Here is a 40,604-nt window from a genome sequence, read left to right as displayed (position 1 = left end):
GTCCCGTGCCGCCCGCGGTCTCACACCGCGCCGAACTCCTCGTCCAGGAACGACAGCACCTCGTCCACGTCCACCTCCGCCGCCCGCGCCGCCGCCGTCTGCGGCGTGCCGCGCCACCGGGCCAGCAGGTCGGCCAGCCGGGCCGCGACCTCGTCGCGCTCGCGGCCGGGTTCCAGGCCGGCGAGGGCGGGACCGATCCGGTCGAACACCGCGAGCGCCCCGTCCCCGGCGAGCATCCCGGCCAGGTGCGCGGCCAGCGCGGCGGGCGTGGGGTGGTCGAACACGGTGGTGCTGGGCAGTGCGAGCCCCGTCTCGCCGGCCAGCCGGGTGCGCAGCTCGACGGCGGTGAGCGAGTCGACGCCCAGCTCGAGGAACCCGCGGTCGGGCTGGACGGCCGACGCCGAGGCGTGACCGAGCACGGCGCACAGGTGGCCGGTGATCACACCGAGTAGCTCCCGTTCGCGGTCGGCGAGCGCCAGGGCGGCGAACCGGCCGGGGGCGGCGGCACCGGCAGCACCGGCACCCGGCGCACCGGCTCCCGCGGCGGCGACCCGGCGGCGGGCCGGCGCGAGCCCGCGCAGCACGGCCGGGCCGTCCGCCCGCAGCGCGGTCACGTCGAGCCCGACGGCGACCGATGCCGGTGCGTCGTCGGCGACGGCGGCGTCGAACAGCGCCAGGCCGTCGGCGGCCGACAGCGGCACGACCCCGTTCCTGGCCATCCGCCGCAGGTCGGCATCGTCGAGCCGGCCGGCCATGCCCGCGGACTCGGCCCACAGCCCCCACGCCACCGAGGTGGCGGGCAGGCCGCGGGCGTGCCGGTGCTGGGCCAGCGCGTCGAGGAACGCGTTCGCCGCGGCGTAGTTGCCCTGCGCGGGCCCGCCGATGACGCCGGAGGCCGACGAGTAGAGGACGAACGCGCCGAGCCCCGGTCCGGTCAGCTCGTGCAGGGCGACCGCCGCGTCGGCCTTGGCCCGCAGGACGCGGTCCACCTGCTCGTCGGTGAGCGAGGTGACGACGGCGTCGTCGTTGACGCCGGCGACGTGGACGACGGCCGTGATCTCGCGACCCCGCACCAGGTCCGCCACGGCGTCGCGGTCGGTGACGTCGCACGCCACGAGGTCGGCGTGGGCGCCGAGCGCGGTGAGCTCCGCCACGAGCTCGGCCGCACCGGGTGCCGCCGGGCCGCGCCGGTTCGCGAGCAGCAGGTCGCGCACGCCGTGGTGGACGACGAGGTGGCGGGCGAGCAGGGCGCCGATGCCGCCGGTCGCGCCGGTGACGAGGACGGTGCCGCTCCACGCGCGGTCGTCCCCGGCCGCGGCGGGGGCGTGCCGGACGAGCCGCGGCACGAGCCAGGTCCCGTCGCGCAGCGCGAGCTGCGGTTCGCCGGTGGCGAGCGCCTGCGCCGCGGTGGCCGGGTCCTCGTCGCCGGTCAGGTCGACCAGCACGAGCCGTCCGGGGTGTTCGGCCTGGGCGCTGCGCACGAGGCCCCACGTGGTGGCGGCGGCGGGGTCCTCCCCCGTCGTCGCACCCCTGGTGAGCACCACCAGCGCGGTGCCGGCCAGCGCGTCCTGGCCGAGCCAGGAGCGCACGAGCGCCAGCACGTCGGTCGTCGTCGCCCTGGCGGCCTCGGCGAGCGGCAGGTCGTGCGACGGCACCGGGCGGATCACCAGCGCGTCCGGCACCGGACCGCCCGCGAGCACCTCGGCCGCCACCTTGTCGACGTCGGCGGTGGTCTCGGCGGTCACGACGGTCGCGGACGCCGGGCCCGCCACCGGGTGCGGCTGCCAGTCGAGCCGGAACAGGGAGTCACGGACAGCGTCGCGGTGTGCGGCGTAGCTCCCGGGGTCCACGGGTTCGAGCGCGACGGTCGCCGACGCCACCGCGGCGCCGTCGTGGTCGGTGAGCAGGAGGTCGGTGCCGCCTCCGGCCGCGGGCGTGGCCGTCACGCGCACGGCCCTGGCGCCGGTCGCGTACAGCCGCACGCCGCTCCACCGCGCCGGCAGCCCGCCGGTCAGGGCGTGGGTGGCGGCGTCGAGGAGCGCCGGGTGCAGGCCGTACCCCTCGACGGGGACGTCCTGCGGCAGTTCGACCTCGGCGAACAGGGTGTCGCCGTCCCGCCATGCCGACCGCAGTCCGCGCAGCGCCGTGCTGTGGCGGACCTCCGTCGCCTCGTCGTACGGCAGCGGCACCCCGGTTCCGACCGGCTGCCACGGCACCGGCCGCGGCTCCGGGGTGGAAGACCGGGTCGCGACACCAGTGGCGAGGGTGGTCCACGGGTCGTCGCCGGTGCGGGCGGAGAGGCCGACCGTGCGCCGGCCGTCCTCGTCCGGTCCCACCCGGACCTGCAGCGCCACCGGGATGTCGCCGGACAGCACCAGCGGCGCCGTCACCGCGAGGTCCTCCAGGACGTCGCAGCCGACCTCGTCGCACGCCCGCAGCGCCAGCTCCGCCCACAGCGACGACGGGACCGCCACGACGCCGTGGACCGTGCGGCCGGTCAGCCACGGCTGCGCGGCGGCGGAGAGCGTGCCGGTCAGCAGCGCGCCGTCCTCCCCCGCCAGCCGCACGAACGCGGCGGCGACGGCGTGGTCGACGCCGGAGAGACCGGCGGCGCCGAGGTCGCCGGTGCGCCGGCCGCCGGTGAGCCAGTAGTGCTCGTGCTCGAACGCGTAGGTCGGCAGGTCCACGTGCCCGGCCGTGGGCAGGAAGCGCGCCCAGTCGACCGGGACGCCGCGGGTGTGCAGGCGTGCCACCGCCGTCGTGGCGGCGAGGACCTCGGGCACGTCCCGGCGCAGCACCGGTACCGCGACGGCCGGTTCGCCGTCGAGGCAGGCGCCCACCGCCGCGGTGAGCACGGCGTCCGGGCCGAGCTCCAGGAACGTCGTCACGCCCCGGTCGAGCAGTGAGCGCACGCCGTCGGCGAACCGGACGGGTGCGCGCAGGTGCCGCGCCCAGTACCGGTCCGACGCCATCTCCCCGGCGGTCACGGGACCACCGGTGAGGTCCGAGGTCACGGCGATGAGCGGCTCGTGGTGGCGGACGCGGTCGGCGACGAGGCCGAAGTCCTCCAGCACGGGCTCCATCAGCGCCGAGTGGAAGGCGTGGCTCACCCGCAGCCGCCGGGTGCGGCGGCCGCGTCCGGCGAGGAGGTCCGCCAGTGCCAGCACCGGCTCCTCCGCGCCGGACACCACGACCGACGCGGGACCGTTGACGGCGGCGACGGACACCTCCGCGCCCAGTTCGGCGATCGCGGCGCGGACCTCGTCCTCGGTGGCGCGCACCGACACCATGGCGCCGCCCTCCGGCAGGGCCTGCATGAGCCGGCCGCGGGCGGCGACGAGCGCGCAGGCGTCGTCGAGTGCCAGGACGCCCGCCACGTGGGCGGCGGACAGCGCGCCGATGGAGTGCCCCAGCACGTGGTCCGGGGTGATCCCCCACGACTCGACCAGCCGGAACAGCGCCACCTCGACGGCGAAGAGCACGGGCTGCGCCCATCCGGTGCGGTCGAGCTCGACGGCCTCCGGACTTCCCGGCTCGGCGAACGCGATCTCCCGCAGCGGCCGGTCGAGGTGCGGGTCCAGGTGCTCGCACACCAGGTCGAACGCCTCGGCGAACGCGGGGAAGCGGGCGTGCAGCTCACGTCCGGCGCCGGCGCGTTGCGCGCCCTGGCCGGTGAACAGCACGGCCAGTCCGCCCGGCCGTGCCTCGCCGCGGACCAGCGACGGGTGCGCGCGGTCTTCGGACAATGCGCGGAGTCCGTCGCGCAGACCGTCCGGGTCGTCGGCGACGACCACGGCGCGGTGCGGGAACACCGCCCTGCCCACCGCGAGCGACCGCGCGACGGCCGGCGCTTCACCCTCCACTGTGGAGAGACGGAGTGCCTGACCGCGCAACGCTTCCGGGGTCTTGGCCGACAGCACCCACGGCAGCGGCCCGGACATCGCGGGCGTGGTCTCCCGCGGCACCGCCTCCGCCTCTTCGAGGATCACGTGGGCGTTGGTGCCGGAGATGCCGAACGAGGAGACACCCGCCCGGCGCGGCCGGTCCGGCACGTCCCACGGCCGGGCCGTGTCCAGCAGCTCCACCGCGCCCGCCGACCAGTCGACGTGCTCGGTGGGGCGGTCGACGTGCAAGGTCGGCGGGAGCACACCGTGCCGCAGGGCGAGCACCATCTTGATGACACCGGCGACACCGGCGGCGGCCTGCGTGTGGCCGATGTTGGACTTCACCGATCCCAGCCAGAGCGGCCGGTCGCGGTCCTGCCCGTAGGTGGCGATCAAGGCTTGCGCCTCGATCGGGTCACCCAGCGAGGTACCGGTCCCGTGCGCCTCGACAGCGTCCACATCGGACGGCTGGAGGCCCGCCGAACGCAATGCCTCGCGGATGACCCGTTGCTGCGACGGGCCGTTCGGGGCGGTCAGGCCGTTCGACGCGCCGTCCTGGTTCACCGCCGAACCCCGCACCACAGCCAGAACCTCGTGACCGTTGCGGCGCGCGTCCGACAACCGTTCCAGCACGAGCACGCCGACGCCCTCGCCCCACGCCGTGCCGTCGGCACCGGCGGCGAACGCCTTCACCCGGCCGTCGGGCGCGAGACCGCGCTGACGGCTGAAGTCCACGAACGGCTCGGGCGAGGCCATGACGGTGACGCCGCCGGCGAGGGCGAGCGAGCACTCGCCGTTGCGCAGCGCCTGCGCCGCCAGGTGCAGCGCCACCAGCGACGACGAACACGCCGTGTCGACCGTGACCGCGGGCCCCTCCAGGCCGAAGGTGTAGGCGACGCGGCCGGAGACGACGCTGGCGGAGTTGCCGGTGCCGAGGTAGCCCTGGACGTCGTCCGGGACGGCCTCGAGCCGTGCCGCGTACAGGCCGCCGTTGGTGCCCGCGAACACGCCGGTCCGGCTGCCGCGCAGGCTGGTGGGGTCGATGCCCGCGCGTTCGACGGCCTCCCAGGAGACCTCGAGGAACTGGCGCTGCTGCGGGTCCATCGCGAGCGCCTCGCGCGGGGAGATGCCGAAGAACCCGGCGTCGAACTCCCCCGCGTCCCGCAGGAACGACCCGGTGTTCACGTAGGTGCGGCCGGGCAGGCCGGGTTCCGGGTCGTACAGGCCCGCCAGGTCCCAGCCGCGGTCGGCGGGGAACGGCACGAGACCGTCCCCGCCCTCGGCGAGCAGCTGCCAGAACTCCTCCGGTGACGTGACGCCGCCGGGGAACCGGCAGCTCATGGCCACCACGGCGATCGGGTCGTCGTCGACGGCCACCACCTCGGCGTCGGCCACGACCGGTGCCGAGGCGAGGCCCGGTGCCAGGCCGAGCAGGTGGGCCGCCAGGTCGCCGGGCGTCGGGTGGTCGAACACGAGGGTCGCGGGCAGGGCCAGCCCGGTGGCCGCGGCCAGCCGGGACCGCAGCTCCACCGACGTCAGCGAGTCGAAACCCAGGTCGCGGAACGGTTTCCACGGTTCGACCTCGGCGGCGGAGGCGAGCGCGAGGACGGCGGCGGCCTCGGTGCGCACCAGGTCGGCGAGCAGGCCCTGCCGCGCGGCCGGCGCGGCGGACCGCACGCGTTCCCACACCGAGTCCCCGGCCTGCTCCGGCTCGGCGGCGAACCCGGCGAGCAGGGCGCTGCGGCGCACGGCGGTGAACGCGGGGACGAACCGGTCCCAGTCGACGTCGGTGACCACCGTGACGGCGGTACCGGCGCGGACGGCTCGCACCATCGCGTCGAGGGCCAGGTCGGGGCGCATCGCGCCGACCCCGTCGCGGCGCAGGCGTTCGGCCACCACCGGGTCGTCGGCCATGCCGGAGCCCGCCCAGGCGCCCCAGGCGAGGGAGGTGGCGGGCAGCCCGAGCGCCCTGCGGTGCTCGGCGAGCGCGTCGAGGTGGGCGTTGGCCGCGGCGTAGTTGCCCTGTCCCGCGCCGCCCACCGCTCCGGCGAACGCCGAGAACAGCACGAACGCGGTCAGCGGCTGGTCGGCGGTCAGCTCGTGCAGGTACCGGGCGGCGTCGGCCTTGACGGGCAGGACGCGGGCGAACGCGGCGGCGTCGAGGGAGTCGACGACGCCGTCGGCGAGCACCCCGGCGGTGTGCACGACGGTCGTGAGATCGGGGATCGCGTCCAGCACGGCGGCGAGCGCGTCGCGGTCGGTCACGTCGCACGCGGTGACGGTCGCGGTGGCACCGAGCCCGGCGAGCTCGTCCACCAGCTGTGCCGCACCGGGCGCGTCCGGGCCGCTGCGGCTGAGCAGCACCAGGTGCCGCACGCCGTCGGCGGCCAGCCTGCGGGCGACGTGGGCGCCGAGAGCGCCCGTGCCGCCGGTGACCAGTGCCGTGCCCTCGGGGTCCCAGGTGCCGGAGGCGGTGCGGGGCGCGCGGGTGAGCCTGCGGCCCGCGAGCCCGTCGGCGCGCACGGCGAGCTGGTCCTCGCCGGTCGTGCCGGTGAGCGCGGCGGCCACCAGGTCCCAGGCGCGGTCGCCGGCGTCGGCGGGCAGGTCGACCAGACCGCCCCACCGGTGCGGGTGCTCCAGCGCCGCGACCCGGCCGAAACCCCACACCTGCGCCTGTTCGGGCGTCGTGGCGGCCTCGCGGGTCACCGTCCACAAGGGAGCGTTCGCGGACCGGACGAGGTCCGCGGTGAGCACGAGGCCCAGCGGCACCGACGGGTGCTCCGGGTGCGGGCCCTCGGCCAGCGCGGCGAGGGACAGCACGCCGTCCACGTCCGGCAGCGGGTCTCCCGCCGCCACGACGACGGCCGTGGCACCACGCCGTTCGAGCGCCCGCACGGCCTGTGCGGCGACGTCGGCGCACCCGGCCGGGGCGACGACGGCCCAGCGGCCGGTCAGCGGCGCGGACGGCTCGGGCACCGGCGCCCAGGTGATCGCGTAGCTCCACTCGGGGGCGTCGCGGCGGGTGTCGTGCCAGCGCGACAGGGCGGGCAGCAGCGCGTCCAGGGACTCGCGGTCGCCGCCGACGCCGAGCAGGGTGGCGAGCTCGTCGGTGTCGGCGCGTTCGACGGCCGACCAGAACGGGTCCGCCGCGACCGGCACCTCCGGCCACCAGTGCCGGCTGCGCTGGAACGCGTAGGTGGGCAGCGCCGTGGTGGCGGCGGGCCGCAGCACGGCGTCGTGATCCCACTCGACGCCGCGCACGTGCAGTTCGGCCAGGGCGCTCACGAGCGCGGCCGCGGCGGGCCGGTCGGAGCGCTGGGCCGCCACGGCGGCCACGCCCTGCGGCGCCCGGTTCGCGACCAGGCCGGTGAGCGAGGCACCGGGACCGATCTCCACGAACGTGCGCGCACCGGCGTCGAGCAGTGTCGTGACCGCGTCGCCGAACCGGACGGCGTGGCGCAGGTGGTCGGCCCAGTAGCGGGCGTTCAGCACCTCCTCGCCGACCGGGCCACCGGTCAGCGTGGACACCAGCGGGATGGCCGGGAGGGAGGCGGTGAGGCCGGCGGCGACCGCGCGGAACTCGTCCAGCACCGCGTCCACGTGCGGCGAGTGGAACGCGTGCCGGACGCGCAGCCGGGTGGTCCGGTGGCCGCGTTCCTCCCAGAGCGCGGCGACGGCGGTCACGGCGGCCTCGTCGCCGGAGACCACGGTGGACTCCGGGCCGTTGACCGCCGCGACGACCACGCCGTCGGTCAGGGTCTCGCGCACGGCGTCCTCGGCGGCCCTGATCGACACCATCGCGCCGGTGGGGGGCAGCGCCTCCATGAGCCGGCCGCGGGCGGCGACCAGCCTGGTGGCGTCGGCGAGCGACCACACACCCGCGACGTGCGCGGCGGACAGCTCGCCGATGGAGTGCCCGGCCACGTGGCCGGGGCGCACGCCCCAGTGCTCGAACTGCCGGTGCAGGGCGACCTGCACGGCGAACAGCCCGGCCTGGGTGAACGACGTGAGGTCGAGCAGCGCGGCTTCGGGCGTGCCCTGCGCGGCGAACAGCACCTCGCGCAGCGGGTGGTCCAGGTGCGCGTCGAAGTGCGCGCACACCTCGTCGAACGCGGTGGCGAACACCGGGAACGCCGCGTGCAGCTCGCGGCCCATGCCGGGGCGTTGGCTGCCCTGGCCGGAGAACAGGAAGGCGACGGCGCCCGCGTCCGCGGTCAGTCCGGTGCGGACGTTCGCGGCGGAGGTCCCGGAGGCGAGGGCCAGCAGGCCCCGCACCGCCTCCTCGGTGGTCTCGGCGACGACGACGCCGCGGTGCGGCAGGGCGGCGCGCGTGGTGGCGAGCGACAGCGCGACGTCCGCGGCCGGGACGTCGGCATCGACGTGGGCGGCGAGACGAGCGGCCTGCTCGCGCAGCGCGGTGGCGGACGCGGCCGACAGCACCCACGGCAGCGGTCGCGCGGGCCCGCGGTCGGGTTCGGGGAGCTCGACCGGTTCCGGCTGTTCCAGGACCACGTGCGCGTTGGTGCCCGACACGCCGAACGAGGAGACACCCGCGCGCCGGGGCCGGTCTCCCGCGTCCCACGGCCGTGCCTCGGTCAGCAGTTCCACCGCACCGGCCGACCAGTCGACCTCAGCCGTGGGCTCGTCCACGTGCAACGTCCGCGGCAACACGCCATTGCGCATCGCCAGCACCATCTTCATCACACCAGCAACACCCGCAGCCGCCTGCGTGTGCCCGATGTTCGACTTCACCGAACCCAGCCACAACGGCCGATCCCGATCCTGACCATAGGTCGCGAGCAACGCCTGCGCCTCGATCGGGTCGCCCAGGACCGTGCCGGTGCCGTGCGCCTCGACGGCGTCCACTTCGGACGGTGCGAGTCCGGCGGCGGCCAGCGCCTGCCGGATGACCCGTTGCTGCGACGGGCCGTTCGGCGCCGTCAGGCCGTTCGACGCGCCGTCCTGGTTCACCGCCGAACCCCGCACGACCGCGAGCACCTCGTGCCCCTTGCGGCGGGCGTCGGACAACCGCTCGACCAGCAGCACGCCGACGCCCTCGCCCCAGCCCGTGCCGTCGGCGGTGGCGGCGAACGCCTTGCACCGCCCGTCCGGGGCGAGCCCGCCCTGGCTGCTGAACTCGATGAACGCGCCCGGCGTGGACAGCACGGTCACGCCCGCGACCAGCGCGGAGGTGCACTCGCCGGACCGCAGCGCCTGCGCCGCCAGGTGCAGCGCGACCAGCGACGACGAACACGCCGTGTCCACCGTGACCGCGGGCCCCTCCAGGCCCAGGAAGTACGCGATGCGACCGGACATGACGCTGACCGCGCTGCCGGTGATCAGGTAGCCCTCGCCGCCGCGCGCGGCGCCGTCGAGCAGGGTCGTGTAGTCCTGCCCGTTGCTGCCGACGAACACGCCGACCCGGTCGCCGCGCAGGGAGGCCGGGTCGATGCCCGCGCGTTCGAACGCCTCCCACGCGGTCTCCAGCAGCAGCCGCTGCTGCGGGTCCATCGCCACGGCCTCGCGCGGGGAGATGCCGAAGAACCCGTGGTCGAACTCGGCCGCGTCGTAGAGGAACGCGCCGTGCCGGGTCGAGGTCGTGCCGGAGTGCCGGGGATCGGCGTGGTAGAGCGAGTCCAGGTCCCAGCCGCGGTCGGCGGGGAACTCGCCGACGGCGTCCCGTTCCTCCTCCAGCAGCCGCCACAGCGCCTCGGGATCGCGGACGCCACCGGGGAAGCGGCAGCTCATCGACACGATGACGACCGGGTCGTCGTCGTCCGGCTGCACCACCTCGACCGGCACCTGCTCCTGTTCGCCGCCGACGAGCTCGGCGAGCAGGTGCGCCGCGAGCACGTCCGGCGAGGGGTGGTCGAAGACGAGGGTCGCGGGCAGCCGCAGGCCGGTGGCCGTGGCGAGCCGGTTGCGCAGCTGCACCGCGGTCAGCGAGTCGAAGCCCAGCTCCCGGAAGGCGGAGCGGACCGCGATGTCGTCCGGCGAGGCGTGGCCCAGCACCGCGGCGGCGCTGGAGCGCACCACGTCCAGCAGTTCCCGCCGCTGCTCGGCGGGGGCGAGGCCGCGCAGGCGTCGCACGAGCGGCGGGCCGTCGTCGGCCGGGTCCGCCGCCACCACGGCCCGGCGGCGGCGGGTGCCGAGCAGGCCGTGCAGCAGCACCGGAGCCGTTCCGGCGGCGTGCTGGGCGCGCAGGACGCCGAGGTCGAGCCGCACGGGCACGACGACGGTCTCGCCCGCGGCGCAGGCCGCGTCGAACAGGGCGAGTCCGTCCTCAGTGGACAGCGGGGCGACGCCGCCGTCGCCGAGCCGGCCGAGGTGGGCGGCGTCGAGGTGTCCCGCCATGCCGCTGCGTTCGGCCCACAGGCCCCACTGCAGGACGAGGGCGGGCAGCCCGGCCGCGCGCCGGACGTGGCCGAGGCCGTCGAGGAACGCGTTGGCGGCGGCGTAGTTGGCCTGCCCCGCCGTGCCGAGGACCCCGGCGATCGAGGAGTAGAGGACGAACGCCGACAGGTCGTTCCCGGCGGTGAGCTCGTGCAGGTGCAGCGCGGCGTCGGCCTTGACCCGCAGCACCGCGTCCAGCCGGCCGGGGGTCAGCGACTCGACCACGCCGTCGTCCAGGGCGCCCGCGGTGTGCACGACACCGGTCAGCGGGTGCTCGGCGGGCACGGTGGCGAGCGCGCTCTCCAGCGCGGCGCGGTCGGCGACGTCGCACGCCACGATGTCGACGTGCGCGCCCGCCGCGGTGAGATCGGCCCGCAGCGCGTCGGCGGAGGGCGCGGCCGGGCCCTGCCGGCTCAGCAGGAGCAGCCGCCGCACGCCGTGGGCCGTGACGAGGTGGCGGGCTAGAGCGCTGCCCAGCGTGCCGGTGCCGCCGGTGACGAGCACGGTGCCAGAGGAGTTGAACGTCGCGCCGGCGGTCGCGGACGGGACGTGCGCGACGAGCCGGGGGACGAGGAGGCTGCCGCCGCGCAGGGCGAGCTGGGGTTCACCCGTGGCGACGGCGGCAGCGAGTTCCTGGAGTCCGGCGGCTCCCCCGGTGTCGACGAGCACGACGCGGCCGGGGTGTTCGGACTGCGCGGCCCTGGCGAAGCCCCACACCGCCGCGGCCATCGGGTCGGTGTCCGGGTCGTCGACACCGGTGACGACGGCACCCGTGGTCGTGAGGACGAGGCGGGACGAGGGGTCGCGGTCCTCGGCGAGCCAGTGCTGCACCAGGCCGAGCAGGCGGCGGGTGGCGGCGCGGACCGCGCCGGCCGGGTCGCCGGTCGACGCCGGGAAGTCCTCGACCACCAGCTCACCGGAGGGCGTGCCGGCCGGGACCGGCGTCCACCGGGTGACCAGCAGCCGCCCGTCGCCCGTCACCGCCGGCGCGGTCGGCTCGTCCTCGATCCGCACGGCCTGCGCGGTGAGCACGGGGGCGCCCGCGGCGTCGAGGGCGACCAGCGACGTGGTGCCGTCGTGCTCGGACAGCGCCACCCGCAGCGCGGTCGCGCCGGTCGCGTGCAGCCGCACACCGGTCCAGGACGCGGCGTGGCCGGGGAGCGCGGCGTCGAGCAGGGCGGGGTGCAGGCCGAAGCCGTCGGCCTGGAGGCCGTCCGGCAGCGCCACGTCGGTGAACGCCCCGTCGGCACGCCACTGCGGCGCGGGTCCGCCGAGCACGCCCACGACGTGCCGGGTCCATGACGCCTCACCCGAGCGGGCGTGCACGGAGAACGTCCTGAGCCCGTCGGCCGGGCGCCCGACGCGGACCTGCAGCTGCGCCGTGCCGGACAGCACGAGCGGTGCCTCGGCGGTGAGCGCGGCGACGACGTCGCAGCCGACCTCGTCGCCGGCGCGCACGGCCAGTTCGACGAACACCGCGGCGGGCACGGGACCCGCGCCGAGCCACGGGTGGTCGCGGGTCGAGAGCCTGCCGGTGAGCAGCACGGACCCGTCGTCGGCGACGTCGACGGCGGCGCCGAGCAGCGGGTGGTCCGCGGCGGTGAGCCCCAGACCGGCGGCGTCGCCCGCGGCGGGCGGGGAGTGCAGCCAGTAGTCCTTGTGCTGGAACGCGTACGTCGGCAGGTCGAGGTGCGCGTCACCGGGTGGTGCGACGACGTCCCAGTCGACGGCCAGGCCCGCGACGTGCGCCTCCGCGGCGGCCGCCAGGAGACGGGCGGTGCCGCCCTGGTCGCGGCGCAGGGTGGCGAGCACGGCGGCGGAGGACCCGGCGTCGTCGAGGATCTCCTGCACGGCGGGCCCCAGCACCGGGTGCGGACTCACCTCGAGGAACGCGCCGTGCCCCGCCTCGGTCAGCGCCGCCACCGCGGCGTGGAAGCGGACGGGCTCGCGCATGTTGCGGTACCAGTAGCCGGTGTCGAGCCCGGTGGTGTCGAACCGGCCGCCGGCGACGGTGGAGTAGAACGGCACGTCGCCGCGCAGCGGGCGCACCGGCGCGAGGACGTCGAGCAGGTGGTCGCGCAGCACCTCGACCTGGGCGGAGTGCCCCGCGCCGTTCGCGCCGCGGATGCGCCGGACGCGCACGCCCTCCGCCTCCAGGCCGAGCACGAGCTCCTCCACGGCGTCGGCGTCACCGGACACCGCGACCGACGCGGGACCGTTGACGGCGGCGACCGACAACCGGCCGTTCCACGGTTCGAGGCGTCGCTGCACCTCCTCCTCCGGCAACCGCACGGACGCCATCGCGCCCGCGGTCGTCAGGGTCGTCCACGCCTTGCCGCGCAACGCGACGATCCGTGCCGCGTCACGCAGCGAGAGGGCGCCCGCGACGTGGGCCGCCGCGATCTCGCCCTGGCTGTGGCCGACCACCGCGGCGGGCAGCACGCCCCGCGACTTCCACACCTCGGCCAGCGACACCATCGTGGTGAACAGCACGGGCTGCACCACGTCGAGCCGGGTGAGGTCGGCCGACTCGGCCAGGACCTCGGACACCGACCAGTCGACGAACTCGGCGAACGCGGCGTCGCACCGGCGGACGCTCTCGCGGAACACCTCGGAGGTGGCCAGCAGCTCGACCGCCATGCCGTGCCACTGCGACCCCTGCCCGGGGAAGACGAAGACGGGCCGGCGGTCGGGGCCGGCGACGCCGTGCGCGACACCGTCTGCTGGTTCTCCCGCGGCGATGGTCTCCAGGTCGCGCAGCAGCGCGTCGCGGTCCGTTCCGACGACGACCGCGCGGTGCGGGAGGTGGGCGCGCGTGAGCAGGGTGCGACCGATGTCGTTGGGACGCAAAGATTCCCCGGTCCGGGCGTGCCGCAGCAACGCCTCGGCCTGGGCGCGCAGCGCGCTGGGGGTGTGGGCCGAGACCGGCCACGCCACGACGGCGTCCGACGGCGCGGGCGCCTGCTCGTCGGCCTGCCAGTGCTCGAGGACGACGTGGGCGTTGGTGCCGCTGACCCCGAACGACGACACGGCGGCGCGGCGGGGCCGGTCGACCTCCGGCCACGGGGTCGTCTCGGTGATCAGCCGGACGGTGCCGGGCGACCAGTCGACGTGCGGGGTGGGGGCGTCGGTGTGCAGGGTCGCCGGCAGCACGCCCGCGCGCATCGCCATGATCATCTTGATGACGCCCGCGACGCCCGCGGCGGACTGCGTGTGGCCGAGGTTGCCCTTGACCGAGCCGAGCAGCAGCGGGGCGGCCGCGCGGTCGCGGCCGTAGGTGGCGAACACCGCCTGCGCCTCGATGGGGTCGCCCAGCGGGGTACCGGTGCCGTGCGCCTCGACGGCGTCCACATCGGACGGTCCCAGGCCCGCGGCGGTGAGCGCCCGCCGGATGACCCGCTGCTGGGCGGGACCGCTGGGGGCGGTGAGCCCGTTGGACGCGCCGTCCTGGTTGACCGCGCTGCCGCGCAGCACGGCGAGGACCCGGTGACCGCGGCGGCGCGCGTCGGACAGCCGTTCCACCAGCAGCACACCCGCGCCCTCACCCCACACGGTGCCGTCGGCGCCCGCGGCGAAGGGCTTGCACCGGTCGTCCGGGGCCAGCACCCGCTGGCGGCTGAAGTCGACGAACGGCTCCGGCGTCGACATCACCGCGACACCGCCCGCCACCGCCAGGTCGCATTCGCCGCGCCGCAGCGCCGCCGCGGCCAGGTGCAGCGCCACCAGCGACGAGGAGCACGCCGTGTCGACCGTGACGGCAGGTCCCTCCAGGCCCAGGGTGTAGGCGATGCGGCCGGACAGCACGCTGCCCGCGCTGCCGGTGCTCAGGTAGCCCTCGACGTCCTCGGGCACGCTGTCGAGCCGGGCGCCGTAGTCGTGGAACATCGCGCCCGCGAACACACCCGTGTCGGTGCCGCGCAACGACTCCGGGTCGATCCCCGCCCGTTCGAACGCCTCCCACGCGACCTCCAGCAGGACCCGCTGCTGCGGGTCCATCGCCAGCGCCTCGCGCGGGTTGATGCCGAAGAACGAGGCGTCGAACGCGGCGGCCTCCCGCAGGAAGCCGCCCGCCCGCGCGTAGGTGGTGCCGGGGGTGTCGGGATCGGGGTGGTAGAGCGAGTCCAGGTCCCAGCCGCGGTCGGCGGGGAACTCCGACATGGCGGCCCGCCCCTCGGCCAGCAGCCGCCACAGGTCCTCCGGCGACCCCACTCCCCCGCCGTACCGGCAGCTCATGCCGACCACGACGATCGGGTCGCCGTCGTCCACGGCAGGTCCCTCGTCCCGTTGCGGCGCATCGGGAACGGCGTCGAGCAGGGCGATCACGCGCGCGGCGAGCGCGGCGGCGGTGGGGTGGTCGAACGCGGCGGTGGGCGGCAACGCCACACCGGTGATCTCCGCGACGCGGTTGCGCAGCTCGACGGCGGTGGCGGAGCTGAGCCCGAGGTCCTTGAACGCGGTGTGCTCGTCGACGTGCTCGCCGCGGCGCAGGCCGAGGACGGCGGCGGCCTCGGCGGAGACGATCCGCCGCACCACCCGTTCCCGGTCGGCGGGGTCGACGCCGTCGAGCCCGCCGTGCCGAACGGGCCGCAGCACCACGGATTGCGGGCCCTCCGGAGCGTGGCGCAGCACGACGACCTGGGCGTCCGCCGACGACAGCGCCGCGTCGAGGGCGTCGGCGCGGTCCTGTTCGGACAGTCGTGGTCCCTGGGCGAGGTGGACGCCGCCCCGGCCGGCGGCGAGCGCCGCGCGGAAGGCGGAGACGGCGGCCTCGCGGTGCGCGGCGGGGGTGGTGGAGGTGCTGGAGGTGCTGGAGGTGCTGGAGGTGCTGGAGGTGCTGGACGCGGCAGGGGCGGCGGGGGTGCCGAGCGCGGCAGGGGTGGCAGAGGCGCCAGGGGTGGCGGTGGCGGTGGCGGGCGCGGCAGGGGCGGCAGAGGCGCCAGGGGTGGCGGGGGCGGCGGCGGTGGCGGGCGCGGCAGGCGTGGCAGAGGCGCCAGGGGTGCCGAGCACGGCGTCGGCGGAGTCCACCACGACGAGGAGCGCGTCCCGCGGGATCTGGCGGTAGAGGTCCCACGCCGCGTCGAAGTCGGTGCCGCCGGCGACGTGCACGACGGTGGCCGCGGCGGACAGGTCGGTGGTGAGCGCCTCACCCGCGCGCCTGGCCCGCAGGTGATGGGCGATCGCGTCGTCCTCGCCGACGACGGCGACGGGGCCCGCGGCCGGGCCGCCCGCGGGCGAGGTGCGGACCAGCCGGGGGACGAGCACCCGCCCGTCCCGCAGCGCGAACTGCGGTTCGCCGGCGGCCAGGGCGGCGGCCAGGAGCTCGTGGTCGTCTCGCGGCGCGACCTGCGGCCCACCACCCGTCACGGCGGCGGGCGACACCTCGCCGCCGTCCACCAACCCCGACCCACCGCCGGCCAGGAGCTCCCCGTCACCGGCACGAGCGGCGAGGTCCGCCAGCACGAGCCGTCCCGGGTGGGCGGCCTGCACGCACCGCAGCAACCCCCACACCGCGGCCCCCGCCGGGTCCGGCGCCTCGCCGTCGGCCGCCACCGCGCCGCGCGTCACGACGACCAGCAGCGGACCGGTGAGCCGGTCGCGCACGTAGGCCTCGACCCGGTCCACCAGCGCGCGGGTCTCCGCCGGGCCGTGGGCGGGCGGTGGCGTGAACACGACGTGGCCGGGTGGCGTGCCGGCCGGGACCTCCACCGGGACCCAGTCGAGCCGGCGCACCGCCTCGTGCCGGGCGGGGCCGGTGCGCAGCAGGCGGGACGGCGTGGTGCGCAGCTCCTGCCGGCGCACCTTGCCCGACGCCGTGCGCGGCACGGCCGCGATCTCGTGCAGCTCCTCCGGGACCTTGAAGTGCGACAGGCGTTCCCGGCACCGGGCGAGCAGGGCGGCGGGGTCCGGCGCGCGGCCGGGGTCGGGCACCACGTAGGCGGCGACGACCTCGCCGAGCTCGTCGTGCGGCAGACCGGCCACGGCCACGTCGGCGACACCGGGAGCGCCGCGCAGGACCTCCTCGACCTCGCCGGGGTTGACGTTCTCCCCGCCGCGGATGACGAGGTCCTTGACGCGGCCGGTGACGGTGAGGCGGCCCTGCTCGTCGGCGCGGGCGAGGTCGCCGGTGCGGTACCAGCCGCCGTCGAGCGCGGCCGCGGTCTCCTCCGGCAGGCCGTGGTAGCCGAGCATCAGGCTGGGGCCGCTGACCCACACCTCGCCGGTCCGCCCGTCCCGGCCGGTGTCGGGGTCGACCAGGCGGACCGACAGCCCCGGCACCGGGGCGCCGCACGTGCCGTCGCCGCCGAGGTCGTCCGGGCGGCCGGTGGTGATGGCGCCGCAGGTCTCGGTGCTGCCGTAGCTGTCGACCAGCCGCACGCCGTGGGCGCGTTCGAAGTCCGCGCGCAGCTCGGCGCTCGCGACGGCGCCGGTGCACAGGCACAGCCTCGGCGCGGTGCCCGACGTCGTGACGCCGGTGGCGAGCAGGCGGTGGTACATGGTCGGCACGCCCGCGAGCACGGTGTGGGTGCCGTCGCGCAGGGCGGCGGCGATCTCGCCGGCGTCGAACCCCGCGGCGATCGTGGCCGACGCGCCCGCGGTCGTGGTGCCGAGCACGCACAGGATGTGGGAGAGGCTGTGGAACATCGGCAGCGGCCACATCAGCCTGTCCTCTTCGGACAGTCCGAGCAGGCCGATGTAGCAGTTCTCGACGGTCCACAGGCAGGTGCGCTGGGTGGAGAGCACGCCCTTGGGCTTGCCGGTGGTGCCGGAGGTGTAGAGCTGCCAGGCGATCTCGTCCGGCCCGAGGTCGTCGCGCGGGGCCGGGGCGGCGGTGGTCGCGAGGACCTCGTGCACGGCGTCGAAACCGGTGCCGTCGTGGTCGCCGACGACCACGACCACCAGGTCGCGGCCGGCCCGGACGCGGTCGAGCCGGTGCGCCTCGGAGGCGTCGAGGAACACGACCCGCGCACCGCTGTCGTCGAGCAGGTGGCCGAGCTCGGCGTCGGTGGACCGCGGGTCGGCGGGGACGCCGACCGCGGCGGCCCTGGTGACCGCGAGGTAGGCCTCCGCGGTCTCCGCCCGGTTGCCCAGCACCAGCGCGACGCGGTCGCCGCGCCCGGCACCGAGCCCCGCCAGGTGTCCCGCGAGGCGGGAGGTGCGCTGCTCCACCTCGCCCCAGGAAAGCACGCGGTCCGCGTCACCGAATGCGGGCCTGTCCGGACCGCGTTCGGCATTGCGCCGCACACTCCCGGCCACGTCGCGCACTTCCGGGAAAAGCACCACGCCACTTCCTCCAGCCACACGGTCGGGACTCACGGGAATTCACCGCAGCACGGTCTGCGGACATGAGAAATGCCCCGGACGGGGCATTTCTCGAACAACCCCTACGACCCCCTGCGCACTTAGGGGGCCGTCCGGTCTCAGACGACCTCGGTCTTGCTGTCGACCGGCTGCGGGTTCTTCGGCAGCGACGTCAGCGGGTAGTCGGAGGTGATCACCGAGATGGGTCCCGGCGCGAACGTGTAGGTGCCGGGCCGGTCGGCGACGAACTCGGCGTGACCGCCCGTGAGCAGCACGTTCTGGCCGCCGAACACGTAGTTGTGGTTGACCAGGCCGACGGCCACGACCTCGGTGGAGGTCTCGCCGCCGATCACGACGGTCACCTCGCCGCGGATGTCACCGGCGGGCCGGTCCTTGATCGTCGGGTGCAGCGTCCGCAGCACCACCTCGATGTTGATCTTCTCGCCGACGGCGATCTCGCCGGGCGTGCGGATCTCGATCTCGATCTCGGCCTCTTCCGGTTCCGGCTGGCGCGTGGAGGTGGTGCAGTAGGTGAACACACCCATTGTTCAGACCGTCCTCATTCAGCTTCGGTGAATTTCGGAGAATTGATTCGACCCGACGCTAGCGCAGTGCACCGGCGGGTCAAGCCCCTATCGAGTCCCCTATCGGCGCGAGGCCGCCGCGATCGCCGCCGAGGTAACTGCTGCTGCTGACGATGCTCGCCCGCAGCATCGAGGTGCCCGCCAGGCCGTCCTTGGTCACGCGCAGCGCCAGCAGCGCCGGGTTGACGAACTTCATCATCCGGGCGCGGGACCGGACGCGGCGGGTGACCGGGACGCGCACCTTCTCGTACGCGCGCAGCAGCTCCGCCGGGTCGCCCGTGCCGTTCAGCGCCTTCGCCAGCACCCACACGTCCTCCAGCGCCTGGTTGACGCCCATGCCGATGCGGGCCGGCACCGCGTGGGCGGAGTCGCCGACGAGGGTGACCGCTCCCCTGCCCCACTGCGGGCGCACCCGGTGCACGGTGTGCGGTGCGACCCGGATGTCGGCGTCGTCGATGGCGTCGAGGACCTGGCGGACGGGTCCGGCCCAGCCGCCGAACACCGAGCGCAGCGTGGCGAGCCGGGTGCCGGGCTGCCCCGCGTCGGGGTGCGCGCGGCCGAGGTCGTGGACCGTGCCGCGCCACGGCATCTCGAACGCCCAGTGCGTCACCCCGCCGCCGACGGGGTGCAGGGTGAACAGCCCCGTCTTGCCGTAGTAGGTGGGGGCCACGTGGTCGTCGCCCAGGTCGACGGGCGCGCTGGTGGAGCCGTGCCACGACGACAGGCCGGTCGGCGCGGGCGGGTCGTCGCCGAACATGTGGTCGCGCACGGCGGAGCGGTAGCCGTCCGCCCCCAGCAGGACGTCGGCGCGCACCCGGTCGCCGCCGGCGAACTCCACCTCCACGCCGCCCCCCGCGGGCTGGCGGATCGCGACCAGCTCGCGTCCGAAGTGGACGGTCCCGGGCGGCAGGTGGTCCGCGACGCGCCGGACGAGCGCGCCGCGCAGCATCCCGATGCCGGGCGAGCCGAACTCCCGCGCCAGCGCCGCCATGTCGGTGCGCATCAGCCTGCGCCCGTCGTGGGACCACACGTCCATGCGGTCGATGCGGCGGCCGAGGCCGTCGGTGTCCACGCCGAGGTCCCGCAGGATCGCGGTGCCGTTGTGCCAGACCATGACGCCGTTGCCACCCGCCCGCAACGACGGGGCCTTCTCGTGGACCTCGACGTCGTGCCCGGCGGCGATGAGCGCGTGCGCGGACAGCACCCCGCTGACGCCTGCTCCGATCACGATGATTCTCATGACGCGCCTTTCACCGGGAGTCCCGGTCTAGGTGGGGACGACTCGTGCGGGCGTCCAGCCAGTCGTGCAGCGCGGACGCCGTGCCGTCGCTGTGCTCGTCCAGCAACGTGAAGTGCGAGCCGGGGGTGTCGAGCACGTCGGTGGCCGTCTCCCACTCGGCCCGCCAGTCGGGGTGCCGCTCGGGCAGGTCCGGCGTGTACGGGTCGAGCGCGCGCACCAGCAGGACCGGTGCGGCCGGCGGCCGCGGGTCCCAGTCGCGGAACACCTGGTGGTAGCGGCCCATCGCGAGCAGCCTCGTGTCGTTGCGCAGCGCCGCACCGCTCTCCCGGCCCGCGACCACGTCGGTGAGCGTCGTCTCCAGCCACGGCTTGCGCCGGATCACGGCGGGCGAGTAGCTGTCCACCAGCACCACGGCGGTCGGCAGCACGCCGAGCTCCTCCAGGCGGGCGGCGACGGCGTGGGCGAGCATGCCCGACGCGGACCGGCCGACGAGCGCGAACGGCCGGTCCCCGGTGCGGGCCCGCACGGCGCGGGCGTGCGCCTCGACGAGCGCGGCCAGGTCCGCCGGCAGGGGTTCTCCCGGCAGGTAACCGGGGTGCGGCAGGGCGAGGACGTCGTGCGCCCCGTCGAGGCGGGCGGCGAGCCGCACGTACTCGTGGGGCCCGGCGACGGCGCTGAACGACGGGAAGCACACCAGGGCGGTGCCGGAGCCCCGCGCGAGCTCGACCGGTGCCGGCCGCGGGCCGTCCTCGGCGGTGAACTCCGCGCGCAGCCGTGCCGCGGCCTCCAGCAGCGCGGTCGCCTCGGGGAACCGGCCCGCCGCGCAGGCCTCCCAGTACATCGCGCCGATCTGGCCGCCGGTCGCGGTGGCCGAGAGCAGACCCACGACGTGCGCGGTCAGCGCCGGTCCGCTGGGGTGGTCGAACACGGCGGTCGGCTCGAGGGCCACGCCGGTCGCGGTGCCGAGCCGCTGCCGCAGCTCGGACGCGCCGAGCGAGGTGAGGCCCTGTTCCAGGAACCCGCGGTCGTCGGGAGCCTCGTCCAGGCCCAGCACGGTCGCCAGGGCGGTGTCGACCAGCCGCCGGACCTCGGCGGCCTGCTCGGCGGGCGCCAGTGCGCGCAGCCGCTCGGCACCGCCCGCCGCGGTCACGGCCTGCCGGGTGGTGCGGCGGACCGGCCGCACCCGCGCGGGCGCGGCGGCGACGTCGGCCTCGGCCAGTTCCACCTCCGCGGTGGCGATCGGAGCACCTGCGGTGTCGGTGAGGAGCACCCGGTGGCCGTTCCGCACCGGGGTGACGCGGGCCCGGACCGCGGTGGCGCCGGAGGCGAACACCGCCAGGCCGCGCCACGCGACGGGCTGCAGCGGCGCGTCCACGCCCGCGGCGAGCCAGGCGGTCTCCAGCATTGCCGGGTGGAGCGCGAAGCCGGACACCGGGGTGTCCTCGGGCAGCGCGATGTCCGCGACGACCTCGTCGCCGCTCTGCCACACGGCGAGGAGGCCGCCGAACGGCTCCTGCGCCGACAGCCCGGCCTCCTCGGCGCGGTAGAGCAGGTCGCCGACGTCCACCGGGTCTCCGGTGGGCGGCACGGCGACCGCGGGCAGTTCGCCCGCGTCCGCGGAGAGGACGCCGGTGGCGTGCCGCGTCCAGGTGTCGCCGTCCCGGGCGTCGACCGCGACGGCACGGCGGCCGTCGTCGTCCGGGCCGACGGTGACCTGCAGCCGCACGCCGCGTCCGGGCAGCACCAGCGGCGCGGTGACGGTGAGCGAGTCGAGCCGGTCGCAGCCGGCCTCGTCGCCCGCCCGCAGCGCCAGTTCGGCGAGCACGGCCGTCGCGACGACGGGCGTGCCGTGCACCCGGTGGGCGGCGAGCCACGGGTGGGTGCGGGCCGACAGCAGCCCGGTGAGGACGACGCCGCCGCCGTCGGCGAGCTCCACGACCGCGCCGAGCAGCGGGTGCCCGGACGGGGTGACGCCGAGCGCCGCCGCCGCGCCGCCCGCGACGGTGCCCGCGGTGTCGAGCCAGTAGCGGCGGTGGCGGAACGGGTAGGTGGGCAGGGGCACCGTCCGCGCGCCGGGGAACACGGCCGCCCAGTCCAGCGCGACCCCCCTGGTGTGCAGGGCTCCCAGTGCCGCGGCGGCGGTGTCGGCTTCGGGCCGGTTGGCGCGCAGCAGCGGCACGAACTCCGCGTCGCCGGTCGCGCAGTCGCGGCCCGCCGCGGTGAGCACGGCGTCCGCTCCCAGTTCCAGGAACGTGGTGGTGCCGAGGGACTCCAGCGTGCGGACGGCGTCCAGGAAGCGCACGGCGTCCCGGGCGTGGCGCACCCAGTACTCGGGTGAGAGGGCCTCGGCGTCGGTCAGCGGCTCGCCCGTCACGGCCGAGACGACCGGGATCGCCGGGAGCCGCGGGCTCAGCGATGACACGACCGCGCGGAACTCGTCCAGCACCCGGTCGACGTGCGGCGAGTGGAACGCCCGGTCGACCGGGAGCCGCTTGGTCCTGCGCCCCCGGTCCCGCCAGCGGCCCGCGAGCTCGTCCAGCGCGTCCTCGTCGCCCGCGACGACGGTGGCGAGCGGCCCGTTGACCGCGGCGAGGGACACCCGCCCGGCCAGGTGGACCAGGTCCGGCAGCACCTCGTGCTCGGAGGCCTCGACCGCGAGCATCGCGCCGCGCGGCAAGGTCTGCATGAGCCGGCCGCGCGCGGTGACCAGGGTGGCGGCGTCGGCCAGGGACAGCACGCCCGCGACGTGCGCGGCGGCGATCTCGCCGACGGAGTGCCCGGCGACGTGGCCCGGCCGCGCGCCCAGCGACTCGAGCAGCCGGAACAGCGCCACCTCCAGCGCGAACAGGGCGGGCTGGGCGTAGTCGGTCCGGTCGAGCAGGTCTCCGGTGGCGACGACCTCGCTCAGCGGCCGGTCCAGGTGCCGGTCGACCTCGGCCGCCACCGCGTCGAACGCCTCGGCGAACACGGGGTGGGCGGCGCGCAGTCCCGCGCCCATGCCGGCGCGGTGCGACCCCTGGCCGGTGAACAGGAACGCGAGCCCGCCCGGTTCGGCGGCCCGCTCGCCTCCCGCGACCGCCGCGAGGCCGGCCAGCGCCTGGTCGCGGTTCGCCGCGACGACGGTGGCGCGGTGCGCGAACGCGGATCGGCCGGTGGCCAGCGACCAGCCGAGGTCGCGGACGCGGAGGTCCGGGTGGGCTTCCAGGTGGGCGTGCAGCCGGGCGGCCTGGTCCAGCAGGGCGTCGTCCGACTTCGCCGACAGGACCAGCGGCAGCGGTCGTTCATCCACTTCGGACTCCGCCGGCGCGGGACCGCGCGGGGCCTCCTCGAGGATGACGTGCGCGTTGGTGCCGGAGATGCCGAACGACGAGATGCCCGCGCGGCGCGGTCGTTCCGCCGCGTCCCAGGGGCGGGCCTCGGTCAGCAGTTCCACGGCACCGGCCGACCAGTCGACCTCGGGAGTGGGCTCGTCGACGTGCAGGGTGCGCGGCAGCGTGCCGTTGCGCATGGCCAGCACCATCTTCAGCACGCCCGCGACACCGGCGGCAGCCTGGGTGTGCCCGATGTTGGACTTCACCGACCCCAGCCACAACGGACGGTCGCGGTCCTGCCCGTAGGTGGCGATCAAGGCTTGCGCCTCGATCGGGTCACCCAGTGAGGTACCGGTGCCGTGCGCCTCGACAGCGTCCACATCGGACGGTGTCAGCCCAGCCGACCTCAGCGCCTCGCGGATGACCCGTTGCTGCGACGGGCCGTTCGGCGCCGTCAAGCCGTTCGACGCGCCGTCCTGGTTCACCGCCGAACCCCGCACCACCGCCAGAACCTCGTGACCGTTGCGGCGCGCGTCCGAAAGCCGTTCCAGAACTAGGATTCCGACGCCTTCGGCCGCGCCCATGCCGTCCGCCGAGGCGGAGAACGCCTTGCAGCGCCCGTCGGCCGAGAGGCCGCGCTGGCGGCTGAACTCGACGAAGAAGTTCGGGGTGCTCATGACCGTCACGCCACCGGCGAGCGCGAGCGAGCACTCGCCGTTGCGCAATGCCTGAGCCGCCAGGTGCAACGCCACCAACGACGACGAACACGCCGTGTCCACCGTGAGCGACGGGCCTTCCAGGCCCAGCGAGTAGGAGACGCGACCGGAGACGACGCTGCCCGCGTTGCCGGTCATGAGGTGCCCTTCGAGGCCTTCGGGAACCGTCCCGAGCGACATCGTGTAGTCCTGCCCGGTCGAACCGGTGAACACGCCGGTGCGGCTGCCGTGCAGGGACGCGGGGTCGATGCCCGCGCTCTCCAGCGCCTCCCAGGACGCCTCCAGCACCAGCCGCTGCTGCGGGTCGATCGCGACGGCCTCGCGCGGCGAGATCCCGAAGAACCCGGCGTCGAAGTCGGCGACACCGCGCAGGAAGTTGCCGGACCGGGTGTAGCTCGTGCCGGTGTGCGCGGGGTCGGGGTGGTAGACGCGCTCGACGTCCCAGCCGCGGTCGTCCGGGAACTCCGACACGGCGTCGTCCTCGGCGAGCAGCAGCCGCCACAGGTCGTCCGGCGTGTCGACGCCGCCGGGCAGCCGGCAGCTCATGCCGACCACGGCGATCAGGTCGTCGTCGGTGGCCGTCGCGCGGCCGGCGACCTCGGCGGTGTCCTGCTCGGCGCCGAACAGCTCGCCCGAGAGGTACCGGACGAGGGCGGCGGGGGTCGGGTGGTCGAACACCAGCGTGGACGGCAGCCGCAGCCCGGTCGCCGTGGCGAGCCGGTTGCGCAGCTCGACGGAGGTCAGCGAGTCGAACCCGAGCTCCTTGAACGCCCGCTTCTCCTCAACGGTGCCGGCGTCGCCGTGGCCCAGCACCGCGGCGGCACCGGTGCGGACGAGGTCGAGCAGCGCCTTGTCCCGCGCGGCCGAGGGCAGCCCGGCGAGCCGGTCGCCCAGCGACGCGGCGGTCCCGCCGCCCGCGACCGCCCGGCGGGTCCGCGGCCGCACCAGCGACCGGAACAGGTGCGGCACGCCGTGGGTCTCGCCGCGCGCCCGGATTCCGGCGAGGTCGAGGCGCATCGGCACCAGCCGCGCGGTTGCGGCGCGCAGGGCGGCGTCGAACAGCGCCAGCCCCTCCTCGTTCGTCAGGGCGTCGGCACCACCCCTGGCCATCCGCGCGACGTCGCCCTCACCGAGGTGCGCGGTGAGTCCGGTGCGCTGCTGCCAGAGCCCCCACGCGAGCGACGTCGCGGGCAGGCCGGCTGCCCGCCTGCGCGCGGCCAGCGTGTCGAGGAAGGCGTTGGCGGCGGCGTAGTTGGCCTGCCCGGCTCCGCCGAAGACGCCGGAGGCGGAGGAGAAGAGCACGAACGCGGCGAGGTCGCCGGTCAGCTCGTGCAGGTTCACGGCGGCGTCGACCTTCGCCCGCAGGACGCGGTCGAACTGCTCGCCGGTCAGGGACTGGACCACGCCGTCGTCCACCACGCCCGCCGCGTGCACGACGGCGGTCAGCGGGTGCTCCGCGGGGATCGCGGCCAGGACGCGGTGCAGCGCGGCCCGGTCGGCGGCGTCGCACGCGACGATCGTGACGTGCGCGGTCAGGCTGTCGGCGAGGGCCGTGGCTCCCGGCGCGTCCCGGCCGCTCCGGCTGAGCAGCACCAGGTTCCGGACGCCGTGCTCGGCGACGAGGTGCTCGGCGACCAGTGCGCCCAGTCCTCCGGTGCCACCGGTGACGAGCACCGTGCCGTCCGGGTCCAGTGACCGGGGCACGGTCAGCACGACCTTGCCGATGTGCCGGGCCTGGCTCATGAACCGCAGGGCGCCCGACACGTCGCGGACGTCCCTGGCGGTGACCGGAAGTCGGGTCAGCGAACCGCTTTCGAGGAGGTCGACCACTTCCCGCAGCATGGCCGCGATCCGGTCCGGTCCGGCCTCGGCGAGGTCGAACGCCCGGTACCGGACACCCGTCGCCTCGCGGACGTCGGTCTTGCCCATCTCGATGAACCGGCCACCGGGCCGCAACAGCTCCAGCGACGCGTCCACGAACTCACCGGCGAGCGAGTTCAGCACCACGTCGACCTGACCGAACTTCTCGGCGAAACCCAGATCCCGTGACGAGGAAACATGATCCTCGGCCACACCCAACGCCACCACCGCATGCTGCTTGGTAGCACTCGCCGTGCCGTACACCTCAGCACCCCACGCGTGCGCCAACTGCACCGCGGCCATACCGACGCCACCGGCGGCAGCGTGCACCAGCACCGACTCACCGGCCGACAACCCCGCCAGATCCCGCAACGCGTACATCGCCGTGCAGAACACCGCCGGAACCGACGCGGCCTCGGCGAACGACCACCCGTCCGGCACACCGACCACCAACCGCCGGTCCACCACCACGGCCGACCCCAGGCCGCCGGTGACCAGACCCATCACCCGGTCGCCCGGGACGAGGTCCGTCACGCCGGCGCCCACGGCCGTGACCACGCCCGAGCATTCACCGCCGAGCTCCGCCTCACCGGGGTACATCCCCAGCGACAGCAGCACGTCCCGGAAGTTCAGCCCCACCGCCCGCACGCCGATCCGCACCTCACCCGGCGCGAGTTCGGGCGACGGGACCCCGACGGCGCGGAGGCCGTCGAGCGAGCCGCTGCCGTCCGCGACGACCCGCCAGTCGCCGTCCGGCAGCACGAGGCCGGGGGCGGCGGCGCGGACCAGGCGGGGCACCAGCACCTCGCCTGCGCGCACCAGCAGCTCCGGTTCCCCGGACGCCACCGCCCGGGCCAGGGGCACGGTCCCGTCGCTGTCCACGAGCACGATCCGGCCGGGGTTCTCGGCGGCGGCGCTGCGCAGCAGGCCCCACACCGATGCCTGGACCGGGTCGTCGAGCGCGCCTTCGGTCACCAGCACGAGCCGTGCTCCGGCGAGACCGTCGTCGGACAGCCACCGCCGCACCGACTCCAGCACGTCCGCGAGCACCGTCCGCACCGCGGCGGCGGTGTCGGTGCCGGAGCGCGGCGGGCAGCGGAGCTCGACGACGTCGGGGACCCGGTCGGTCACCTCGCCGGCGGTCACCCACACCAGCTCCGGCACCTCGATGCCGTCCAGCGCCAGCGGCGACCACTCGACGCCGAACAGCGAGTCGCGCACCACGTCCGGTGTGGTGTCCTGCACCGCCCGCAGCACCAGGGAGTCCACGGTCACCACCGGGGCGCCCGTGCCGTCCGCCGCCTGCACCGACACCGCGTCTGCCCCGGCGCGGACGAGCCGCACGCGCAGGGTGGTCGCGCTCTCGGCGTGCAGGGTCACGCCGTTCCAGGTGAACGGGAGCACCGCGGTGTCCGTGCCGAGCAGGCCGCCCACTCCCAGCGCGTGCAGGGAGGCGTCCAGCAGCGCCGGGTGCAGGGCGAACCCGCCCGTGACGCCGTCGGCGGGCAGGACCTCGGCGAACACCTCGTCGCCGCGCCGCCACGCGGCCCGCAGACCGCGGAACGACGGCCCGTAGCCGAACCCGGCCGTCTCCAGCCGGTCGTAGAGCCCGTCCAGGTCGAGGGGTTCCACCTGGGCGGGCGGCCACTGCACGAAGTCGAAGGCCGGGCTGCCCTCGGCGGGCGCCAGCGCACCGGAGGCGTGCAGCGTCCACACCTCGTCGTCCTCGTGCTGGGAGTGCACGTGCAGCGTCCGGCGTCCGGCCGAGTCCGGTGCACCGGCGGTGACCTGCAGACGGATTCCGCCGCGGTCCGGCAGCACGAGCGGCGCGTGCAGGGTCAGTTCGTCGACCCGGCCACACCCCACCTCGTCACCCGCGCGCACCGCCAGCTCGACGAAAGCCGTGCCGGGCAACAACACCGTCCCGCGCACCGCGTGGTCCGCCAGCCACGGATGCGTCCGCAACGACAACCGCCCGGTCAGCACCACGCCGTCGCCACCGGCCAACGCCACCGCCGCACCCAGCAACGGGTGCGCGGTCGACGCGAGCCCGACCGACGCCACGTCGCTCGACGAGCCGTCGGCCTCCAGCCAGAACCGCTGCCGCTGGAAGGGGTACGTGGGCAGGTCGACCTGGTGCCCGCCGGGGACCACGGACCGCCAGTCCACACCGATCCCCCCGGCCCAGGCCGCGCCCATCGAGCTGAGGAACCGGTCCCAGCCACCGTCGTCGCGGCGCAACGTGCCCACCACGACACCGGACTCCACGATCTCCTCGACCGCGTGCGTCAGCACCGGATGAGCACTCACCTCGACGAAACCGCCGAAACCCTCCCCCACCAACGCCGACACCGCGGACTCCAGCCCCACCGGCTCCCGCAAATTCCGGAACCAGTACTCCGGCGTCAACTCCAGGGTGTCCAACCACCGGCCATCCACCGTCGAGTAGAACAGCACCTCCGCCGACAACGGAACAATCCCGTCCAACACCCTCAGCAACTCATCACGAATCACATCCACCTGCGGCGAATGCGACGCGTAGTCAACGGGAACACGCCGAGCCCGAACACCACGGCCCTCACACACGGCCATCAACTCGTCCAGCGCCCCGGCCTCCCCCGACACGACCACCGACGACGGCCCGTTCACCGCCGCGATCGAGATCCGCTCGCCCCAAGGCCCGACCAGGTCCCGGACCTCGGCGACAGGACGGGAGACCGACACCATCCCGCCCAGACCCGACAGCCCCACCAGCAAACGAGACCGCAGCACCACGACCCGTGCCGCGTCCTCCAACGACAACCCACCGGCCACGCACGCGGCCGCGATCTCACCCTGCGAATGGCCGACGACAGCCGCCGGCTTTACACCAACAGACCGCCACACCTCAGCGAGCGACACCATCACCGCGAACAACACCGGCTGAACGACGTCAACCCGCTCCAACGCGACCGGATCGCTCAAGACATCCAACAAAGACCAGTCCGTCAGGCCGCGCAGCACCCGATCACACTCGGCCATCCGCTCCGCGAACACCGACGACGACCCCAGCAACTCCGCAGCCATACCGACCCACTGCGAACCCTGACCAGGAAACACAAAAGCAACACGCGACACCGAAGCCGCAACAACCGGCTCCACCGAACGCAAACCAGCCGAAAAACCATCCACATCGGACCCGACCACCACAGCCCGACACCCGAACACCGACCGCGACTCCACCAACGACGACGCCACGTCCACCGGGCGCAGGCCACCGACGTGCGACGCCAGCCGTTCCGCCTGGGCCACCAGCGCCTCGGCCGACCGGGCCGACAACACCCACGGCACCACGACGTCGTCGTCCGCGGTCACCGGAGCCTCGACGGGCTCGGGTTCTTCCAGGACCACGTGCACGTTGGTGCCGGAGATGCCGAACGCGGACACGCCCGCGCGGCGCGGGTTCTCCCCCGCCTCCCACGGCCGCGGCTCGGTCAGCAGTTCGACGGCGCCGGCCGACCAGTCGATCTCCGGCGACGGCTCGTCCACGTGCAGGGTGCGCGGCAGCACGCCGTTCCGCATGGCCAGCACCATCTTCATCACACCCGCCACACCAGCCGCAGCCTGCGTGTGCCCGATGTTCGACTTCACCGACCCCAGCCACAACGGCCGGTCCCGGTCGCGCCCGTAGGTGGCGATCAACGCCTGTGCCTCGATCGGGTCGCCGAGCGGGGTGCCGGTGCCGTGCGCCTCCACGGCGTCGACGTCGGCGGCGGTGACGCCCGCGACGCGCAGCGCCTCGCGGATGACCCGTTGCTGGGAGGGACCGTTGGGCGCGGACAGGCCGTTGGACGCCCCGTCCTGGTTGACCGCCGAGCCCTTCACCACGGCGAGCACCCGGTGGCCGTTGCGCCGGGCGTCGGAGAGGCGTTCCAGCAGCAGCACCCCGGCGCCCTCGGAGGCGCCCATGCCGTCGGCCGAGGAGGAGAAGGCCTTGCAGCGCCCGTCCTTCGCCAGTCCGCGCTGGCGGCTGAACTCGACGAAGAAGTTCGGGGTCGTCATGATCGTCACGCCGCCCGCGAGCGCGAGCGAGCACTCGCCGTTGCGCAACGCCTGCGCCGCCAGGTGCAACGCCACCAACGACGACGAACACGCCGTGTCCACCGTCAGCGACGGGCCTTCGAGCCCCAGCGAGTAGGAGACGCGACCGGAGACGACGCTGGCCGCGTTGCCGGTGACGAGGTGTCCCTCGGCGGACTTCGGCGTGCTGGAGTACTGGGCGTAGTCGTGGCCGGCCAGACCGGCGAACACACCGGTCCTGCTGCCGCGCAGCGAAGCCGGGTCGATCCCGGCGCGTTCCAGCACCTCCCAGGACACCTCGAGCAGCAGGCGCTGCTGCGGGTCCATCGCGACGGCCTCGCGCGGCGAGATGCCGAAGAACTCCGCGTCGAAGTCCGCCGCGCCCGTCAGGAAGCCGCCCTCCCGCACGTACGAGGTGCCGGACCGGTCGGGGTCCGGGTCGTAGAGCCCGTCCACGTCCCAGCCGCGGTCAGCCGGGAACTCCGACACCGCGTCACCGTCGGACGCGAGCAGCCGCCACAGGTCCTCCGGTGAGGCGACGCCACCGGGGAAGCGGCACGCCATGCCGACGATCACCACGGGGTCGTCGTCGACGGGACCGGTGACCGGCGGGGGCGCGTCCTGGACCGCGCTCTCGCCGACGAGTTCGGCCAGCAGGTGCGCGGCCAGCGCGGTCGTGCTGGGGTGGTCGAACACCAGCGTGGACGGCAGCCGCAGTCCCGTGGCGGTGTTCAGCCGGTTGCGCAGCTCGACCGCGGTGAGCGAGTCGAAGCCGAGCTCCTTGAACGCCCGCGCGGAGTCGACCTCGTCGGCGTTGACGTGCCCGAGGACGGCGGCGGCCTGCGTCCGCACCAGCTCCAGCAGCACCGGCAGGCGGTCCGCGGTGGCGAGGCGGTGCAGGCGGTCGGCGAGCGAGGAGCCCGCGCCCGCGGCGGCGACGGCGCGCTGGACGCGCGGCCGGACCAGGCCGCGGAACAGGTGCGGCGGGGCGGCGCGGAACGCCGCCAGGTCGAGCTTCGCCGTGACCAGGGCGGGCCGGCCGGACCGCAGCCCGGCGTCGAACAGCTCCAGCCCCTCGGCCGTGCCGAGCGCGACCGCGCCACCGAGGGCCATGCGGGCCACGTCGCCGTCGCCGAGGTGCGCGGTGAGGCCGGAACGCTGCTCCCACAGGCCCCAGGCCAGGGAGGTCGCCGCCCGTCCCCGCTGCCGCCGGCGCACGGCCAGCGCGTCGAGGAAGGCGTTGGCGGCGGCGTAGTTGGCCTGCCCGCCACCGCCGAACACGCCCGCGGCCGACGAGAACAGGACGAACGCGGCGAGGTCGCCGGTCAGCTCGTCGAGGTGGACGGCGGCGTCGGCCTTGGCGCGCAGCACCCGGTCCACCTGCTCGGCCGTCAACGACTGCGCGAGGCCGTCGGCCACCACGCCCGCCGCGTGCACGACGCCGGTCAGCGGGTGCTCGGCCGGGATCGCGCCGAGCACCTCCCGCAGCGCCTCCCGGTCGGCGGCATCGCAGGCGACGACGGCGGCCCGCGCGCCGAGCGCGGTGAGCTCGTCGACCAGGGCCTTCGCCGCCGGTGCGTCCGGGCCGCTTCGGCTCAGCAGCACCAGGTTCCGCACACCGTGCCCGGTGACCAGGCGCTTCGCGACCAGCCCGCCGAGCACGCCGGTGCCCCCGGTGATCAGCACCGTGCCGTCCGGGTCCAGTGCCCTGGGCATGGTGACGACGACCTTGCCGATGTGCCGTGCCTGGCTCATGAACCGCAGGGCACCGGACACGTCGCGAACGTCCCACGCGGTAACGGGAAGCCGATGCAGCACACCGCGACCGAACAGCTCGACCAGTTCGCGCAGCATCTCGCCGATCCGGTCCACCCCCGCTTCCGCGAGGTCGAACGCCCGGTACCGGACACCCGTCGCCTCGCGAATGTCGGTCTTGCCCATCTCGATGAACCGGCCACCGGGCCGCAACAACCCCAGCGACGCGTCCACGAACTCACCGGCCAGCGAGTTCAGCACCACGTCGACCTGACCGAACTTCTCGGCGAAACCCAGATCCCGTGACGAGGCAACATGATCCTCGGCCACACCCAACGCCACGACGGCGTGCTGTTTGCTCGCGCTGGCGGTGCCGTACACCTCGGCACCCCACGCGTGCGCCAGCTGCACCGCGGCCATACCGACGCCACCGGCGGCGGCGTGCACCAGCACCGACTCACCGGCCGACAGACCGGCCAAGTCCCGCAACGCGTACATCGCCGTGCAGAAGACGGTCGGAACGGACGCGGCCTCGATGAAGCTCCACCCGTCCGGCACGCCGACGACCAGCCGCCGGTCCACGACCACCGACGAGGCGAGTCCACCGGAGAACAGGCCCATCACCCGGTCACCAGGCGCGAACTCCCGGACGTCGGGCCCGACGGCCACGACGACCCCGGCGCCCTCACCGCCCAGCGGCGCCTCGCCGGGGTACATCCCCAGCGCCAGCAGCACGTCCCGGAAGTTCAGGCCCGCCGCGCGCACCTCCACCAGCACCTCGCCGGCCCCCGGCCGGCGCTCGGGGACCCCGACGACGCGGAGTCCGGCGAGGGTGCCGCTCCCGTCGTGGTCCACCCGCCAGGACCCGGACGGCGCGAGGTCGCCGGAGGCCCGCTGCAACCGCGGCACGCGGAACTCGCCGCCCCGCACGGCGACCTCGGGTTCGCCGGTGGCCACCGCGGCCGGCACCAGGTCCGGGTCGTCCGCGTCGACCAGGACGACGCGGTCCGGGTTCTCCACGCGCACCGACCGCATCAGGCCCCACACCGCGGCCTGCGCCGGATCCGGTGACGCCGTGTCCACCGCGCCCCGGGTCACCACGACCAGGCGGGTGCCGGAGCGGCTGTCGTCCGCGAGCCAGTCGCGGACCACGCCGAGGCCCCACGCCACGGTCTCGTGCACCGGGAGCCGCGGGCAGGTGACCGCGAACACTTCGGACGAGTGCCCGGCCGCGGAACCGGGGACCGGCAGCGCGGTCCACTCGACGTGGAAGAGCGAGTCCTGGCGCGCCTCACCGGGCACCGCGTCCACCGGCCGCAGCACCAGCGAGCCGACGTCGACCACCGGGTTGCCCGCGCCGTCGGCCGCGTGCACGGACACCGCGCCGGAGCCCGCGGCTTCGAGCCGGACGCGCAACGCCGCCGCGCCTTCCGCGTGCAGCGTCACGCCGTTCCAGGTGAACGGGAGCATGGCGGTGCCGGCGCCGAGCAGGCCGCCCACGCCCAGCGCGTGCAGGGAGGCGTCCAGCAGCGCCGGGTGCACGCCGAACGCCGCGGCCTCGCCCGCCAGTTCCTCGGGCAGCCCGACCTCGGCGAACACCTCACCGCCGCGCCGCCACACGGCGCGCAGCCCCTGGAACGACGGCCCGTAGCCGTAGCCGGCCCGTTCGAGGTCGCCGTACAGGTCCTCGAGATCCACCGCCTCCGCCCCGGCCGGCGGCCACACCACGAGGTCGGTGGAGCGCGCGGCGGACGCGGGTTCGAGGGCACCGGTGGCGTGCAGGAGCCACGGGGCGTCCGGTGCCTCGTCGTCCTGGGAGTACACGTGCAGCGAGCGGCGGCCGGCCTCGTCCGACGATCCCACCGCGACCTGCAGGCGGATGCCCGCTCGTTCGGGCAGCACGAGCGGCGCGTGCAGGGTCAGCTCGTCGACCCGGCCGCACCCCACCTCATCACCCGCACGCACCGCCAGTTCGACGAAAGCGGTACCGGGCAACAACACCGCACCGCGCACCGCGTGGTCCGCCAACCAGGGATGGGTGCGCAACGACAACCGGCCCGTCAGCACCACACCGTCGCCGCCCGCCAACGCCACCGCCGCACCCAGCAGCGGGTGCGCGGTCGAGGCGAGGCCGACCGAGGTCACGTCACCCGACGACGACCCGGCCTCCAGCCAGAAGCGCTGGCGCTGGAAGGGGTACGTGGGCAGCGGCACGCGGTTCCCGCCGGGCACCACCGACTCCCAGTCGACGTCCACCCCACCGGTCCAGGCCTCGCCCAGCGACTTCAGGAACCGGTCCCAGCCACCGTGATCGCGGCGCAGGGTGCCGACCACGACACCGGACTCCACGATCTCCTCAACGGCGTGCGTCAGCACCGGGTGAGCGCTCACCTCGACGAAACCGCCGAAACCCTCCCCCACCAACGCCAACACCGCGGACTCCAGCCCCACCGGCTCCCGCAAATTCCGGAACCAGTACTCCGGCGTCAACTCCAGGGTGTCCACCCACCGGCCATCCACCGTCGAGTAGAACGGCACCTCCGCCGACAACGGAACAATCCCGTCCAGCACTGTCAGGAGCTCGTCACGGATCACGTCCACCTGCGGCGAATGCGACGCGTAGTCGACGGGAATGCGCCGAGCCCGAACACCACGGCCCTCGTACTCGGCCATCAGCTCGTCCAGCGCCGCGGCCTCCCCCGACACGACGACCGACGACGGCCCGTTGACGGCGGCGATCGAGATCCGTTCACCCCACGGGGCAACCAGGTCCCGGACCTCGGCGACCGGCCGCGGGACGGACACCATGCCACCGAGGCCGGACAGCCCGACCAGCAACCGCGACCGCAGCACCACGACCCGTGCCGCGTCCTCCAACGACAACCCGCCCGCGACACAGGCAGCCGCGATCTCACCCTGCGAGTGCCCCACCACCGCGGCGGGCTTCACCCCGGTGGAGCGCCACACCTCGGCGAGCGACACCATCACCGCGAAGAGCGCAGGCTGGACGACGTCGACCCGCTCCAGCGCGGCCGCGTCGCCCAGCACGTCCAGCAACGACCAGTCCGTCAGGCCGCGCAGCACCCGGTCGCACTCGGCCATCCGCTCCGCGAAGACGGCGGACGACCCCAGCAGCTCGACGGCCATGCCGACCCACTGCGACCCCTGACCGGGGAAGACGAACGCCGTGCGGGCGCCGGGCCCCTCCACGCGCGGGCCGGAGCCCGAGACCGCGGCCAGCCGCTCGCGCAGTCCGTCCACATCGGACCCGACGACCACGGCCCGGCAGGCGAACTCCGACCGCGACCGGACCAGCGTCGCCGCCACGTCGAGCGGCCGCAGGCCCGGCCGGTCGCCGAGGTGGCCGGCGAGGCCGTGCGCCAGGTCCCGCAGAGCACCCGGCGAGCGCGCCGACAGCACCCAGGGCACCACGGGACGGTCCGCGGACGGCTCCACGACGGCATCGGCCTCGGGAGCTTCCTCCAGGACCACGTGCACGTTGGTGCCGCTCATCCCGAACGAGGACACGCCCGCGCGCCGGGGCCGCTCCCCCGCGTCCCACGGCCGTGCCTCGGTCAGCAGTTCCACCGCACCGGCCGACCAGTCGACCTCAGCCGTGGGCTCGTCCACGTGCAACGTCCGCGGCAACACGCCATTGCGCATCGCCAGCACCATCTTCATCACACCCGCCACACCCGCAGCAGCCTGCGTGTGCCCGATGTTCGACTTCACCGAACCCAACCACAACGGCCGATCCCGATCCTGACCATAGGTCGCGAGCAACGCCTGCGCCTCGATCGGATCACCCAGCGACGTACCGGTGCCATGAGCTTCCACCGCGTCCACATCGGACGGTGCCAGGCCCGCCGACCGCAACGCCTCGCGGATGACCCGTTGCTGCGACGGGCCGTTCGGCGCCGTCAAGCCGTTCGACGCACCGTCCTGGTTCACCGCCGAACCCCGCACCACAGCCAGAACCTCGTGGCCCTTGCGACGGGCCTCGGACAGGCGCTCCAGCAACAGGACGCCGACGCCCTCCGCGGCGCCCATGCCGTCGGCGGAGGACGAGAAGGCCTTGCAGCGCCCGTCCTTCGCCAGTCCGCGCTGACGGCTGAACTCCAGGAACAGGCCGGGGGTGGACATGACCATCGCACCGCCGGCGAGCGCCATCGAGCACTCGTCGTTGCGCAACGCCTGCACGGCCAGGTGCAGCGCCACCAACGACGACGAGCACGCCGTGTCGACCGTGACCGCGGGACCTTCCAGGCCCAGGAAGTACGAGATGCGCCCGGACGCGACACTGGCCGAGTTGCCCGTGACCAGGTGTCCCTCGACGCTGTCGGGGACTTCGGCCATCGCGGCCACGTAGTCCTGCCCGCTCAGCCCGGTGAAGACACCGGTCCGGCTGCCGCGCAGGGAGCCGGGGTCGACGCCCGCGCGTTCGAACACCTCCCACGACGCCTCCAGCAGCAGCCGCTGCTGCGGGTCCATCGCCAGGGCCTCGCGCGGCGAGATCCCGAAGAAGCCCGCGTCGAAGTCGGCGGCCCCGGTGAGGAACCCGCCCTCCTTGACGTAGGTCCTGCCCGGCTGGTCGGGGTCGGCGTCGAAGAGGCCGTCGAGGTCCCACCCGCGGTCGGTCGGGAACCCCGAGACCGCGTCGCCACCGGACTCGAGCAGCCGCCACAGGTCCTCCGGCGTGGCCACCCCGCCGGGGAAGCGGCACGCCATGCCGACGATCGCGATGGGTTCGCGGGACGCGGCGGCGATGCGGCGGCCCTCCTGGCGCAGCCGCTCGTTCTCCTTGACGGCAGCGCGCAGGGCCTGGACGAGCTGTTCGGGCGAGGTGGTCATGAAGTCCTCTGCTTCGCTAGTTCGAGCCGTGCAGGGCGCGCTGGACGAGATCCGCGACGTCGAGGGCGTCGATGAGGTCGGCGGGCGTGTCGTCCCCGACGTCCCCGGTGATCCGCAGGACGGCGTCGACGATGCCCGCCTCCCGCAGCCGGGCGATCGGGATCGACGCGAGCAGCGACCGGAACTCCGGGTCGTCCTCCACGGCCGGTGGAGCGGCCTCCGGCAGGAGCTCGGCGCGCAGGAGACCGGCCAGGGCCTCGGGGTTGGGGTGGTCGAACACCAGCGTGGACGGCAGCCGCAGCCCGGTCGCGGTGTTCAGCCGGTTGCGCAGCTCCACCGCGGTCAGCGAGTCGAACCCCAGTTCCTTGAACGCCTGCCGCACGCCGACCGCGTGGCCCGCGCCGTGGCCGAGCACCGCGGCGGCGCTGTCGCGCACCAGGTCGAGCAGCATCCTGCCCTGGTCCGCGGGGTCGCCGTCGCGCAGCCGGCGCAGGAAGGTGTCCGCGCCCCGCGCCGCCGCGGTGCGCCTGCCCGGGGCCCGCACGAGGCCGCGGAACAGGTGCGGCACCTCCCGCCCGCGCAGGGCGGCGAGGTCGAACCGGGCCGTGAGCAGGAGGGACTCGCCGGTGCGCAGGGCGGCGTCGAAGAGGTCCAGTCCCTCCTCGGTGGCGAGCGGAACCGCGCCACCGCGCGCCATCCGCGCCACGTCGGCGTCGTCGAGGTGGGCGGTGAGGCCCGTGCGTTGTTCCCAGTAGCCCCAGGCGAGCGACGTCGCGGGGACGCCGGCGCCGGTCCGCAGGGCCGCGAGGGCGTCGAGCGAGGCGTTGGCCGCGGCGTAGTTCGCCTGGCCGGCGGAGCCGAGCAGACCGGCGGCGGAGGAGAACAGCACGAACTCGGCGACGTCACCGGCGAGCTCGTGCAGGTGCAGGGCCGCGTCGACCTTCGCGCGCAGCACCCGGTCCACCTGCTCGGGGGTCAGCGACTGCACCAGTCCGTCGTCCAGCACACCCGCCGCGTGGACCACGCCGGTCAGCGGGTGCTCGGCCGGGATCGCGCCGAGCACGTCCCGCAGCGCCTCCCGGTCGGCGGCGTCGCAGGCGGCGACCACGGCGGTGGCGCCGAGCTCCCGCAGCTCGCCGGTCAGCGCCTCGGCGGCGGGCGAGTCCGGCCCGCTCCGGCTCAGCAGCACCAGATTCCGCACACCGTGCCCGGTGACCAGGCGCTTCGCCACCAGCCCGCCGAGCACTCCCGTGCCACCGGTGATCAGCACCGTGCCGTCCGGGTCCAGCGACCGGGGCACGGTCAGCACGACCTTGCCGATGTGCCGGGCCTGGCTCATGAACCGCAGCGCACCCGACACGTCGCGAACGTCCCACGCGGCGACCGGAAGCCGGTGCAGCACACCGCGGCCGAACAACCCGACCAGTTCGCGCAGCATCTCCTGGACCCGGTCCGGTCCCGCCTCCGCGAGGTCGAACGCCCGGTACCGCACGCCGGTCAGCTCACGGACGTCGGTCTTGCCCATCTCGACGAACCGGCCACCGGGCCGCAACAGCCCCAGCGACGCATCGATGAACTCACCCGCCAGCGAGTTCAAGACCACGTCGACCTGACCGAACTTCTCGGCGAAGCCCAGATCCCGTGACGAGGCAACATGATCCTCGGCCACACCCAACGCCACGACGGCGTGCTGTTTGCTCGCGCTGGCAGTCCCGTAGACCTCGGCACCCCACGCACGGGCCAGCTGAACAGCGGCCATACCCACACCACCAGCGGCGGCGTGCACCAGCACCGACTCACCGGCCGACAGACCAGCCAAGTCCCGCAACGCGTACATCGCCGTGCAGAACACCGCCGGAACCGACGCGGCCTCGGCGAACGACCACCCGTCCGGCACACCGACCACCAACCGCCGGTCCACCACCACGGACGAACCCAGGCCACCCGCGCAGACACCCATCACCCGGTCACCGGGCACGAGGTCCGTCACGCCGGTACCCACGGCCGTGACCACGCCGGAGCACTCACCACCGAGCTCCGCCTCACCGGGGTACATCCCCAGCGACAGCAACACGTCCCGGAAGTTCAGCCCCACCGCGCGCACGCCGATCCGCACCTCGCCCGGCGCGAGGGGAACGTCGGGCCGGGGCACCGCGCGCACCCCGTCCAGGGAGCCGCTGCCGTCGGGCACCAGCCGCCACGGCTCGCCTGGCAGGGCGCGCACCGCCGCCCGCGCCATCCTCGGCACCCGCACCTCGCCGGCGCGCACCAGCAGCTCCGGCTCGTCGGTGGCGGTCGCCGTCTCCAGCGGCACGGAGTCGTCGGTGTCGAGGAGCACGAACCGGCCGGGGTGCTCCGCGCGGGCCGACCGCACCAGGCCCCACACCGCGGCGTGGGAGAGGTCGCCGCGCTGCGCGCCACGGGTGACGACGACGAGTCGCGGCGCCATCCGCTCGTCGCGGGCCAGGAACGACCGGATCGCGTCCAGCGCCGCGTCGACCGCGGTGCGGACGTCGGCGAACCGCGGGCACTCGAACACCGCCTGCCCGGCCGGGGCACCGCCCTCCTCCGGGGTCAGCGGCACCCAGTCGATCCGGAACAGGCCGTCCGGCGCACCGGACGGCACGGTCTCGCCGCGCATCTCCCGCAGCACCAGCGAGTCGACGTCCACGACGGGCTTGCCCTCCCCGTCGACCGCCTTCAGCGACACGGCCTCCGGCCCGACGGCCTCGAAGCGCACCCGCAACGTCGTCGCACCCGAGGCGTGGACGCGGACGCCGGACCAGGAGAACGGCAGCCGCACGGCGTCGGCGCCCTCCAGCAGGTCGCTGACGCCCAGCCCGTGCAGGGCGGCGTCGAGCAGGGCGGGGTGGACGCCGAACCGGCCCGCCTGCCCGTTCTGCTCCGCGGGCAGCTCGACGTCGACGTACAGCGCTCCGCCGTGCCGCCACGCGTTCCGCAGGCCGCGGAACGCCGGCCCGTAGCCGTACCCGGCCTCGTCCAGGTCGTCGTAGAGCCCGGACACCTCGACCGCCTCGGCCCTGGGCGGCGGCCAGCTCACCGCCTCCGCCGCGACCGGTCCCGCCGGGTCGAGCGCACCGGTCGCGTGCAGCGCCCAAGGTTCGTCACCGGTGCGGGAGTGGATCTCCAGGGACCTCCGCCCGTCCTCGCCCCGCTCCCCCACCGCGACCTGCACCCGCACGCCGCCCTGCGGGAGAACGACCAGCGGCGCGTGCAGCGTCAGCTCGTCGACCCGGCCGCACCCGACCTCGTCACCCGCGCGCACCGCCAGCTCGACGAAAGCCGTGCCGGGCAACAACACCGTGCCGCGCACCGCGTGGTCCGCCAGCCACGGGTGCGTCGACAGCGACAGCCGTCCGGTCAGCACCACACCGCCACCACCGGCCAGGACCACGGCGGCGCCCAGCAGCGGATGCCCGGCCGGGTCCAGCCCCGCGGTGGTGACGTCGGCGGCCGCGGTGTCGAGGTCCGCCCAGTACCTCCGGCGCTGGAACGGGTACGCGGGCAGGTCGACGCGCCGGCCGCCGGGGACCACCGACCGCCAGTCGACCTCCACGCCCCCGGCCCAGACCTCGCCGGCCGACTTCAGGAACCGGTCCCAGCCACCGTCGTCGCGGCGCAGCGTGCCGACCACGACACCGGACTCGACGATCTCCTCGACCGCGTGCGTCAACACCGGATGAGCGCTCACCTCGACGAAACCGCCGAAGCCTTCGGCAGCGAGCGCCGACACGGCCGACTCCAGCCCGACCGGTTCCCGCAGGTTCCGGAACCAGTACTCGGGCGTCAGTTCCAGGGTGTCCAGCCACCGGCCGTCCACCGTCGAGTAGAACGGCACCTCCGCCGACAGCGGGACAATTCCCTTCAGCACCACCAGCAACTCGTCACGGATGACGTCCACCTGCGGCGAATGCGACGCGTAGTCCACCGGAACGCGCCGAGCTCGAACGCCGCCGGCTTCACACTCGGCCATCAACTCGTCCAGCGCCGCCGCCTCGCCCGAGACGACCACCGACGACGGTCCGTTCACCGCCGCAACGGAAATCCGCTCACCCCACCGGGCAACCAGCTCGCGAACCTCGGCAACGGGACGGGAGACCGACACCATCCCACCCAGACCAGACAGCCCCACCAGCAAACGAGACCGCAGCACCACAACCCGCGCCGCATCCTCCAACGACAACCCACCCGCAACACACGCGGCCGCGATCTCACCCTGCGAGTGCCCCACCACCGCGGCAGGCTTCACCCCCGCCGAGCGCCACACCTCGGCGAGCGACACCATCACCGCGAACAACACCGGCTGAACGACGTCAACCCGCTCCAACGCGACCGGATCACTCAAGACATCCAACAAAGACCAGTCAGTCAGGCCGCGCAGCACCCGATCACACTCGGCCATCCGCTCCGCGAACACCGACGACGACCCCAACAGCTCCACAGCCATACCAACCCACTGCGAACCCTGACCAGGAAACACAAAAGCAATACGCGACACCGAAGTCGCAACAACCGGCTCCACCGAACGCAAACCAGCACAAAGACCATCCACATCGGACCCGACCACCACAGCCCGACACCCGAACACCGACCGCGACTCCACCAACGACGAGGACACGTCCAACGGCAGG

At 75.0% G+C, this 40,604-nt stretch carries 5 protein-coding genes; all 5 read right to left on the bottom strand.

Features of this window, described 5'->3' with window-relative positions; translation table 11 throughout:
• Positions 1 to 20 precede the first annotated feature (20 nt).
• Positions 21 to 17,558: a type I polyketide synthase gene (locus ACFWGZ_RS13320; protein WP_382451745.1), complete on the bottom strand. Its 17,538-nt coding sequence runs from the start codon at positions 17,556 to 17,558 to the stop codon at positions 21 to 23.
• A 137-nt stretch (positions 17,559 to 17,695) separates the two neighbouring features.
• On the bottom strand, positions 17,696 to 18,121 hold the full coding sequence (locus ACFWGZ_RS13315; protein WP_382451744.1) for a hypothetical protein: 426 nt from the start codon (positions 18,119 to 18,121) through the stop codon (positions 17,696 to 17,698).
• A gap of 79 nt (positions 18,122 to 18,200) precedes the next feature.
• Positions 18,201 to 19,400 carry an FAD-dependent oxidoreductase gene (locus tag ACFWGZ_RS13310; RefSeq protein ID WP_382451743.1) on the bottom strand — a complete coding sequence of 400 codons (1,200 nt, stop codon included), beginning with the start codon at positions 19,398 to 19,400 and terminating at the stop codon, positions 18,201 to 18,203.
• 10 nt (positions 19,401 to 19,410) lie between these two features.
• Complete coding sequence (locus ACFWGZ_RS13305) at positions 19,411 to 35,952, bottom strand: SDR family NAD(P)-dependent oxidoreductase (protein WP_382451742.1); 16,542 nt, start codon at positions 35,950 to 35,952, stop codon at positions 19,411 to 19,413.
• Positions 35,953 to 35,968: 16 nt separating this feature from the next.
• Positions 35,969 to 40,453 (bottom strand): SDR family NAD(P)-dependent oxidoreductase, encoded by a 4,485-nt coding sequence (locus ACFWGZ_RS13300; RefSeq protein ID WP_382451741.1) that lies wholly within the window; start codon positions 40,451 to 40,453, stop codon positions 35,969 to 35,971.
• Between the last annotated feature and the right edge of the window lie 151 nt (positions 40,454 to 40,604).

The organism is Lentzea sp. NPDC060358, assembly GCF_042725365.1.
Lineage (GTDB): Bacteria > Actinomycetota > Actinomycetes > Mycobacteriales > Pseudonocardiaceae > Lentzea.
This window is presented reverse-complemented; position numbering and strand designations above follow the sequence as displayed.

What these genes read in the sequence shown, in the direction of transcription:
- ACFWGZ_RS13315 (WP_382451744.1), bottom strand. Translation starts at nt 18,121, where the DNA reads ATGGGTGTGTTCACCTACTGCACCACCTCCACGCGCCAGCCGGAACCG.
- ACFWGZ_RS13310 (WP_382451743.1), bottom strand. Translation starts at nt 19,400, where the DNA reads ATGAGAATCATCGTGATCGGAGCAGGCGTCAGCGGGGTGCTGTCCGCG.
- ACFWGZ_RS13305 (WP_382451742.1), bottom strand. Translation starts at nt 35,952, where the DNA reads ATGACCACCTCGCCCGAACAGCTCGTCCAGGCCCTGCGCGCTGCCGTC.